Here is a 57,671-nt window from a genome sequence, read left to right on the forward strand (position 1 = left end):
CACCCTATTGTTGCCTTTCCGGATTCTAGTTCTGTACGAAATGTAAAAATGGTTCCTAATAGAATAGGTTCAGTTGGTGGTGAAATATTAAGAAGATTTACTGTAGTTTTTGACTATAAAGGTCAAAAAATGTATCTAAAGAAAAATAAAGAATTCCCTCATCCTTTTACATATAATAAAAGTGGGATTGTTATTCAACATAATGGATTACAATGGGTGCAAGAAACGGTACATTTAGAAACAGTTCCTATAGTGAAAAATTCATCTAGTGATGCAACAGAAAAGATAAGTGATGATTTTAGGTACAAGTTTCTGTTAAAACCTGTTTTTGAAATTGCAAATGTTAGGAAAAAATCTGCAGCAGAACGATCTGGATTGAGAAATGGAGATATTATTATTAGTATTAATAAAAATTTGGCTTATAAATATTCTTTAGAGCAAATAAATAGATTACTGAAATCTGAAGACGATATATGGATAAGTTTAGAAATTGAAAGAGATAGTCAGTTATTGAAATTTAAATTTCAGTTGACCGATGAATTATAGTCTTAATTTAACTTCAATAGATAAGTCAGTTTGGGTTAAGTTGTTGTTTGTTAATGTGTAAGTTGTTTAATTGTTTCGGTGATAGGAGGTTAATTAGTTTTGTTTTTTGTGTTTATAAATTGTTTTTGTAGTTTTAACAAAAAATTAATAATACTATATGTCCAAAAAATACTTTGCAAAACTAAAATTGCTTTTGTTTTTACTCACTTTATTTTTGTTGCCTATTAAAAATTTCGGACAATGTGCGGGCTTGGATTCAAAAACAAGCATATGTGATATTCCTAATCCTGCCAGTCAATCCATTAATTTATTTGCATTGCTAGATGGAAATCCTACAGCAGGTGGTACTTGGACAGATGATGATTTTTCGCAAGGATTAGATAGGGCTACAGGAATTTTGAATGCTCAGTTAATAAGAGAAAGTGGATTTTATAGATTTACTTATACAGTTTCAGGAGTAACAGGTTGTGTTGATAATTCGGCTACAATAACTGTTGCAATCGGAGGATATGCTGGAATTTCAGGACCAACAGGGGCTGCATGTACAGATGCTACTGCATATGATTTATTTCATGTTTTTAATGGTGCTTTTTTAAGTCCACAATCTAATGGTAAATGGTATAACAATACTATAAATAGTCCAGTTAATGGTAGTATTATTGATCCTAAGGATTTAGGAGTAGGTACTTATCAATTTACCTATTCAATTCCTGCTATAGGAGATTGTGCTGGACCTGTTTCTTCAATTGTTTCTGTTACCGTTTATAGAGCTCCAGAAGCAGGTAATCCTTCTAATTTATTGTTATGTGATAGTGATGATTTATCCATTTATTCTAATCTGGATTTAAATGATCAACTTTCTGGTGAAGATCCAAATGGACAATGGACAGATAATGAGAATACAGGAGAGATAACAAGTAGAAATGATCATTTTGTAGATGTTCAAAAAATTTATGAAACCCATGGTGAGGGTATTTATACTTTTACCTATACCGTTAGTAATACTCCGCATCCTATTTGTAAAATTGATTTTGCAACGGTAAGAATACGAATAGAAAAAAGAATTGATCTTACAGGAGCTACTTTGGTTGTGAGCTCTGATATATGTGAACCAGATATTCTTAGAGCTACTTATTCGGCAAAGCTTACAAGCGGAGCAAAAATTATTCCTAATGGACAGTATAATGTTACTTACAAAATATCAGGTCCATCATCGGAAACAAGAACAGAATTGTTGACTATTAATAATGGTTCTGTAACTTTTTCGTTGCCGTCAATATTTTTTCAGAAGGTAGGTCAATATAAAATCGAAATCAAAGAATTTAATGCTTTTAAAACCGAAGGCGTTTGTGTTACTATAATCAATAACTTATCAGATGATCTAACGATACATCCAATTCCTAAGTTGGATTCGGCAAAAATAAAAATCGACCCGGTTTGTCAAAATAAAAGTGCACTGGTACAAATTACGGGAGCTTCAAGTCTTCCAAATGGAAGATATAGTATTAATTATAAAGTAACGGGTGCAAATAATACCAATGCACAAGTAGCTTCGATTACTGTTGTAAATGGAGCAGCAAGTTTTATAATACCATCAACTTTAACTGCTAAGGATGGAAGTTCATTAGTTGTAATTACGAATATTACGAATACTCTTGTAGGTTGTACAAATACTGCAAATGTATCAGGAAATATGGTAGTTAATCCTTTGCCAAATTCAATTGATATTAAGATAGAAATAAAAGATTATTGCTTAAATGAACCAGTACCAGTTTCAATTTCTGGACTTGGAACGTTAAAAAACATTACAATTCTGTACACTATTTCCGGAAGTAATTTGGCCCCAACACAAATAATAACCTTAGCTGTATCAAGTGGGAAAGCGAGTTTTGTTATTCCTCAAAATCTACTTGCTAATACAGGGGCGACCAGAGTTACAATTACAAAAGTTACAAATAACGAAACAACTTGTGATATTGTACCTACAGGTTTATTTGATGATTTCTTGATAAACACCATTCCGATTGCGCCAGCAACGAGTCCTCAAATATTTTGTAAATCAGATGGAGCTACAGTTGCTAATTTAGTACCTAACGGAACACAATATAAATGGTATGATTCTGTCACTGCTACTACCCCTTTGTCTGCTACAACGGTATTGGTTTCAGGAAATTATTATGTTAAAGAAACAGCGCTTTCAGGCGGATGTGTATCGCCAGCAAATAGGAGTGTTGTTACTATAAATGATATACCAGCGCCAGTATTAAAACCAAAAGGCCAAGAATTTTGCGGAATAAATAACCCTACAATTGCTGATTTGTCTAATAATACCAATGCTTCTGCTTCAATAGTTTGGTATGATGCTCAAGATAATGGAAACCAGTTAACTAATGCAACTTTGCTTCAGGACAATACAATATATTATGGGTTTGATTTTTCAACTACTACCAATTGTTTTTCGAATGATGTTTTGATTGCAAAAGTTTCGCTTACAAATTGTTCTACTACAGAATATGCAGATTTCTTTATCCCCGACGGATTTTCTCCAAATGGAGATGGTACAAACGACACTTATGCAATTCCCGATATAGACTTTTTATATCCTGATTATACACTCGAAATTTATAATAGATATGGGAACTTAATGTTTAAAGGCAATAAAAATAAACCAGATTGGGATGGTAAAAATTCTGATTCCAAAATAATTGATGGAGTAGCTCCAAATGGTGTTTATTTTTATGTTGTCCATTTTAATAAAGATAATAGGCCGCCTTTACAAGGTCGTCTTTATTTAAATCGATAATTCCTATTTAATTTAATTTTCAAATGAAAAAAATAATACTAATTATAAGTTTTCTTTTCTACATCATTGATACATCTGCTCAGCAAGATCCAGAATACACACATTATATGTATAATATGAGTATGGTAAATCCAGCGTATGCAACAGGAACTCCATCAATGTTAAATTTAGGAACTTTATACAGAACACAATGGGTTGGAGCAGTTGGTGCACCTAAAACATTTAATTTTTTTGGACATACTTCCTTGAGTAATAAAATAGAAGCGGGAGTCTCATTGATTTCTGATGATATAGGGGATGGTGCTAAAAAAGAGAATAATTTTTATGCCGATTTTGCATACATACTTGAACTAGGAGGAAATAACAAGCTTTCACTAGGATTAAAAGCAGGACTTACTTCTTTGCAAACAAATTTTAATGGATTCCAATTTCAGAGTGGAGATGTAACTACCGATTTGGCTTTCGCCGAAAACATCAATGTTACCAAGCCTAATATTGGTATAGGGGCTTATTATTTTACAGATAAATTTTATGTTGGATTATCGGCACCAAATTTATTGAAGTCCAAACATATTGAAGAAAAATCGGGTATAAACGCATATGGTTCCGAAGATATTCATACTTTTTTAACTGCAGGATATGTTTTTCAGCTTAGTGATATCTTTAAACTGAAACCTGCTTTTATGTCTAGATTCGTTGTTGGAGCACCCGCTTCTGTAGATATAACTGCCAATGTTTTGTATAATGAGAGATTCGAACTGGGAGCTGCTTACAGAGTAAATGATGCAGTTAGTGTTTTAATGAATGTAAACGTAACCAAAGCAATTCGAGTAGGTTATGCATATGATTATACCACAACCAATTTTGGTCAATTTAATTCTGGAACACATGAGATTATGCTTCTTTTTGATTTAGATTTATTAGGTAAAGGATATGATAAATCACCAAGATTCTTTTAAAATGAAAAATATGAAAAAATTACTAGTTATTATATTCGTATTTTCAATACAGTTTGTTTGCGCTCAAGACCAGAATCTTGTTCGGGCAAAGCGATTTTTTGATAAAACATATTACAGTGAAGCCATTCCATTATATGAAAAAATTGTTTCAGAGAAGCCTTCGGCAGAAGCCATAAAAAATTTAGCCGACTCCTATTATTATACCAATGATTTAAAGAAAGCACAACAATATTATAGACTTCTGATTAAAAATTATGACAAAGATTTAGATAGAAACTACTATTTTAAATATGCTCATACACTCAAAGCAACCAATAGTTACCAAGAGGCAAATGACGTTTTAAAACAATACTATTCTAAAAACAGTCAGGATTATTTAGATTTTGAAAACGCTACCAAAGAACTCGAGAATGTTTCGGCAATCGGAGACAGGTATAGGATTAAAAATCTAGCCATAAATACCAAAAATTCTGAGTTTGGAGCAGTAAAATATGGAGATAGTTTGGTTTTTGCAGCAGTAAAAAAGAAGCCAGGATTGTTTGATAAAATGTATAAATGGGATAATGAAGCCTATCTTAATTTAGTTTCGGCGCCAATAAATAAGATAAAAGCAGGAGATTCGATTGCTTATTATTTCGCAAAAGAATTAAAAACAGGAATGCACGAATCTAATGCTGTTTTTACAAAAGATGGTAAAACCATTTATTTTACAAGAAATAATTATAAAAACGGAAGGAGAGGAAAAAATGATGATAAAATCTCAAATATTCAAATTTTTAGAGCAGAACTCATAAAAGGAAAATGGAAAAATGTGATATCACTACCGTTTAATAGTGACAACTATTCAGTAGAACATCCAGCGTTGAGTTCTGATGAAAAAACATTGTATTTTGCTTCCGATATGCCAGGGACATTAGGCTCATTTGATATCTTTTCGGTAGCAATAAATGAAGGAGCATATGGGAATCCTCGGAACTTAGGAGCACTGATTAATACAGATAAGAGAGAACAGTTTCCGTTTGTTTCAAAAGATAATAAACTCTATTTCTCATCAGATGGGCATTTGGGTTACGGTTCGCTTGATGTATTTGTTTCTGAAATTAAAGATGGAACCTATACAAAACCTCTCAATGTCGGTCTGCCATTAAATTCAAATTTAGATGATTTCTCGTTTACTATAGATTCAGATACCAAAGAAGGGTATTTTGCATCGAATCGAGCAGGAGGAAAAGGAAGTGACGATATCTATCAATTAAACGAAATCAAGCCATTACTAATTGAAGATTGTAAGCAGCTCATTACGGGAGTAATTACAGATATTGATACAAAACTGCCATTAGAAAATGCTGTGGTTATTCTTCTACAGGAAGAAAGCAAGGAGTTGCGTACGATTGTAACTTCAGCTGATGGTAAATTTAATTTTAAAGTAGCTTGTGAATTATCTTATACGATTTCGGCATCTAAAGAAAATTATACCGATAATTCCAGAACCTTAATTCTAGATAAAACTAGAGGAAAAAGTAATGATGCTTCAATGGCGCTTAAATCTCTTGAGGTTATAAAACAAGAAGAGAAAAAATTAGCTGAAGAGAAAAAACAAAAAGAAGCATTGGAGTTGGTTGTTTTAAAAGCGAATGAAGCTAAAGCTAAAGCGGATGAAATTGCTCAGATCGAAATTAAGAAAAAAGAAAAAGCAGTAAAGGCTGTTGCAGACCAAAAAGAAAAGATAGAAAAGATTATTGCCCAAGAAAAAGATGTAGTAAGAGACAAAGACCGATTAATTATAAAGACGGATCCTATTTATTTTGATTACGATTTGTGGTATATAAGAAAAGAATCTAAGGTTATTTTAAACAGGGTTTATGAATTAATGAAGAAATATCCAGATATGGTAGTCGAGATTGGTTCACACACCGATTCTAGAGGTAATTATAAATACAATGCCAATCTGTCTCAAAAAAGAGCACAATCTACCAAAGAGTATTTGATAGATTCCGGAATTGATAAAAAGAGAATTATCGCAAAAGGATACGGAGAGTCTGTGCCAATTGTAAAATGTAAAACAGACGATGCTTGTAACGAAGAGCAACACGAATTAAATAGACGTAGTGAATTTGTAATTAAGAATTTATAAATCGTTCTGTTGTTTTAAAATAAAAAGGCTTCTAAATAAATCAATATTTTGTTTAGAAGCCTTTCTTTTGGTCACTTTTTTATTTAATTTTATAAGATATATGAACTTAAAATATTTAATTATGAAGAATCTAGTCCTGCCTTTTTTGCTTGTGTCTTGTGTTGTGCTTCAGAGCTGCAAAAAAAATGAAACTCAGAAGGAAGCTGCTAAATCAGAAGCTGAAAGTATTGTAAGTGTTCAATGTTATAAAGCTCTTTATGAAAAAGATACTATAGATTTAAAATTGAATACTCTAAAAGATGGAAAAATAAGTGGGGATCTAGTCATGAAAATGTATGGTACGCCACAAAAGAATGGAGAAGTCATTGGAGAGTTTAAAGGAGATACTTTATTTGTAGATTATACTTTTATTGAAGGAACAAAGAAAGATGTAAAGTTTAAAAATCCTATGGCATTTTTAAAACGAGATAAACAACTCATTTTAGGTAATGGAACTATGGAAACATATTTAGGTAGAACTTATTTTGCTAAAGGTAAGCCTATCGATTTTGATCGTGTAAAATATAAGTTTGAAACTACAGACTGTGTTGATAAATAAACAAGCAAAAGCAAATCAATAAAAAATGGCTTCCTAGAATTTAGGAAGCCATTTGTGTTTATGGGAATTTAATTTGAATACTAATTAGATACTACTCCTTTAATTTTTAAAGCGACACGACCCTCTGGGTAATTTACGGCATTAGTTTCAACGGTAATTGTTTTTCTTATTGGCCCTGGAGGCATATTAAATTTCACTTCAATTTTTCCTGATTTTCCAGGCATAATTGCAGCACTTGGTTTAGATACAATACTAATACCTGCTGTAGATTGTACTGATGTGATCATGAGGGGGGAATCTCCAGAGTTAGTAAATTCAAAAGCCTTAGCTCCGTTGTCACCTTTACTTACTGTACCATAATCAATAGTATTATCCTTGGCAGCAAAATCAATTTTTGGGCCGTTTTGAGCAAGACCAATGGTTGTAACCATTAAGATTGCTATAAATGAGGCTACTTTCTTCATTTGATATTGTTTTAAGTTATTAAGTAAATATACTTTCTTTTAATTAATACACAAATTATTAATTCGCTTTTTATAGTGTACTTAATTATTTACTTTTGTCATCTATAATGAATACAAAAATCAAACCAAAGTGTAAATGTTCATTTGTTTACCCTTTTAAACGCTTATTTAATTGATAAAAAGGCAATTAAAAAAAGGGAAGATAAATAGATGATTAAACAAATTAACGATTAAATATATCCAAGATAAAATGACAATTCCAGCACAATTTGACGCTAAAACAATCGAAAATAAATGGTACGACTACTGGATGAAAAATAATTATTTTCATTCGGAGCCAGATCATAGAACGCCTTATACAATTGTAATTCCTCCTCCTAATGTTACTGGAGTCTTGCATATGGGGCATATGCTAAACAATACAATTCAAGATGTATTGATAAGAAGAGCGCGTCTTAAAGGGTTCAATGCTTGTTGGGTTCCGGGAACAGATCATGCATCGATTGCTACAGAAGCTAAAGTTGTTGCTAAATTAAAAGCAGAAGGAATTAATAAAAATGATTTAACGCGTGAAGAGTTTTTAGCACATGCTTGGGAGTGGACAGATAAGTATGGTGGTGTAATTTTAGATCAGTTAAAAAAATTAGGTGCTTCTTGCGATTGGGAACGTACTAAATTTACAATGGATCCAGATATGTCGGCTTCGGTAATTCGTTCGTTTGTTGATTTGTATAACAAAGGATTGATTTATAGAGGATACCGAATGGTAAACTGGGATCCTGAAGCAAAAACGACTTTGTCTGACGAAGAAGTTATTTATGAAGAACAACAAGGAAAATTATTTTTCTTAAAATATAAAATTGAAGGAACAGAAGAGTTTTTAACAATTGCTACAACGCGACCAGAAACTATTTTTGGAGATACTGCTATTTGTATCAATCCAAATGATGAACGTTTTACACATTTAAAAGGTAAAAAAGCAATTGTACCTATTTGTGGAAGAGTAATCCCTATTATCGAAGATGAATATGTAGATGTAGAGTTCGGAACAGGATGTCTTAAAGTGACTCCTGCACACGACATGAACGATAAGACGCTAGGAGAGAAGCATAATCTGGAGATTGTAGATATTTTTAATGAAGATGCTACACTTAATAGTTTTGGATTGCATTACCAAGGAAAAGATCGTTTCGTGGTTCGTACCGAAATTGCAAAAGAACTAGAAGAAATTGGTGCTTTGGCAAAAACGGAAATCCACTTGAATAAAGTTGGAACTTCAGAAAGAACTAAAGCAGTTATCGAACCAAGATTATCGGATCAATGGTTCTTGAAAATGGAAGAATTAGTAAAACCAGCAATTAAATCTGTTTTAGTTGATGGAGATATTAAATTACACCCAAAACGTTTTGAAAACACTTATGCGCATTGGTTAAATAATATTCGTGATTGGAATATCTCTCGTCAGTTATGGTGGGGGCAACAAATTCCAGCTTATTTTTACGGAGACGGTAAAGAAGATTTTGTTGTTGCTGAAAACATAGAAGATGCATTAAAATTAGCACAGGAAAAAACTTCAAATCCGAAACTTGAAACAAAAGATCTTAGACAAGATGTTGATGCTTTGGATACTTGGTTTTCTTCTTGGCTTTGGCCAATGTCGGTTTTTGGAGGAATTATGGATCCAGAAAGCGAGGACTTTAAATATTACTATCCAACAAACGACTTAGTAACAGGTCCGGACATTTTATTTTTCTGGGTTGCCAGAATGATTATTGCAGGTTACGAATATGCAGGTGAAAAACCATTTACAAATGTATATCTAACAGGATTAGTACGTGATAAACAACGTCGTAAGATGTCTAAGTCATTAGGTAATTCACCTGATCCTTTAGATTTAATAGATACATTTGGTGCAGATGGAGTACGTGTAGGGTTGCTTTTAAGCGCTTCTGCAGGAAATGACATCATGTTTGATGAAGAGCTATGTAATCAAGGAAAAGCGTTTTCAAATAAGATTTGGAATGCTCTTAAATTGATCAAAGGATGGGAAGTTTCAGAAACAATTCCACAACCAGAATCATCAAAAGTAGCAATCGAATGGTTTGAGGCAAAGTTTCAGCAAGCATTAGTTGATATTGAGGATAATTTTGAAAAATACAGAATTTCTGATTCATTAATGGCAATTTATAAATTGGTATGGGACGATTTCTGTTCTTTATTCCTTGAAATGATTAAACCAGCTTACCAACAGCCAATTGATAAAAAGACATTTGATAAAGCAATCGAAATTTTAGAAAATAACTTGAAATTGCTTCATCCGTTTATGCCTTTCCTAACAGAAGAAATATGGCATATACTTGCTGAAAGAACTCCAGAAGAAGCTTTAATTGTTTCGACTTGGCCAGAATTAAAACCATTTGATGCAAAATTAATTACTGATTTTGAAAATTCGGTTGAAGTGATTTCTGGTATCAGAACGATTCGTAAAGAAAAGAATATTGCAATGAAAGATAGTATTGAATTGAAAGCGATTAACAGCGAGAAATTTTCTACTTATTTTGATTCTGTAATAACTAAACTAGGAAATATAGCTGCATTCGAATACGTTTCGGATAAAGTAGATGGAGCTTTGTCATTTCGAGTAAAGTCTAATGAATATTTTATCCCGATAACAGGAGGGAATATTGATGTTGAAGCTGAAATTGCAAAATTAAATGCAGAGTTGGTTTACACGCAAGGTTTCTTGAAATCAGTTCAATCTAAATTAGCAAATGAAAAATTTGTAGCAGGAGCGCCAGAGAAAGTTTTGGCTAACGAAAAACAAAAAGAAGCTGATGCTTTAGCAAAAATTGCTACAATAGAGCAAAGTTTAGCAGGTTTGAAATAAGAGCTAGATTTTTTTAAATATAAAAACCCGACAAATTTTTAAAATTTGTCGGGTTTTTTATTTTCAGATAGTAGCGTTTCTCGCATTTTACTTTTTACTTACTTCTTCCGAGTTAAAAACAGAAACAAAGGATAAGAAGCCACTGTGATACCAACTATGATTGTAAAGCTTTCTGGGTCACTATATATGAATCCGATTAGTAATGCTAATGAAACAAGAATTGCTAATATGGTTGTCCAAGGATACCAAAATGAGCGATAAGGTCTTGGTAAGTCAGGTTCTGTGATTCGCAGTTTTATAAGCGAAAAATAAGCCAATCCCCAAACAATAATAGAGGTAAAGGCGGCGAAGGAAAATAATACTTCAAAGGAACCGATGAAAATTAAAAACAAGCTAAATAATGAAGAGACTAAAAGAGCAACGATTGGAGTTCCACCTTTGTTTACAGTTGTTCCTTTTTCAATAAAAAAGCCATCACGACTTAATCCATATAGAATTCTTGGCGGAATCATCATAAAGGCATTTAGTATGCTTATTAAAGAGAAAATAGCTATTACAGTAACTATAATAGCACCATTTTTACCGAAAATAATGTTGGCAACATCGGCTGCTGCCAGATTAGAATTTGCTATGGTTTCGATTGGTAAAACATAGAAAAAAGCGACATTTAATAAAACATAAATAGCAATTACGAGTAAGACACCGCTATATAAAGAACGCGGAATGTTTTTGCTTGGGTTGTCGTTTTCTTCTGCAAAAAAACAAACTCCGTTCCAACCATTATAGGTACCGATAATAAGCTGAAGAGATTTAAAGAATCCAAATAGAAGTCCAATTTCAAAAAAAGAACCTTCTTTTTGAATTGGAGGTAATTTTACTCCAGAGTACATAAAACAAGCAATTACCAAGGCAACAAAACAGACAACTTTAATAAAACTGGTAATTTGTTGGATGAGACTACCATTTTTAACACCACTTAAATGTAATAATACAAATGTAACTAGTAATGCGATTGCTATTTCGGTTGAATAGTTTCCTAGATTTGGAAAAAGTATAATAAGATATTCGCTAATAACGATACAGTAAAATGCGGGCGGAATTACATTGGTAATATAATCAAACCAACCCGATAAAAAGCCTGCATAATTACCAAAAGCTCTTTTGATATAATTATAAGATCCTCCAGCTTTAGGAAGCATAGTTGCTAGTTCAGCATATGAATTGGCACCTATTAAGATAAAAAGGCCACCAAAAAGCCAAGAAGCAATAATAAGCCAATAATTATCTAGCATCCCAGCGATAGTACCAGGTGTTCGTAAGATTCCAACTCCTATTGTTCCTCCAATTAATACCGCAATATTAAAGCTCAGTCCCAGACTTTTCTTTAATTGGTTCTTTTTGGAATCTGACATATTTAGATTTTATTTTTTTTGAATTATTAAGTCCACAAAAGTAGTGTAAATTAGAGTGTCTTTTTTAAAACAAAAAACCTCGTTTAATAATAAACGAGGTTTTTTGTTTTAGGAAACGGAAATTGTATCTTAGAATTTATATCTTAAGCTTGTCATTACCTGACGAGGAGCAATAGGATTCACACTATAATTCTCGTGAACAGTATAATTTAACTCGTTTGTAATGTTTGATAATTTACATAAGATAGAGAATTTATTCCACTCATAACCAGCTGAAACATCAATTGTAGTATATCCTTCTAATGGAATTTCTCTGTCGTTAATTGCAAGGATTTTAACTGTAGGATCTTTAGGGTCTGTAATTTCAACATATTGACTGTTCCATCCACCAGTTCTTTTACCAATATAGTTTCCGATAGCACCAAAAGTTATTCCTTTTAATACTCCTGTAGGTAATTTATAAAAGAAACTTAAATTAGCTGTATTTGCAGGAGTTCTTGCTAAACGATCTCCTTCGATAAAGCTTCCTGCTTTTCCTGATGTTTTAGTATAACGCATATCATTATAGCTATAACCAGCAATAATGCTTAGTCCTTCAGTTGGTCTAGCTGTGATATCAATTTCTACACCTTTACTTCTTGTTCCACCACTTAGCACTTTTAAATTTGTGTTAGAATTGATTGTTCCATCAAGATTGAATTCAGCAGTTTGAACTAAGTTGTCATTGTCAATTTGATATACAGTAACATTAGTACTTAACGCGCCTCTCCAGAAATCTTTTTTAATACCAACTTCATATTGATCAATAATTGAAGGGTCAAGAGGAGCATTGTTGAATGTAAATCCTGTATTTGGAGTAAATGAAGTTGAATAGCTTGCAAACAATGACATGTCTTTAGTTGGCTGATATACTAATCCAATTTTTGGAGAAAATGCTTGATCAGTTAAAGGAGCTACTTCTGGTAAAAGTTCAAGTTGTTTAGTTTTAGTATTCAATTGCTGTGTTTCAGCTTTTGCTTCTTGCCAAGACCAACGTAATCCTGCTAAAACTTTAAATTGTTCTGTAATAGAAATTAAATCTTGGAAATAAATACCAAAACGGTTTGTATCAGTTTTTACTATTTTTGTTACATCACCAACTGGAATATCCATTCTTTGTTGATCATAGGTAAAATTAAAGATGTTGACTTTGTCATAAGTTGCAGGACTAAATGCATATGTATATGCTTGTGCAAATGAATTTTCTAAATCAACACCAGTAAATAATTCATGTTTTACTCTTCCAGTATAGAATGTCCCTTGTAAGCTAAATTGTTCAGCTATGATTTGCTCTTGAGATTTATTTTGTCCTAATGGTCTGTTCCAGTCTCCATGAACATAATCTTTAATTTTAGTATCGATTGAGATTCGTTCAGTTCCTTTAGAAACTCTATCAAAATTTTGGAATGAAGTATTGAAATTAAATTTCCAATTGTCATTAAAATTGTGATTTACTAATCCTGAAATTGTAGTTTGTTGTGTAGTTCCATTAGACCATAATGCTCCTAAGTATTTACTACGAGGCACATCGGCAATTTCTTTTCCAATTGCTCCAGTTCCAAAATCGGGAGTCCAGTCATCATGTAAATAATCTCCTTGTAATGTAATATTTGTTTTATTACTTACTTTGAATAAGAATGATGGATTAATATAATAACGTTCTCTTTTTACGATGTCTCTAAAGCTCTCAGAGTTTTCGTAAGAACCTGTAAATCTGTAAGCAACTACATCGCTTAATGGACCGTAAAAATCTACAGTTGGTTTGTAAAACGAATAGCTTCCCATTTGCATTGATATTTCGCCACCACTTTTAAAAGAAGGAGTTTTAGTAACCATGTTCAAGATTCCTCCAGGAGTTACATTTCCGAATAATAAAGCCGAGCTTCCTTTTAAGACTTCTACTTTTTCTAGAGAAGAAACCTCAGGCATAACTCCACTGTTTAAACGAAAACCATTTTTAAACATATTATTTGCTGACATATCATACCCTCTTGAAAAGAATGATTCTTGAGCACCTCCACGGGCAGATCCTACATATACACCATTAATGTTTTTTATGACATCACTTAATCTAATAGCTTGTTGTTGCTCGATTACATCGCTTCCAATGATTTGGATACTTTGCGGTATGTCCATTGGTTTTAAGCCAGAACGAATTGCAGATACAGGTTTGTTTTGTTTATTGGCAGTAATAATAACTTCATTAAGTACTTCGCCTTTTTTGTTTTTTACAGTATCAGTAATTGCTGTAGTAGTTCCTTGATTTTCAGCTGTGTTTGCTCTTCCTTGTGCAAAACCTGACAGACCGAATAATAAACCTAGTGTAGGCAATAATATATATTTCATATTTGTTTATTTGGAATAAAAAAAAATAACGGCGCAAAAGTAGTATCTATGTTTGTATTATCAAAACTTATTTAGATTAATTACAATTAGTTTTTAACAAATTTTTATAGTTTCTTTAATAGCCTAAAAAAAGAAGGAAACCTTTGTTATCACTAACTTAAGTTTCCTTCTTTTTATTTGTTATGAACAATATCACTTATTTAACTTCTATAGAATAAGTTGCCATTTTCCAGATTTCATCATATTTTTTTCCATTATGTTCACCAGCGCTTTTCTCTGTGTGAGCAAATTCTACCATATATTGTCCAGACCAAATTGGTGTAAATTCAAATTGTCCTTTTTCGTCAGTATATAGTTCTTTTTCCCAGCCATTTGGAGCAATTACTTTAATTTTTTGCTTTTTTGCAGCAACTCCTTCATATAAAGCTACACCAGATAATTTTGTGTTTTTCTTTGCTACATCAGCATTTTCAGAGAATACACTAATCGTATTTTTGTTTGCTGTAGCATTATTACCTGCTGTTTTGTTTCCAACGACAACATTAGCGCTTGAATTATAATCTAATTTCATTGTGCCGTATACGTCTTTTACAGTATGTTGCATTACAACTGTGTACACGCCATCTTCATCGGGAGTAAAGAATGCTTGGTATTTTTTGTCTAAAGCAGTTGGGGTTAATTTAATTTCTTTTTTAGAAGGACTTATCAATATTAATGAAAAGTCTTTTAAATCAGAAAACCATTTAGCTGCTGGGGTAACATCATTATCTGAAAATTCTCCAAAGTATACTGAAACTTCTTGAGGTTTTCCTTTTGTTCCTGTTGCTTTTGTTTCGATCCATAAAGCATGAGCAAATAATTGAGGACTTAGTAATACAGTTAATAAAACTACTAGAGTCTTTAAGGGTGTTAATTTCATAATGAAAGTATTTAAGTTTCTTTGATAAATAATTATAATGATTTCATCAATCTTGAAATCGTTAACAAAATTATAATTTAATATTTGTTTTCACAATATTTATTTAGACTAATTATTAATAAAAATTTAAGAAATTCCTTTTTATACTTATAACAAAAAATATATTGTGGTTCAGCTTTAACTTCTATTTCGACTATTGGCTATCTTGGGTTTTTAATTGTACCACCAATGGTTGGTTTTATCTCCGAATTTCTAAGCATGAAATGGGATTTTTTAATCATAGCTTTTTTAGGCGGAATGATGATTTTAATGGTGAATAAGGTTGGGGAGGAGGAGGAGGTTCTTTTTTTTAGATACTAAGGCGCTAAGATTCTGAGATGCAGCGATTTTTTTCTTGATTTGTCTATTATGTTATAAGTTTAGTGACTTAGCTTGAGAAACTATAAACTATAAAAAAAGCTTTATCCTGTTAGGAATAAAGCTTTACTATTAAAAAATGAATCTTAAATAAGATTTTATTTCTTCGTCATTAGATATTTCTCTGAACTAGCTTTTCCTAATTGAATACCTGAAATTTCTGCTGTCAAAGTATTATTAGTATCTTTTGTATAGCTGATTTTTTGAGGATAATCGTGTTTTGGATTTTCGAAAACCAATCCTTTCTCAGTAGAGGCAGTCAACTCAAAAGCAACTGCTTCATCGTTATTTTGCCCTTTTACAGTAGCGTTATAAGTTAAGATTTCTCCTTTTTGCTGTAGTTTGATTGTTTCAAAATGAATCGTGTCTTTTCCTTTAATGAAATAAGAACTTCCTTGAAAAGTACTATCATTTACTTTATTCCATGTTTCAGTTAAAGTGCCTTGTGGAGTAACATTCTCCCATTTTCCAATAAGCCAGTCAGCAGCTTTTATTTTGTCTTTCTCAGGAGACTCAGCTTTTTTGCAAGAAACAATAGCTAATAAAAGAATTATGAGGGTAATTTTTTGAGTCATTATATATTTATGTTTGATGTTATTTGGAATTGCTAAATTATGAAAAAAAGAATAGTGAAATGAGAAAATGAGAAAATGAGAAAATGTGAAAATGTGAAATATAAATGGTAAACATCTAATCTCTTATTTTACATCTGCCTCTTTACATCTTGTCTCGGCCATTTTACACGCATAGATTTAACTTCTTCATATCTAGTGCGAACTACAAAGGATAGCATAAACGAGTTCTTTGGTAGGTTTTTGATCTTTTAGTTTCTCTCTAACGGTATCAAAATCTACTTTAAAGTCGCAACCTAATTTATAATTGCCACAACCATAAGCCGTTTTTCCTTTCATAATCGTTCCTTTTTTGCATTTAGGACACGCCAAAGAGTCTGGTGTTGCTGTTGAAGTTGCTTTAGGCGTTGCTTTTTTAGGTTCTAGTTTGAGTTTGTAATTTTCTTCAAAACGAATCAAACCTTCTACTGTGCCAGCATCAGTTTTAAAGCCTTTTATGTTTACAGTTGATCCTTTCTGAACTAATCTTAAATATTGGTTTTCTGATATTTTTTTGTCTGCAAAAGTATAAGGCAATACAAAATCACAACCTGCTTTATAATTGCCACAACCATAAGCTGATTTTCCTTTTATAAGTGTTGCTTTTTGACATTTCGGGCAGGTTTCTGCCAAAATCCCTGCAGCTTTCTTTTTCTCAACTTTGGCAACTTCTTTTTGCACGCTTCCTGCATGCGAAATATTAGCATGTCTGGTTTCGCTTCGTACTTCATACACTAAAGCTTCGACCATGCGCTTCATGTTGATAATAAAAGCACCAGCGGTATAAGCACCTTTCTCAATGTCTTTTAACTGCTTTTCCCAAGAACCAGTAAGTTCTGCCGACTTTATTAATTCATTCTGAATAGTCTCAATAAGCTGAATTCCAGTTGGAGTAGGTAGAACCTGTTTCTTATTTCGAACAATATATTGACGCTTAAAAAGTGTTTCAATAATGTTGGCTCGTGTAGATGGACGTCCGATACCGTTTTCTTTCATCAATTCGCGTAAATCCTCATCGTCTACCTGTTTACCTGCAGTCTCCATAGCACGCAGTAAAGTTGCCTCTGTAAACTGATTGGGCGGTTTGGTTTCTTTTTCTAAAAACGAAGGTTCGTGCGGGCCTTTTTCTCCCACAACAAAATTCGGCAATAGATCAGCTTCTTTTTCTTTAGCATTCGGATCTTCAAAAACAACACGGAATCCTTTTTTTAAGATTACTTTACCAGTAGTTTTAAAACTTACATCGGCTGCTTTTCCGATAACGGTAGTATTCGCAACTAAACAATCATCGTAAAACACGGCAATAAATCGCTTTGTAATAATATCATACACTTGTTGCTGATTGTATTGCAAATTAGATTGTATCCCTGTTGGAATAATCGCGTGGTGATCTGTTACTTTTTTATCATTAAAAACCTTTGGCGATTTTTTAATCTTTTTTTCTAAAAGTGGTTGGGTTAATGTTGCATAATTAGTTAAATTTTGCAAAATACCAGGTACTTTAGGGTAGATGTCATTTGGTAAAAATGTGGTATCAACTCTAGGGTAGGTGACTACTTTTTGTTCGTATAATGTTTGAACAATTTTAAGGGTTTCATCTGCCGAAAATCCAAATTTTGTATTGCAATATACCTGTAAGCCTGTTAAATCAAACAGCTTAGGAGCATATTCATTACCATTCTTTTTATCGATAGAAACAATTTCAAAATCACTTTCTTTTACTTTATTGGCCAAAAGTTCTCCGTCTTCTTTCTTCAGGAAGCGCCCTTCTTCATAGCTAAAAAGTGTTTCTCTGTATAAGGTTTGTAACTCCCAGTAAGGTTGAGGTTTAAAATTTTCAATTTCTTTAAAACGGTCAACTACCATAGCTAATGTTGGGGTTTGTACCCTTCCAATAGATAATACTTGTTTGTAGCCACCGTGCTTAACAGTGTACAAACGGGTAGCATTCATACCAAGTAACCAGTCGCCAATAGCTCTGGAAAATCCTGCATAGTATAAATTATCGTAGTTCGCAGAAGGTTTTAGATTTTCAAAACCTTCTTTTATAGCTTCGGTAGTTAGGGATGAAATCCATAAACGCTGTACTTCGCCTTTATAATTGGCTTCGTTCATAACCCAACGCTGAATGAGTTCTCCTTCTTGTCCAGCATCCCCACAGTTTATAACCAGTTCGGCTTTATCAAATAAAGTTTTTATGATTTTAAATTGCTTCTGAATACCTGAATTTTCAACTACTTTGGTTTCAAATTTTTCAGGAAGCATGGGTAGGTTGTTCAAATCCCAACTTTTCCAATGGGGTTTGTAATCGTTTGGTTCTTTTAAAGTACATAAATGCCCAAAGGTATAGGTTACAGCATAGCCGTTGCCTTCATAATACCCATCGTGTTTGGTATTGGCTCCTAAAACGGATGCGATTTCTCGTGCTACACTTGGTTTCTCGGCAATACAGACCTTCATTTTTCTCCTTCTAATTTGAATCGCGAAATTAAGGATTTTTTATAAGAAAGGAGCAAAGGTTCTTAGGAACAAAGGCACAAAGATGTGAAGTTGCTGAGTTGCAGAGGTACAAAGTTGCAGAGTTGAAAAAGAGATAAAGGTTTTATGTTTCACGCAGATTTTAAGTGATTCAAGCAGATAGGCGCAGAGAATGTAATAAAATCCGTAGAGTCTGTTTCAATCTGCGGAATCTGTGTTTAATCTATGGCAGAAAAAAATAAGCTCAATCTTGTCTCTCGGAGTCGAAGATATGAGTTATAGTGAGCTAATGAACCAATCTTTACAAAGTTGCTTTTCAATTATTGTCGATTCTGTAAAATGGACTTCGGCCGCGTTTATCTTGAGTGAAGTTGAATGTACTTAGTCTGGGAATATTTTAAAATTGAATCTTCTGATGGAAACAAAAGCTCTAGCCCTGATGGAAACGACATCCTTTTTCTGGCTTCTTTAGCCAGGAAAAGATATAGTGGACAGCAGGTCCCGATAGCTATCGGGATAGCTCCTTGAAATTTTAAAAACAGGGGTTGTAAAAGAGTTTAATTTTTAACTAAGCCTTCTTTCTTCTATCTGTTAGATATTTTCGAACTGGAATATCATAAAAAACCATTGTTAGATAAGCTACACCAAGTAGTAAAATTGTACCTGTAGTTATGATAAAAACAAGTTGAGTTGTATCTGGTTTGTAGGTTGTATAATAGTTGGCAAATGCAAACATCACTGTATAATGAGTCATATATAACGGATAAGATATTTTTCCAGAGAAGATACACAATTGTTTGAATTCTTGCTTTAAAGTGGCTCCAGCTCCAAAAACGACTAACAATGGAAAATAGAATAATACGATTAGGGGTTCAGTTAGCCAATTCCATTCAGAAAAAGGCACAAAGAAGGCTAATAGTAGTAATACAGATAAACCTATGAAACCTAGGTTTGATTTAATGATCCAATTAGAACGGAAAATCAACATACCTGCTAAAAAGGAATACGAAATACGTGCACAGCCATCCCAAAAGGTTTCTCCGCTCCAGCCGCCCATTAAAGAACCTCCCGCACGATTACTGACAAAACAGATTCCTACTGCGGCTAAAAGAGTTAATAAAAAGAGGTTACGACGACTCAATTTATGAAGGAAAAGCACATAAAGAATATTAGCAACATACTCCCAAAACAAAGACCAGGCAGGGGCATTAAAACCAAATAAGTTAAAATAACGATCTGGCATTACCGGAAACGGAATCATAAATAGTGAACAAAGAAAGATCAAAATCAATTTACCCGTTTCGTAGGTTTCGGAGTGATTGGAAAAAGGATCAAAAAGGAAAGCTAATAAACCCAAGACAGAACCAAAAATAACCAAAGGATGCAATCTGATTAATCGTAATTTAAAAAAATCGGAAATTTTCATTTTGTCAATGCGGTCATGATAGGCGTAGGCAATAACAAAACCTGAGAGACAAAAGAAAAAGTCGACTGCTAAAAAACCATGTGCGATGAAGTTTTCGTTGGGAGGATAAACGATTTCCATAAAATGAAAAAATACAATAGCCAATGCAGCTACTCCTCTTAAGCCATCAAGAATTTCAAAATGTTGTTTTGGTTTTATAAGTTCGGTATTTGGTGTGGTCATGGTTAGTAGTGTGGTATTTTAATAATGTGGCTTATAAACTCAATAATAAGAATTTGCAATCGGTTTCTACAAAGATTGATTTTTTCTGCTTATAAAAAAAGCTACAGGAATTATTTTCTTGCAGCTTTTTTGTGTTGCGTATTTGTTTAAGAACAAAGACTATATCGTATTTTACACTTTAAAAACATCAAGTTTTTGCATCCAGAAGATTCCAGACTCTAAAAAAGTAAGTTTTGTTTTGATTACTTGATCTGTTTTATTTTTCGGGTTTTTGGTTACAAATCTAGCCTTCGAATTATTAAAATCTAATGTGTATTTATCATTAAAATCTTCGTTTTTATTAGATGAAAAAGTAATTACATTGTCTTTTGAGCTCCATTTTCCTTTTCCGTATTTATTTATTTCTGGAGGGTTTCCTCCTTGAATTTTTGAATACGAGTGAAATAGGAATGTCCCATCTTGATTTAAGGTCAATTTATATTCAATTTTATGTTTTCCTTCTTCTGTAAGTGTTCGGTTATAATCGCCAGCAAAATTGCTTGATTGTGCAAATAAGGTCAGGTTGAAGATTAAAAGGAGGGTGGTAATTAATAGTTTCATTGGTTTGGTTTTATTGGTGTTAAATTTGATTGGTTATGTTATTACATTGTTTTGAGGCTAGCGCAAGCATCCTGCTTGTGGCTAATTTTTATATTTTTTAGCTAAAATATTTTGATTGAATTCATGAGCGGAGTGGGACGCATGCGATAGCAGGGAGAGTGTTACAAGCTTGCTTTTATTCGTTTTGTAATTTCGTCTATTGTTCCTAATCCATCAAAAGTCAAAACGTTGATTTTAGATTTCATATACTCAATTGCAGGTCTCGTTGCATTTTCAAAAACTTCAATTCTTTTTATATGAATTTCAGGGTTTTTATCATCTTTTCGGTCAGAAGTTTCTGCTCTTTTTTTTGCTCTTTCTAAAAGTTCTGATTTTGGAACATCAATATTTAAGACTTTTCCAATCTTCATGTTTTTTGATTCAATTAGTTGTATCAAATCGTTTACCTGCGGTTCTGTTCTAGGGTAGCCATCTAATATTATTCCATTTTTTGATCTGTTCTCATCCAATATTTTGCTAAATAGGTCTTTCATTATCGAGTCAGGAACTAAATCTCCTTTTTCTTCATATTCAGACATTATTTTTCCGATTTCGGTTTCATTCTGTTTTTCTAAGCGACATCTGTCTCCTGTTGAAATATGCTCAAATTTAAGTTGTTCTTTTAAGATTTCGCATTGTGTTCCTTTTCCTGAATATGGTGGTCCAGTTATTATTAATATTTCCATTTATTTTTATTAACTTAATGATTGTATTTTCTTATTTGTTTGTAACCTTCAGATGCTTGTTTTATAAATCCTTTATTAAATCACTTGGATTTATTTTTAAAGATTGAGCAATTTTAAACAAAGTGCTGATTTTCATTTCTTGAGTACCTTTGATGTATTTTCTTAAATTCTCTACATCCATTTCAGCATCATTAGCAACTTCTCTTTGCTTTAGTTGATTGCTCTCGATTATATCTTTTATTCTGGTTCCCAGTTGTTTTACAACTTCAGGTATTTCACTTTTTCTTGTTCTTTTCATGGAAATGAAATTACAAGTAATAGATTGTTTTTGCGTGATTGTATGCAATCGGTTGTTTGCAACTGGTATTTTTTGTACTTTTGTTTTTTTAACTAATGAAACATAATCTTATTCAATCATGGAAGTACAACATAAAGAATCAGCCACAGAACTTTTAGAATTAATGAATAGAGTAAACTATTTCTCAAAATTGAAACCAGATAATAATGATAATGATTCGTTTGGCGTAACGCTCAAAGTATCTTGTTATAACGAATTAAATCTAATGGTTTCAGATCTTCTTAAGGCAAGTATTATTCTGCTTAATGAAGACGCTAGAAATTTGTCAAATGTAGCAGCAGTAGCAGATATTAATGTAATGACGTTGCTTGAAATTGCCCTACAACTCTTGCCTGATGAAGAAATGCCGTTATTAGATGATTTGCATAGACTTCATTTGAAGTCTGAAGCTAGATTTGCTAAATAGAAAAAGGTACAGTTTGATACTATACCTTTTTGAGTTTTGTTTTTCGTTGTACGAAGTTCCCCCGTTTGATGTAATAATTTCAACACATCGAGCGAAGCGAATTGACGAAGTAATTACACCACCGGGTTGTTTTAATTTTTCCTATGTCAATAGCTTATTAAAAATGTGCGAAGTCAGGTGACTTCGTACTGCAAACCTCAATTTAATGAAATTATTTCGGTAGATGTGCAATCAATTCAACCTCTAATTTTGCGCTTTGCATGTATAATCGTTGTACTTGTACCCATGTAGCGGCAGGAAAGTCACCATTGTAGAATTTTTTTCTAGCAGAATTATATTTTTTCACTGCCTCAATATCTGTTGTATATAAATTTTCTTTTACAACATTTTCAAATGTGGCACCATAACTTGCTAGTGAAGCCTTTAAATCGTTATAAACAGTTGTGATTCCTTGTGGAGTTATTTCGGTTGTTACAGCACCCGAAATGTAAAGCACATTGCCAATTTTTAAAACTTGAGCATAACCAATAGCGGTGTCTTGTTTTGTCTCATTGTTCCAATGCCATTTTTCCTTTTTTATTTTGGCTTCTTGTGCGAAACTTTTGTTGAAAATAAATAAAAAAGAAAGTAAAAGAAAGTACTTCATAATTGTTTGGTTTTTAATTGATTGTTAAATGTTTTATTGGTTATGTGTAAATGTATTGAAGTTTTAATCTGCTTGTTGTGAATGATTTGCAAATCAATTGTTAATATTAATGAGGAAGACTATAGGCAGCAGGCTCTTCGCAGAGCGAGGGAATAATGTAATAACTTTACTTGAAATTGCTTTACAACTTTTGCCTGAGAAAGAAATGGCGTTATTTGATGATTTGGAGAGACTTCATCTGCTGTCTGGTAGAATTTTATGTAAATGATTTTATAAACCTGAATAGTTTTGAGTAGTACTGAAATAAAAAAAGGCACTGTTCACTATGAGCCGTACCTTTTTTGTTTTTTATTTTAAGTTTCGAGAATCTAATTCTTTTTGTAGTTCTTGTTCTAAGATTTTATTGTTTTTTGAATTTCTAACTATTAGATAGGTCAGTATCAAAGGGAAGAAAGTAAAAAAAGTAAAACCATTTTTTACTGCACTGAAAACTACAATTCCAATAGTAAAGCCAACAGCTGCAGCATCAATTATTTTATTGTTTTTCATTCCCTTTATTTTCTGTAAAAGTTCTTGGTCGTTTAATTCGGTTAGGTTTTCTGGTTTCATAGATCTAAATTATGGTTACAAATGGTTGGTTTTAGTCTTGTTTGGTTCTAAAATACTGGCTGATACTCTGTTAAACGAAAATATAAAAAAAAAGCTAATCATACTATAACCAGTACTTTGATCCTGTCTTTTATGTTTGTTGTTTATTGGAGTGGGTAAGAAGTCGGGAGACTTCGCTACAGCGATTCCGATATTTAAAAAGAAATACTTCGTAGAGCAGACTCTTCGTAGAGCGAGGGTCTTTATAATCCAGAATAATTAAATAATCTTTATTGACAACTTTGCAAGAAGAGGTAATAAGTATAGCAATAACCCCTAATTTGTCTGATGCTTTCTATTTTAATCCTCCTGATAATTGTCTAACATAATATCACTTAGCTTGTTATTTTTAAAATTAAAAAGTAAATAACCCTTTTTGCTATCCTTAATAATTAATAATTTTAATTGATACTCTTTGTCATTATTTTCATAGATATTTGGAAAAATATTTTTTAAATCTTTGATATTTAGATTTTTAGTTAATTTATTTTTGTTGATACGAATCTCTATTTTATCCGTTATTTTGATACGCCGTATAAAGACTGTTTTTTCAATATTAGTGTAACTAAAATCAAAAAAATCTGAATAGATTGTATATACGTTATCTGTATTTTTAAAATTTTCAAATGGAACATCAGCATATTTACCTGGCGATACGGTAGCATTCGTTTTCGTATCATCAATATGTTTTTTTATTTTTTTAAAATCGGTATAGAAATTATTTCCATTAAATTTTAAATCATAAAATGAAATTGTATCGGATTTACTGCTTTGACCATAACAAAAACTAGTTTGAATTAGTATGGATATCAATAATATAATTATCTTATTTTTCATTTCTCCGTAATTGTTAACAGCATACTTTTTTGAGATACATTAAAATAGGTAGAGCTGAATTTTGATGATACGATTATTTCCTTATCCTAAATGATACTACTGAATCACAAATATTAAATCTGAAATAATAAAAATGATCAGAAACTTTTTTTATATCTATTTCATTTTCGATGTTTCCATATTTCATACAATCATATTTTTTTAATTCATTAAAAGGGATGTTTATTGGAATATTTTTTCTTGAATTACAATCGAATAGGAATAAGTTATAATTATCATCTTTATAAATTATTAATTCATTTTTTAAATCAAATTTCACTTGTAACCCATTTATCGATTGGATGCGGTTTGTTTTATCAAATAACCAAAATTTAGTATTTGCTCCTCCACTTTGTTTGATTGCGAAAAAATTACTAAAATCACTACCGTCAAAATAAGCTGTGTTTTTTTTAGTTGAAATGACATCATACTTAATTATAGTATCGATGTTCTTACCTAAAAGAGCAAAATTAATTTGATTGTCATTTTCTTCATTTCTAGTTGGAAATACAATAAGCTTAAAATTACTCTTTAGAAAAAAAGTATTCTTTTTTACTGTGTCGTTACTTTCATCATAAAGAAAAACTTCATTATTAAGTTGTTCTTTTGATTTGTGATTATCATTAATAATTGCTGTTTCAGTAGTTTTATCTTTTGTTAATGATCTACCACAGCTACTTATTAAAAATAAAATTATTAATATTTGAATTAGTTTTTTCATAAATTATGATTCATAAAATATTTCCATGCATACCCCTTATTGTTTTCTTGGTTTTGATAATAAAAATGCTTGTCAATAATTAATCTTTATCCAAAACATTCCTAATAGAATCTATATCGGTTCGTTTATATTTTGATAACTCAAAAGCTTTATTTTTAAATTTTATTGTTTTTCTATATTGTTTCCAGCCCCAGGATTCAATACTTATGCTGTCTACATAAAAATCATTATTGCTAAATGAAACATATGTTTTTGTATAAAAACCGTTATTTCCTGTAAAATCTTTAGATATAATAAAGCCACTTTTATTAATTTTTATTTCTTCATAATAAACAGGAGTATTACATTTTAAAGCGTTTTTGTAAATTTTAAAAATTTTACTCTTTTTATTTATGGTTTTGCTTATCAAAAGCACAGGAAAATCAGAATCAGAATTTTCAGAATAACAATCACCGATTCCATTTTCGTAAGATGGTTTTAAAACAGCAATCGTATCTATCGTTTTATTATTATCAAAATCAAAACTTAAAGGTTCGTCTTGGTAATAGTTAGAGAATATAATTCCATATCTATCTTTATATCCTTGAATTTGTTCTAAACAATTTTTCTTCTCTATAAAAATACTTTTTGGAGCCTTAATAGTATCTTTAGGATTATCACTTATATTCTTATTTGTAATTTTAGAACAAGAAATAAAGAATAAAATTGTTATAAATATGTAAAAGATGAATTTCATAGTTTCTATTTTAAACTAATTTTAGAATAAGAATCCAAGGAAGTGTCGGTTGAAATACTATCTCTAACTAAGGTTTTTATTCTAAGAATCCTTTTATCTTGATAATAATAAATCCTTTTATAATAGATTTTTTTGTCAAAATATTCGGCGTTTGCATTAATCTCTTGAAGCTGTTTTTCTTTATTTTTTATAATTTCAATTGAAATAATTTTAGAGTTATTAGGCAAATAATCTAGATTGTTAGATTGAGGTAAAATAAAATTACAATTACTATAAGAATATTTATTATCATTATTTTTACTCGTTTTACAGCTTTCTTTTGTAATATTTTCTATTTCTGTATCATTTTTCAAGAAATCTAAATTCTTTATAGGAATTATATTTATAGAAAATGTAGCTTTTTCAGAATATTTAATATCTGTAACTGAAGTGTAATAATTTACGTATCTTATATTTCCTCCAGCAATATGTTTTTTTTGTTCTGGACTGTATATAAATTCATTGACTAACAAATCATTATTATCTTTTAAAAATGTAATTGAATCATTTTCTTTGTTATTACCATAAACTCTGGCATACTCATTATTGTTTTTATGAAAATAATGACGGATATATACATCTTTATCATTAGAATGAATAATCAAATAATCATTATTGACAACTTTGCAAGAAGAGACAATAATAAATAAAACACCAATAATTAATTTACTCTTCTTCATTTGGTTAAATTGCCTTTAGAAAATTTTATTATACCGATTTGTTTTCATTTCCTCTTTTAATTCTAATATTTTAGTCTCAATTACATTTCCTTTTGTGCCTACTTTAAAGCACAGGTAGATATATCCACTCCCAATAGTTGAATATGAAAAACTATATAATTCAATTAATATAACTGTATAATTTAATTTTTTTAAAGCGCTTATTTTTTTAGGAATTAGATTTGTAAAATCAGTTAAATTAATATCTCTAACAGCATTATTGTTTATTTTAATTATCGGATTTATAAAAATGTCAGCCTTTTTGATATGTTCGTCTGCAATATCATAGTTAAGACATTCTTTTGTAAGTACGTTCTCAGTTTTTAGAACTAATTTGATATCGTTATTATATAGATTTTCATGAATGTGATATACGCTTAAAGAATCATTGATAAGTATTCTACATGATTCGATGTTTTTCTGAATAAAATTTTGAGTTTTATTCTGAGAATGTGAATATGCTATACCAAATAAAAAACAGAAAAAAAATGTTGCTATTTTCATAAATTACCAGTTGAATTATTTTCATAACTAAATGAAGTTGACTTATAAATTATAGTTGTACCGAAATCCCCTTTAAATACTGAAACGGATTCAAAAAATGACTCTTCTAATGTATAAAAGTTCGACCAATTTTTAAATGCATTTTTTTTATGTTCAGAATGTATGAACAACCATTTTTTCCAATTTTCATTTGTACAAATATCGGCCCCTTGCCAGCCTATTCCTCCCTCAGAGTGGTCTACATCAATATAACCATTATTTAGATATTGAACTGCCTTAATAGTATATTCTATTGCGGTTTTCATTTTAATGTTATCATTCCTCCCTTCTGCATTTTTATCATAATCTATATTTTCATTCAGCTCAATATTTAAAAAATCTCTAAATGCAGGATTTCCTTGAGCACCATAATGAAATGTATGAGCATATGTTTGATCATTCCATTTATTTCTCATTTTTATTAAAGTATTGTTTAATGGCCAATTATAATGATACTTTTTAATTTTAGAACTAATCAATTGTTTATGATGATTCATAACAATAAAAGGTATCCTCTTTATTACATCTATTGAATATCCTGATTCTGAATAGGCTAAACCAGCTATTCGCAAAAACACAATGTTTTCTATTTTCAATAATTTTGTATTATTATAAGTTAAGCTTTCATTTCCGTTTTTATCTTTTTGAGTAGATTTTCCATCGCAAACATAAACATCGTTTATACTTCCTTCAAAATCAGGTTCGTCTATCTTACCTTCAAAAGTACCATCTTTATTATAAAAATGTCCATTTATATATACAATACGATCTTCTTCTTCCTTTTTTGGAATGTAATAAACAGGTTCACTTGGCGGAATCCAAGATTTATTCCAGTATTTTACCAGTTCTGCCCCATAATTCTGAATTGCAGGAGAGATGGTTAAAACAATATGCATGTTTTCTGTTCCATAAGCATCAAATACTTCTGAATATTCTATCAAATACGCATCACTAAACTTATATTTTCTTATCGGAATATCTTCATCGCCTTTTTTATAAAAATGTACTTCTCCTTTTTCCATTCTCTCCGTTTCTTTCTCTAATTCTTTTGTCATATTATGCCAAAATACATCGTCGCTTTCTTGGGCTACAAAACTTAAGGTAAGAAAACCTCCTTCGGCATCACTAGTTGGCGAGCCATCTTGTGCTGTATATCTGTGATAATTGGTGTTTATCCATAGTAATTCTCGTTCTTCTCCTAAAATAAATAATTTGGCTGTGGTCATAAATCTTTTCTTTGTATTATTTCAATGGCTATAAATATAAGTAAAAAGCTATGTAATTTATATTTAAATTGTGTTTTTTGGAAGATAAAACTTAAATTAAATGTTTTCGTAATTGCTGAGTAGCAGGATTTGTTCCATGAAAAAACGCAGTAAAACCTAAGTTTTACTGCGTTTTAAGTAAATAAATAGTAAGAATAAGATGCTGTTCGAAATTTTTTGATTTTTTATTGGAGCGGGTGCGAAGTCGGGAGACTTCGCATAGCGACCGTTGAAACACTTCGGAGAGCGGGAACTTCGCCACAGCAATTTATGGATTTTTAATAAGGAATACTTCTCAGAACGAATAATTAAACATAAAGTTTGTATAAAAATTTAAAACATTCATTAATTGAGAATTTATATTATATATATTTGGAAATTATTTCAGACAAAATAAAAGGAGACTTTCGCCTCCTTTTGGATGTTTTTCAAATAGTTATACTATTTGTTTTTTATTGCTATAACTAATAGCAATAAAATCACCAATGTATTTTCCATGGTTTTTAGTCTGGGAAAATTAAATTAAGACCAAAGTCAGAATGGCAGTTCTGACTTTTTTTGTACCTCCCTTTTGGTACATTAATCTTATTACTTTTTTAAAAATTAAAAAAGTTTTTATTTCGATATACTGCAAAAAAAAACGTTAACATAATGCTACATCAATCCATTACAGACTGTGCAATATTATATTAACGTTTGTTTTTTTAGCGTCTAGAAAAATACTGAAATTGTATAGTTCCTCCTCGCTTATGGCAAAGATATAAAATTTTCATTAACTCTCTTAAAAAAATAAGAGAGTTGGTTTTTTAGAATGTTATTATTTAACATTGCTCATAATAATTTATTGATAATTCTATTTTTACATACTACTTTCCCCTTTAATTATTTCTTTTATTAAATGGCTTTCAAAGCTATGAATACTTTTTATATTTCGATCTTCAATAATGTCTCCCCAATTAAAATTATGTTCAATATTAAATGGTGCATCATTAGAAGATGATAAAAAGTTTATTGATGCTTTTATTTGTATTAGACCTTGGTTTTTCGAATTCCAACTAAATTTAGGATGTACTCGAACTTTAACCGCAAGCATTAGACGTTCGTAAGTTAATCTGTTTTTTTCTTCTGTTGAAATTATAGATAATTCTGTAACGTCTTTAGTCATATTTGGAACGCAATACCACTTAAATTCGTCGTAAGTTATATAATCTAGTGGATTAATAAAGGGTTGGAAAAGAGGGTAAATTCTTTGGCTAAACTTTTTGTCTTTATGATATAAATGTTTTGGAAATTCTTGGGTAATCATTATTCTGCATCCTTTAGCAATTCCTTCTAATTTTACAGCTTCAGTAACAGCTTTTCCTAGAATGAATCTTCCTAATGAATGATTTTGATTAGTTTCTATAATTTCGCCATAAGATAAACCACCACGGCATAATATTCCGCTATCGATACAACGCGACATGATATTGTTTGCAACAAGAATGACATCTTTAATATTTTCAGACCAGACGAAAGCGCAATCTGAAAGTTGAGATATTGTTACAGAAAATATTTTGTCTAAATCCATTAATATTTCGCGAAATTCGGCAAGAATGGCTGCTGCTAAAATTTGATTGTCATAGTGTTGGCCGTATTGGTCCAACCAAGGAGCAAAATCCTTATCATTCAATTCAATTTGATTTTGCGTAAGAGCACCAAAACCTAATATGTCTACAAAAAATACAGCACCGGTCATTTTGGTTATTAATTCCATTTTTTTTTATTTTTCTTGCGATTTGTTTTATTTATACATGTTTTTTGCTAGTTGAGTTAGTTCATAAGAAAATGGATTTATATCTTTATTTCTTTTAATTAAACCTTTTTTTAAATCTAACATTTTATTTTTTTGACCTATTGATTGTGAAGACAAATCTAATTCTTCTGCAATTTCCCTTGCTGTTAATGGCTTGTCTTGGCTAGCAAGTTCCATAATTATATTTATATCTGTTTGCGGGAGTAGATCTTTATTTTCAATCTGTTTAAGTTCATTTTGAATAGTATCTGCGATACTTTCTGAAATTACTTTACCATGACATTTATTGCATGTGTAATTTGTAAATTCTAGAAAAGGGATTTGATCTTGAGTAAAAGTTTGATTACATTCAGGGTTAACGCAATGAGTTTTTTTAGAGGAAGCTAGAAATTCTTTTATTGAAGGGTTAAAATTAAAAGGTCTTTCTATAAAGTATTTTCTATGCTTTGAACCTTTTGGCTTCCCCCACATCAAATTGTTTTTGACACCCAGGCCATAATTTATACAATAGATAGAAACTAATTTCCCGTCTTTATCACTCATTTCAGTATATTTACTTATAAAATAATTAAGTTCTAATGTGTTTAAGAATTTTTCTAATTCTGGGACAAAATGAAAATGACTTGAAAACGGTAAATTTGCAATGTATGATTCTCCAGAATACTCAGAGCTTGTAATTTTTCGTTTAACTTCAGTAAGTTTTTCGGTACACTTTAAAAGTAATTCTTTTAACTGCAGAATATCAATTTTTTCATTTATGGACATTAAAGAAAAAGTTGTTTTATGAAAAAATGGTTCGATTTTATCTTCGTAATATTTTTGTGCAGCAGATTCAATATCACTTTTATTTATTTTTTTGTCATAAATAATTTTACTTTGGTAACAATATGATAGAATATAGCCTATTATTCTAGGGACATTCATTGAAGTTTGAAAAATTAACTCATAGTATTCTTCAATTGTATTTCTACTAGTATCAAAATAATCACTTGAAGTTTTACTAGTAAAATAACTTATTCTTTTTTCTATCAATCTTTTTGTAAAATCAATAGCGCCTTCTTCCATTTTGTTTCTTTCAAATTCAGAATACAAATTATAAAAGTCAAGATTTATAATATCTGTTTTTCCAGGATCTATTTTTCCATAATGAATTCTATTTGGATAAGCGGCTATTTTAAACTTTATAAATTCTTCAGACCAATTATTTAATGGGGCCAATAAAACATCAACAAAAGTCTCAATTGCTGTATCATCAATTTCAGAGAAATCATCTAATAAAATTATGATATGTTTAATATTTAGATCTTTTAAAACATCTTTAACTTCTTCTATAAAAGTTTTAATTTGAAAAATTTGCATATAAACTGAAGAAAAATTTGTCTCAATCTCAGATGTATTATTGAGTTCTTCTTTTTTTGAAAAACTATTATTAAGAGTTATTGATCCATCTATTCCTTTTTCAGATATCCCAGCTTTTGAATCTGAGCCTGTTTGGGATTGATTTTCTTTTGATGTTGAATTTGATTTTTTTTTATTAAAAGCAATATTTTTAATAATAGGAATTTCTATTTCTTTTAAAGCTTCATTATCTTCAATTTTATTTTTAATTGCTTCAATCTTTTCCTTTACTTTTTTTGATTTAGTTGTAGAAATAGCATCTAAAATATTATGAAAAAAAGTATCGTATCGTAAATTAATTTCAACTAATAATCTTGAAAGTACACTTTGCAAAAAGCTTCTTTCAATTAAATATTTTTGTAATGATTTTGGATCTAAATATTCTGTTAAATAATCTAAATTAATATATTCTGTTTGTGCGGACTCATAAACAGTTTTGACATCAATATAACAAGGTAAGTAAAAATCTTTTTTTCTTAATTCCTGTTCAATCCTTAAAAATATAGTAGACTTTCCTGTCCCTTTTCTTCCAACTAAATACGTTGTATTATCTTTTAAACATTTTTTTAAAATATGTTCGCTTGGAAGTAAATCTGTATAAAGTTTTTCTAATAAATTACTACCTTTTTCGTCAACAAGGTCAGCCCTTCTGTATTTTTTTAGAGATTCAACTGCATTAAAAAAATTATCTTTATCTGCTGTGTTCATAATTTAATTTTTGTTTTATAATTTTTAGGTTTATTATTTACAGATTATGTAGCAAACTGTATTTTATCAACCTATAGACTAAGGCAATTTTACGATTCTTAATTTTATCAAATATATAAATTAACAACGATAATACTAATAAAAAGAGTTTAATTTGAATTATTTCCCAAAACTAGCTAGTTTTAATTCAAAAATTTTACTGAAAACCGTAAAATCTCTTTTTATTACAAATGTCCTAGCCCTGTCCCGATAGCTATCGGGAGAAGTGAAAATCCTTTTGTGAAGCTTTGGCGAAACAAAAGATTACTTCGTCAGTTCGCTATCGCTCGTGTGTAACGGATAGCAGGAAACAGCTCCCCAAAAAGGCTATAATTCCAATAAAATTAAGGGTGGGAGTGTTCTTGAAAAACTTGAAAGTTGAATGATAGAATTTTAAACAAAAATTTTGTAATTTTGCACTCCATAAAAGGATACATAAAATGTTAGATAGACTTCAAATAGTAAAACAACGTTTCGACGAGATTTCGGATTTAATTATCCAACCGGATGTTATTGCGGATCAGAAACGTTATGTGCAATTGAATCAAGAGTACAAGAACTTAAAAGCATTGGCAGAAAAGCGTGATGAGTACGTGCTTTTGTTGGCAAATATAGACGAGGCTAATGAGATAATTGCAGATGGTAGCGATGCCGATATGGTTGAAATGGCCAAAATGCAATTAGACGAAGCTAAGCAAAGACTACCAGAACTAGAGGAGGAAATCAAGTTTATGTTGATTCCTAAAGATCCAGAAGATGCCAAAAACGTAATGGTAGAGATTCGTGCAGGTACGGGTGGAGATGAGGCAAGTATATTTGCAGGAGATCTTTTCCGTATGTACACAAAATACTGTGAGAATCGTGGATGGAGAACTTCGGTTGTAGATATGAACGAGGGAACTTCGGGAGGATTTAAAGAGGTAATTTTTGAAGTTACTGGTGAGGATGTTTACGGAACATTGAAGTTTGAAGCAGGAGTACACCGTGTACAACGTGTTCCTCAAACAGAAACTCAAGGACGTGTGCATACATCAGCAGCTACGGTTATGGTACTTCCAGAAGCTGAAGAGTTTGATGTACAAATCGATATGAACGATGTACGTGTTGACTTTTTCTGTTCGTCAGGACCAGGAGGACAATCGGTAAATACAACTAAATCGGCAGTGCGTTTAACGCATATTCCAACAGGTTTGGTGGCTCAATGTCAGGATCAAAAATCACAACACAAAAATAAAGACAAAGCGTTAAACGTTTTACGTTCTCGTTTATACGAACAAGAATTGGCTAAGAAAGAGGCTGAGGATGCTACTAAGCGTACATCGCAGGTAAGTTCTGGTGACCGTTCGGCTAAGATTCGTACGTATAACTATGCACAAGGACGTGTTACAGATCACCGTGTAGGGCTTACGTTATATGATTTGGGTAACATCATGAATGGTGATATTCAGAAGATTGTAGATGAGTTGCAATTGGTTAACAATACTGAGAAATTAAAAGAAGCTAGCGAAGTTTTTTAATATAAGAAACTGAAACGCTATGTTTTAAAATAATAAAAATGCCTGACTAAATTTAGTCAGGCATTTTTTTATGGCTTTAATTTTGTAATTGATAATTTGTAGGGCGTTACAGGGAGTCTAGTGAAACAACTATTATTTAAAATATTTGTTGGGAGTTTCCTTCATGTATTTTTTAAAAAATTCTATAAAAGCACTGTCGCTGGAAAATTCTAAATCGTAGGCTGTTTCTCCAACATTTCGTCCTTCAGCAAGTAGTTCAATCGATTTATGAAGCCGCCATTGCTGTCTCCATTCCTGATATGACATTCCGGTTTCTCTAGTGAATATACGGGTAATCGTTTTTTCGCTTAATCCAATTTCAGAGGCTAATTGTTTAAGAAAAGGAGGTATTGCCTTCCCTAAATTCCAATCTTCGATATGGTGTTTTAATTTTGAGGTTTTGGGTAGTATTAAAGATAGATTTTCTTTTGTAGTCGCGTTTAATTCCTCAAAGAAAAGTGCTAAAGTATTTTTTTGTGAATCAATTGAAATATCCCAATCCCATAACGAAATGCGCTCAATCAATTGTTTAAATAGTTCATTAATATTCATAATTGCTACTTGATTTGGCAGTTCTGGAAAATGACTAATGTCAAAATATATTGAACGGTACATGGCTACATTTCGAACTATAACTCTATGACTGCAATTAGCAGGAATCCATGCAACCATTGTTGGTGGGAGAATATATTGATTGTCGATAGTATTAAATGTCATACATCCGCTAGGAGTGTAGAGAAGCTGTGCTTTATTGTGCTCATGAAATCCAGAATCATGAGTTGTAAAATCGGATGCAATACCAATCACGGGAGCATGTATTTCATCAGGATTAAAATAATTTTCTTTAGATATAAATGGCATCTGTCCTTATTTTTATGTTTTTAGTCTAAATATCATTAACAAGATAGGTAAAAGTTTACTGAATTTTGCAAAAAATAATAATAAACTAGATTATGAATAAAAAAACAACTTTAATACTGTTGACATTATTAATAATGTTTCCTCAGTTTGTAGAAACAATATATAGTCCTGCATTGCCTCAAATAGCTTTAGGGTTTGTGGTTAATCATCAAGAAGCTTCTCGTACAATATCGCTCTATTTTATGGCTTTTGCTATTGGTGTTGTCTTTTGGGGGATTGCCTCTGATGTAATTGGTAGGCGTAAAGCGATGATTTATGGATTGGTCATTTATGGATTAGGAACTATTCTGGCTTTGTTGTGTACTGATTTTACTATCTTATTGATTGCAAGATCAATTGCTGCATTTGGAGCGGCTGTTGGATCTGTGGTAACGCAAACAATACTAAGAGATCTTTATGATAAAAAAGAACTAACAAGAGTTTTCTCTATTATGGGGATTGCACTTTCAGTAAGTCCTGTTATTGGGCTCTTAGCTGGTGGAATTCTTGTAGATAATTATGGATATGCCGGCGTATTTTTGGCGCTGTTGTTTTTAGCTTTTCTGTTAATCCTATTGGCTTTAAGATTTTTGCCAGAGACAAAAAAAGAAACAGACATTAAGCCTAGTTTTATAGGTGTTTTTAAGGAGTTACTTTGTGATAAATCAATTTGGTTATCAATGTTCTTGGTTGGTTTTTTTAATATTATGTTTTTTAGCTATTATTCGTTAGCTCCCTTTATTTTTGAGCAATTAGGACTGAGTTCTATTCAATTTGGATACAGCGGAATCGTATTAGCATTTAGTTCACTAATCGGTGCTTTGATTAACAAAAAAATGATTTATCGACAAGTTCAATCGTATGATATTATCTTGATCGCTACTTTTCTTACAGGAATAGGTGCTGTTAGTTTATTGTTGTTTAAAGATAGTTTGTGGTTCTTAGTGGGAGTGATGTTTGTTGTTATAGCTTTTGGGATGGCTATACCTAATATATTAAGTCTGGCATTACTAAAGTATAAAAATGTAGCAGGAACAGCAGGATCATTTTTTGGATTAATGTATTATACTCTGATAGGAATTGGTTTAGCCATTTCTGGATGGCTTCAAGATCTTGGGTTAGTATTGTGTATAGGAGCTTTATTCTCTATTTTGCTGGCATTAGCATACAAAAGAGCTAATAAGTGAGGCAAGCTGTATTGAGAATATTCTTTATATAAAATAAAAAAAGCAAAGTATGAGCATACTTTGCTTTTAGGGTAACATTACTAATTGCAGTGTTACTATATAGTGAGAGCATTTACTCAATTAACCGTTTATAAAGTAAAACGTATAAAGAAGTAATATACTATGAGAATACTTTTTTTAAGGTTTTTATTAGAGGTGCAAAGGTTCAGAGTTGCAAAGGGACAAAGGTTCAAAGCTTTGCGTTCTTTGGTTTATAAAGATTTAGAATATAAAATGGTAGCGTCCTTTGCGGTTAGTTTCAGATATAGCTTTGCACTCTTTGCGGTTAAATCCTTTATCATTACTCTTTACTACTACTTGCCGTTTTTCTCGAAATAAAATTAGTAACTGCCAGTTGAAACATCGAGCCAAAAAAGCTAGTTATTTTGTTCCGTGTGCTTCCAATTACAATCTTTTTAGATAAATATCCAGCTCCAATACTAAAGATAGATTTCAGCAAATTACTTTTTATGTCGATGCCCTCATTAATTTCATCCAGTGTATTTTTTATAATATTCAGAGGTTTAAGATCTTCCTTAAAATCATGAAATTTTTCTTTTAAATCAATCCATTCGGCTTCTTGCTGATTTTTTAATTGCAAAATCATTTGATTTAAATCATCGGTAGCGGTATTGGTTCTCATAAGAAATTGGTTTTAAGATTAATTTCAAGACATTTTAATTCCGTTTTTTCAATAAAAGCGAAATTATGATGTTTCCGATCGGACCTTTAATCCATTTGTCTTGTTTTTTGAATAATACAATAGCAAGAATTAAATAGGCTAATGCCAATATGAAAAAGCCATAATAATATTCGCCAAGGAGTTTGCCTATCAATAAACTAAGACCAATGTTGAAGAACAAACTAAAAAAAGCAACAACAATCGCTACAATAATTTGTGATGTTAATGACGAAAGCACATCGGCGGATATTGATACCGATTTAAGTTTCAATAATTCAAAACTTGTTTTGGTATAATTCTCGGCTTTATCAAAAAGAGTATCGGTTGTTGTTGCTTTAGTTTCCATATGGTGGTATTTGATTGTTAAAAAGAATCACATTTCTTCTTAATTAGTTACGTGTTCAATTCCGTCGCTTACTTCGGCTTTGGCATTATTGTATTTGGCTTTTCCCTGATTCATCAGATCTTTACCATTTGTAGAAATAGTGCTTGCGATATTTTCTAATTTACCTTTGATTTCGTCTTTATAATCTTTGCTTTTGTCAGCTATTTTTTGTCTGGTTTTTGATCCTTTATCTGGTGCAAACAATACTCCTAATAATGCTCCAGCTGCTGCTGCTCCAATAATTCCTAAAATGGTGTTACTCGTTTTCATAATATTTGTATTTAATGTTTAATAATATAATTTGTTTCTAAACTTCTTTGCCTTTAATTAGTCTTAAAAGCACTGCGATAACCGCAATAATCAATAAGATGTGGATAATACTTCCCAGGCTGTAAACAAAGAAACCTAAGGCCCACAGAATAACTAAAATAATGGCAATGGTGTATAATAAATTTGACATGACATTTGTATTTAAGGGTTAATAATGGGGAATGCTTAATTTATAATTTACGCTAAATAAGTTTTATGCGAATTGCCCCTTTGAGGTTAATTCAATTTATAGGAAACGTATAAGCTTAAATTACTATTTTTTGCATCAGGAAAAGTATAGTTAGTTCCTAAGAAACTGCGTTCTTTTCCTACGGTTGTTAATCCGTAATTGTAACGTAATCCTATGCTCAGGGGATCAAAATCGACTCCGACACCTGCAGATAATCCAGCGTCGAATCGGTTAAAATCATCAGCATTAATGTTTTCTTCAAAATCAAATGCTCCACCAGCACTAGATTCGTTGGTAACTTTGCCATCTACTAAATAAGAGGCGTAACCACCTACATGAATATTGAAGTTTTGTGTTAACTTGAATTTTACCAATAAAGGAACTTCAATGTAATTCAGTCTAAAACGACCTACTCCGCTTACGAAGTCACTATTGTATTCTAGTTCTGCACCCTTTGTTGTGTATAGTATTTCGGGTTGTATAAATATATTATCTGAGATCGGAAATGCTGCGTAAAATCCGGCATTAAAACCATATATAGCATTCTTGTCATCGACGTCACCAGAATATAGGTTAGACATATTTGCTCCACCTTTAATCCCGAATTCAGGTCCAACGGGAGTGCTTTGAGCATTTAAAATTCCAAAAGAAGTAGCGATAAATACGGTAAGTGCGTATAATAATTGGGCTTTGTTTTTCATAGTTTTTTAATTTTATGGCTTAGACATTAATTATTGGGGGTACTATTAAAAAAAATCTTAATTCGTTTAATTCAATTGTTTTAAGGCTATAATATTCTGTTTAATTTATTGTTTGTTACTGTTTTGAATATGATTTCGCCAAGCATAAATAAGATGTTTCGCTTAGAATAATTTGCATAGGCTATGAGTTGAAAAATATCTTACGAATTGCATCTAACTTTTTATGATTGACAACTTTTTTAAGAACGTTTTGCTTGAAATAAAGCACTATAAGACTACATCAAAAAAAATAATTTTCTTGAAACATTTTTAACTTTAAAATGGGTGTTTTATGTGTTGAACAAACTTTGTAAATTACACACAAGGTGTAAAAAAGTTATTCTTTTTTCAGTGCTCTCGATTCGTCTAGAAAGCGGTATTGTGTAGGCAAATATTTAATCGATAGTTTTATAATATCGGTATCATTTGTCTCTCTTGTAATAGATTTTAGCAGTTCAATCTGGTCACTAATAGATTCGATTATTAAATCGATATAAGCTTTGTCAAAATTGGCTTTAGTGGCGTCTATTAATGAGTATAAATCATTGTTAGACTGCTTTTCATCTGTGTTTATAATAATAACAAGTTTTTTACTGGCCAATCTTGTTATTTCATGAAGCATTTCATTTTGATTTGTTTCAATTTTACTACTTAACCTTTTAATTTTTTCATCTTGGCATTTTTGTTGAGCAATTTGACTTTTTGATATTATAGCCTTACTAATATTTGCTGTAGCGATTAAAAAATAAGCATCTATTTCTTCCGAATTATTTTTTGAAAAAATTTCATTATCTGGCGTTTTTTCAAAAGCTTCATTTTTTTTGCATGACAGCATAGTAGTCAAAATTGCAAAGACAAAAATTGCTTTAATAAGCAAATATTTAGTTGGTAACACAGTGTGGATTTTCACTTGCTAAAAGTTTATATTACAAAGATGCAACCGATATACAGTTTTTGCTTTACAGCATAAAAAAGAATCGTTATATAATTCCCATAAAATGAATTATATAACGATGAATAGTAAAATTATAAGAGATTATTCGGGTAGAAAAATAGTAAAAACCGAGCCTTTGTTCGGTGTACTGTCGGCTATAATGTGTCCTTTGTGGTTTTCGACAATTTTTTTGCAAATAGCTAATCCAATTCCAGTTCCTGGATATTCGTCTGTCTTGCTATGTAGGCGCTGGAACAATACAAAGATCGTTTCCTTAAATTGCGGGTCAAATCCCATTCCGTTATCGGTAAAAGTGATCTTGTAATATTTTTTTATAGACTGCTCTAGTAAGTCAGGAAATTCTTTAGAGGCTATTTTTTCACATGAGATACTGATTTCAGGAGAAACATTTGGCTTACTGTATTTTATAGAATTATTTATCAGGTTAATGAATAGTTGCTCTATTTGATAAGGAATGACTTTTAGTTTTGGTAACTTATCAGATAATATAACAGCATTTTTTTCCTGAATTATTTCAGACAGTTCTAGCTTTGCTTTTTCGAGTAAGTCATTCAAATTCATTTTTAAGAACTCTTTCTTGGTTGTATTTGTTCTAGAAAAGAGTAAGAGATCATCAATTAAAATGCGCATTCTTTTGGCAGAAGCTCCTATTTTTAGAATATAGCCTCTTCCGTTTTCAGATAAAGAATTCATATCATCATCAGAAATTCTGGAGATAAATGTTTGTATTTTTCTAAGCGGTTCTTGCAAGTCATGACTCGCAACATGATTGAATGAAGCTAGTTCTTTATTGCTTTTTTCAAGTTCTTTATTACGTTCGTATATAGCAATATTCTGAAAATGCTCCTCAGTAATATCAAATGTTATTCCCAACATTATTTTGCTTCCTTGTTCATCTATCAAAAGTTTTCCGATAGATTTGAAGTATCTAATTTCATTGTTTTTTCGAATAACTTTATAATATATAAGCGGGAGTTGCTTATTCTCGATAATACCTTGCATTAAGGTTGAGAAAGCTTGTTTGTCTTCGGGATGTACGTATTTTAAAAACGTATCTTTTTCTGGTACAAATGAGTTAGGGGCATGGCCTAATAAACGATATTGATTATCGGAGTACACAATATTATCAGTTTCCATATCCCATTGCCAGGTACTAAAAGCACCAATTATCTCAGATTCGGCCATAAGCTTGCTGGAAATTAAAAGCTTTTTATTAAAAACTTTCAAGCGGTCGATATCATTGCTAATTTGTCTGTAAGAGAGTAATATAAATGAAAGTGCTACCAGAAATAAGATGATAGAAAAAATGGGAGTTAATGAGATTTCACTCTGGTAAATTTTTTGCCTTTTCTGTAAAATATCTTTTTCAACATCGTTCATTTCATCTATTTGAAAACGAATGTTTTCCATTACAATCCGTCCGCCAAACATACAGTTGTCTAGTTTCCTTTTATCATAGGTTTTTTCGTTGCTGTATTTTAAAGAACCTTCAAGATAGGTATAGCGCTGGATAATTAAATCGAAAAGATTTTTAAGGTTTTGCTGTTGTTTAGGATTATCATCTACTAGCTTTTTTAGCTTAATAAAGGATCTGTTTACTTTATCACGAGAAAAAAGATAAGGCGCAAGGAAGCGGCTATTTTTGGTTATTATATAGCCTCTTTGACCTGTTTCTGCGTCTTTTACAAACGATAGTAATCGCTCTAATTGAATGTTTATTTCATAGGTATGCATCATTAACTTGCTGGAATTCTGCAAGTCACGATTGTGTTTGTAAGATACCGACGTAATAAATAATAAAATAAATATCGATATTGCAAAAATAATCCTCAACGCAAGCGGGGAATTAAAATTGGGTATCAATTTCATCCGGTTTTAATTATTTTAAGCGTAACAAAAAGGTATCACGGTTCAAGCCCGAAGTGTGATAATGCCAGTTTAGAGTTACAACTTCATTAATTATTTTTTTTAAAGCATCAAAAGTGCTTGGTTTTTTAATGTAAATATTTGCTCCTTGTATAAAAGTATCTTCTATATCCTCTTCTGATGAGGAGGTGGAGTAAATGGCAACAATTAAATGTTTTAAATGATCTGTTTTTTTTATTTCCATCAAACATTCTTTACCTGTTTTTTTAGGCATATTTAAATCGAGAAATAAAATGTCGGGCAATATGGTTTCGGGATGCATTAAATGCTCCATTAATTCCATGCCATCGTGTGCAAATTGTACTTTGGTCTGTATTTTTACTTCTTCAAAAGCATCTTTGAAAAAAAGGCGATCATCTTCATCGTCATCCGCCAGTAAAATATGTAATGCGTTTTTTTGCATTTATTATATAGTTATTTTAAATTTTCGCGTCGTTTTTTTATAATTCGCTGAAATGCCGAAGGTGTAATTCCTGTTGTATTTTTAAACTGTGTACTTAAGTGCGCAACACTTGAGTAATTGAGTAAAAATGCAATTTCGGTTAAACTCATTTCATTTATAATAATGAGGTGTTTGGCTCGTTCGATTTTTTGTAAAATGATGAAATTCTCAATAGATGAATAGGTTACTTCCGAAAAAACATTCGATAAATATCCGTAACTATGATTTAATTTCTCGGCCAAATACACAGAACTTTTTAAATTGTTTCCGTTCTCATCCATAAAAACCATCTCAATAATGGCGTCTTTTATTTTTTGTACCAGAACACTCTTTTGATTCTCTACAATTTCCAGGCCAAAAGGTTCTAAATCATTCTTCATACAATCTAATTCTTCCGATGTTAGGTTCTTTTCTAATTCGATTTCTCCAAAACCTAAAGGGGTATAATTTATTTGTCGTTCATTCAATTTCTCTTTCAAAAATTGAGAACAAACAGTATTAATATCAAACTTAATAAATAACTTCATTGCTTAAAAAATATTGCTAAAGATAGATAAAAAAAGATAGATAAATAAAGTAATAAAATTAGGGTAGTGTAAGTATATGTCAGTGAACATTGATTTTTTATCATGGCAAAAAAATACCGCCTAAATTTTTGATTAGCGGTATTACAATTGAGTGAAAAAGCTCTTACAAATTCGAAGTGATTTTATGTATTTCTTCTTGTGTTTCAGTCGCAGTGTCATCCAGAGCGGAGACGAAAGATAGTCTCCGTTTTCAGAAGTTTTTAGTTTTCAATTTTAGCGTCATCCTGAGTAGAGTCGAAAAATGGTCTCAGTTTTCAGTCTCATTCAAAGTGGAGTCGAAGGGCAGTCGCAGTGTCTTCCTGAGGCGGAGTCGAAGGATGATTTCTTAGCACCTTAGTAACTCAGAACCTCAGTACCTTTGAAAGCTTTGAACCTTTCCTAAGACAAAATTTAACTTAGGTAACGGCGTATTATCCAAGACATTTTTTCGTGTTGTTCGAGTAATCCAGTTATAAAATCGGCAGAACCGATATCGTGATTTTCATTTTCAAATGCAGGAATATACTTTCTAAGTTCAACAATAACTTGTTCGTGATTTTCTAGTAATTCAGTTAGCATTTCTTTTTGAGAAGGGTATCTATTAGGGAATTCTTTTAATGTTGAATTACCAATAAATTCAGTCATAGTTCCGATTGTTTTTTCTCCAAGCAGATTAATTCTTTCGGCAACTTCATCGATAATTGTTTCTAAAACGCTGTACTGGTCTTCAAATAATTTATGTAATTCCATAAAACTATTTCCAGATATGTTCCAGTGAAACTTTCTCGTTTTTACATACAAAATCATTTCATTTGATAGAATTGAAGTTAAAATGTCGGCACTTTTCTTTAAATCTTTTGAGGATATTCCTATATGGGGTTTCATGTAAAATATTTTTTTAGGGCATTTTCCAAAGTTAAAACGATACTCGTTTTTTATTTTACATTATTTGTAATAAAAGTTATATGAATTCAATGTTTGGGTAGTCTCTTAATGGATCTAATATTGTAGTTTTGCCGCCAATTTAATTTTAAACCTAATTTGAATGAAAAAACAACTACTTATTTTATTGCTTTTTATTACTTCTTTCGCATCCAAAGCCCAATCTTATATGGGTTATTTTCATGATAATTATGCAGGTGTACAAAGTGTGCTTTTTAATCCTGCTTCTATAGCCGATTCTCGTTTTAAAACAGATGTTAATTTGTTTTCTATTAGCGGTTCGGTACAAAATGATTTGTATGGAGTTCGCCTTTTTGATGTTTATAAAGATGGATATGATTTTAATAGTCAGTCAAAAATAACGGCATCTAATGCAAACAATGGTTTGGCGAATTTTGATATTATGGGACCTTCTTTTATGTTTAATATTGCGCCAAAGCATACCTTGGCAGTATTTACAAGAGCAAGATCTATAAGTAATGTCAGAAACGTTAACGGATATCTTGTAGATCAGGTTAAAGATGGTTTAGACCAATCAGGTAATTTTAATTTTAATGCAGGTGATGTAAATGGAGCTTCAAACACTTGGGCAGAATTAGGTGTTTCTTATGCTACTGTTTTGTATCAAAAAGACCAACACTTCTTAAAAGGAGGTTTAACAGCTAAGTATTTGCAAGGTGGTGTAAATGGATATGTTCATGCAAATGATGTTAGTGTTGCTTATGTTGAAAATGCTGCAAATCCTAAAGCAGGTGTTCTTGCTTCTACAGGAGAAATTACAATAGGAGCAAGTCAAGATTTTGAAGCTAATTCAAAATATGATTTCGATGCTAACTCAAAAGGATTTGGATTTGATCTAGGACTTGTTTACGAATGGAGACCAGATTATGATAAATATGATCTAAGCAAAGCAAAACCGACAGATAATAATTTTAGAGATTTAAATAAGTATAAATTACGATTTGGATTATCTGTTACAGACATTGGATCTATAAATTATAGAAACGCAAAACAAGATACGTACAATGTTACAGGAGTAGTTACGCAAGAGATGATTGATGATATAGGTAATATATATGATTTTTTAAATGATAATTATAATAAAACATCAAGCACAAAAGGAAGAAAAACAAATTTACCTACAGCGATTCATGCTGATATAGATTGGAATATGTATAACAAATTCTACCTTAATCTTAACGGAGACATTAATATGGTTAATGCCGATAAGGTTAATGCAGTTACTATTGCTAATAGAGTAAGTTTAACGCCTCGTTACGAAAGCAGATGGTTTAGTTTTTACGTGCCAATGACCTGGATGGAATATAGCGGAATGCAAGTAGGTTCAGGAATTCGAGTAGGAGCTTTCTTTGTTGGATCAGGTTCAGTGCTAACTAATTTGGTTTCAAAAGAATCAAAAGCAGCAGATTTTCACCTTGGGATGAAAATTCCAGTTTACCAAAAGAAATTTAAGGATACCGATGAGGATGGAGTTATAGATAAAGATGATGCTTGCAGAAAAGTAGCAGGACCAGTAGAAAATAATGGTTGTCCTTGGCCAGATGCAGATAAAGATGGTGTTTTTGATAAAGATGATGCTTGTCCTAATGTTGCGGGTCCAATAGAAAACAAAGGATGCCCTTGGAAAGATAGCGATGGAGATACCTTATTAGATAATGTTGACGCTTGTCCAACTGTTGCAGGCCCAGTAGAGAATAAAGGATGCCCTTGGCCAGATACAGACGGAGATGGAGTTTTAGATAAAGATGATGCTTGTCCAACTGTTGCTGGATTAGCAGAGAATAAAGGTTGTCCAGTTCTAGATGCAGACAAAGATGGTATTCCAGATAACGAAGATGAATGCCCTTTACTTGCAGGACCGATAGAGAATAAAGGTTGTCCTAAAGTTTCTAAAACTACATTAGAACAATTGAAAGTAGAAGCTAAGTCAATCTTCTTTGAAACAGGTAAAGCGACATTAAGTGAAGCAAAAAAAGAAGAAACATCAAAAAGATTAGAAGCTATCAAAGAAATTTTGAAAAACTATCCAAATGCTAAGTTTGCAATTAACGGACATACTGATAATGTAGGGAATCCTAAATTTAACCAAAAATTATCAGAAGCTAGAGCAAAAGCAGTTATGGATTTCTTAATTGCTAAAGGAGTAAATCCTGCTAATTTAACTTCTCAAGGATTTGGAGCTTCAAAACCAGTTAAGTCAAATAAAACAGCTGCAGGAAGAGCTGAAAACAGAAGAACAGAAATTGTTTATTTAGGCAATTTGTAAACGAAGTGAATATAATAGTAAAAAGCCATTCTTAATTGAGTGGCTTTTTTTATTTTTGCATACTTTCTAAAAAGAATTATTTATTATGAATTAGAAGGCTAAAAAAACAAGCATGACAACACAACAACTACACGAACAAATTCTTTTAAAAAAATCATTTTTATGCATCGGTTTAGATGTTGATTTAACTAAAATTCCAGAACATCTTTTAGAAACAGAAGATCCTATTTTTGAATTTAATAAAGTTATAATCGATGCAACACACGATCTGGCTATTGCTTACAAACCCAATACTGCTTTTTATGAAGCCTACGGAATAAAGGGATGGTTGTCGTTACAAAAAACAATCAACTATATAAATGAGAAGCATCCAGATATTTTTACAATTGCAGATGCTAAACGTGGTGATATCGGAAATACATCAAGCATGTATGCCAAAGCTTTTTTTGAAGATTTAAATTTTGATAGTGTTACAGTTGCACCATATATGGGAAAAGACTCAGTTGAGCCTTTCTTGGCATTCGAAAACAAGCACACCATAATGTTAGCGTTAACATCTAATGAAGGCGCATTCGATTTTCAGACCTTAATTACTAATGGAACAGAATTATACAAACAAGTTCTAGAAACTTCTAAAACATGGAAGAATAGCGAGAACTTAATGTATGTGGTAGGAGCTACCAAAGCCGAATATTTTACCGAAATCCGTAAGATTGTTCCAGATAGCTTTTTGCTAGTTCCAGGAGTAGGCGCACAAGGAGGAAGCTTATCAGAGGTATGTAAATACGGAATGAATGATAAAGTAGGATTACTTATTAATTCGTCTCGTGCTATTATCTACGCATCTAAAGGGACAGACTTTGCAGAGAAGGCAAGAGAAGAAGCCCTGAAAATGCAACAAGAGATGGAAGAGATTATGAGTAGCAAAAAAGTTTAAAGTTTAAAGTTTCAGGTTGTTATACACCTAAAAAAAGATTGCAAAGATTGGCAATCTCGATGCGCAAAGAACATAAAGCTTAGCAAATTTCGCGGTTAAACCTGAAACTTGAAACTTGAAACTAAAAAAACTTGAAACCTGAAACCAAGTAAACCTGAAACTTTAATTTTTTTTAATAATTTTTTTCTTTTGAAACAACTAACAGATCAAATCGGTACATTACATTCTTTTGAAACTGCTCCAAAAAGAATTATCTCGCTTGTTCCTTCGCAAACCGAATTGCTCTGTGATTTAGGACTCGAAGATAAAATCGTTGGGATAACGAAGTTTTGTGTACATCCGTATCACTTAAAATCAACTAAGAAAATGGTTGGTGGAACTAAAAAGGTGCATTACGAGAAAATCCGATTGCTGAATCCAGATATTATCATTTGCAATAAAGAAGAAAACACAAAGGAAATTGTTGAAAAACTAGCAGAAATTTGTCCAGTTTGGGTAACCAATATTTTAACTGTAGAAGACAACCTTCAAATGATTACCGATTTTGGACAATTGTTTAATTGCAGAACTGAAGCACAAAAATGGAATGATAAATTGGTTTTTGGATTGCAAGATTTTAAAACCTACATAAAAGACAAGCCATTTAAAAAAGCCGCTTATTTTATCTGGAAGAACCCTTTTATGGTAGCAGGTTCGGATAATTATATAAGCGAGTTGCTAAAACTGAATCATTTTACAAATATATATTCGGATAAAGGACGCTATCCCGAAATAGAACTTAAGAAAATGCGCTTAGAGGGCGATCCAGATGTCGTTTTGTTATCCTCAGAACCGTATCCGTTTAAAGAAGAAGACGCATTCGAGATTGGACGATTTACGCATCATGCCAAAACTGTTTTTGTAGATGGAGAAATGTTTTCGTGGTATGGAACCCGATTGCTAAAAGCATTCTCTTATTTTAAGCAAATGCACGAGCGCTTGCAATAATTTACTTTTAAAATTTATATTTAAATAAAGAATTCCTAACACTTCAATAGGTAGCGAGATTTTGTATGCTTTTAAAATAAGGCATAAAAAAAGCCGGCATCTAACCAAGATGCCGACAATCATTTAACTAACCAAAACCAAAATAATAAATAACCAGTTTATTACATTGCAAAGATCAGACATAAGCCAACGTTATGCTGTTAAGGTTTTGTTATTACTTTGTTGTACATAAGTTAACTTTTTTTGATTACTTTTAGGTATGTATAAAATACAGTAATTTAATACTGCTAAATAGTATATAACTATCGGAATATAAAAACAATCAATTTTGTTTATAACAACAAGTACGTTACCTTTGAATATAATCATTAAAATTTGTTACTTATGGAATCGAAAGACAAACTTACCACGGCAACAGGAACGCCTGTACCAGACAATCAAAACATAATGACTGCAGGACCACGTGGTCCGGTATTATTGCAAGATTTTTGGTTTTTAGAGAAAATGGCACATTTTGACCGAGAGGTAATTCCTGAGAGAAGAATGCATGCTAAAGGATCTGCTGCATACGGAACATTTACCGTAACTCATGATATTACTCAATATACTAAAGCCGATATCTTTTCTGAAATAGGAAAAAAAACAGACATGTTTGTTCGTTTTTCAACTGTAGCAGGTGAAAGAGGTGCTGCCGATGCAGAAAGAGATATTCGTGGTTTTGCCATGAAGTTCTATACTAATCAAGGAAATTGGGATTTAGTAGGAAACAATACCCCTGTATTCTTTTTCCGTGATCCGATGAAATTTCCAGACTTAAATCACGCAGTAAAACGTGATCCACAAACAAATTTAAGAAGTGCCGATAACAATTGGGATTTCTGGACACTACTTCCTGAGGCTTTACATCAAGTAACAATTGTAATGAGTGATAGAGGTATTCCTAAATCATATCGTCAGATGCACGGATTCGGAAGCCATACCTTTAGTTTTATCAATGATAAAAATGAAAGACATTGGGTTAAATTTCACTTTGTAACACAACAAGGAATTGAAAACCTATCCGATGAAGAAGCGGCAAAACTAGTTGGAAACGACAGAGAAAGCCACCAAAGAGATTTGTTTGAAGCTATCGAAAGAAAAGATTTTCCAAAATGGAAATTATCTGTGCAAATCATGACCGAGGAGCAAGCTAAAACGTATAAATACCATCCATTCGACTTAACAAAAGTTTGGTTAAAAGGAGATTTTCCACTTATCCCAGTAGGGGAATTTGAATTAAACAGAAATCCAGATAACTATTTTGCCGAAGTAGAGCAAGCAGCCTTTAATCCTGCGAATATAGTTCCAGGAATCGGATATTCGCCAGATAAAATGTTACAAGCTCGTTTGTTTTCTTATGGAGATGCACACCGTTATCGTTTAGGAGTAAACAATGCACAGATTCCTGTTAATGCAGCCAAATGTCCAGTGAATAGTTTCCACCGTGATGGCGCTATGCGTGTAGATGGAAATTACGGAAGTAAAAAACATTATGAGCCAAATAGTTTCGGTAAATGGCAGGAACAACCAGAATACAAAGAACCGCCATTGTCCATTCATGGAGATGCATACGCTCATAATTTTAGAGAAGATGATAATGATTATTTCTCTCAACCAGGAAAGTTATTCCGCTTAATGACCGATGATAAAAAACAGTTTTTGTTTAAAAACACAGCAGCACAAGTAGGAGGAGCACAAAAATTTATTCAAGTAAGGCACATTCGTAACTGCTTTAAAGCCGATCCAGCTTATGGAGAAGGTGTAGCAAACGCATTAGGAATGACAATGGATGAAGTAAATAACTTTAGTGATCCAAGATTGTTGATAGAAGTGAGATAATTTTTTTTTAGAGTTGCAGAGGCTTAAAGGTTCAAAGCTACAAAGGTTCTGAGTTGCTGAGGTTCAAAGCAACAAAGGCTCAAAGCGACAAAGGTTCAGAGTTGCTGAGGCTCAAAGCTACAAAGGTTCAAAGCTACAAAAGTTCTGAGTTGCTGAGATTCTAAGTTTTTTTAGACTTAAAGAAAGGTTCAAAGCTACAAAGGTTCTGAGTTGCAAAGCGATAAAGGGCTAAGCTTCTAAGATCTTGAAACCTGAAACTTTAAACAATTTTAAATCTGCGAGCTAAAAAAATAGGTTCAGAGCTACAAAGGCTCAAAGGTTCTGAGTTGCTGAGGTTCTAAGGTTCTGAGTTTTTTTAGACTTAAAGAAAGGTCCAAAATCTGCATAAAACAAAACCCGGCAGTTATTTAAAATCTGTCGGGTTTATTTTTTTTGATGATTCAAAAAAAGGAAGCAATATGAAATCTGCCGAATCTGCTATATCTGCGAGCTAAAAAAATAGGTTCAGAGCTACAAAGGCTCAAAGGTTCTGAGTTGCTGAGATCCTAAGGTTCTAAGTTTTTTTTAGACTTAAAGAAAAGGTTCAAAATCTGCCGAATCTGCTAAATCTGCGAGCTAAAAAAATAGGCTCAAAGCGACAAAGGTTCAAAGTTGCAAAGGCTCAAAGGTTCTGAGTTGCAAAGCGATAAAGGGCTAAGCTTCTAAGATCTTGAAACCTGAAACTTGAAACAATTTTAAATCTGCGAGCTAAAAAAATAGGTTCAAAGCGACAAAGGCTCAAAGTTGCAAAGGCTCAAAGGTTCTGAGTTGCAAAGCGATAAAGGGCTAAGCTTCTAAGATCTTGAAACCTGAAACTTGAAACAATTTTAAATCTGCGAGCTAAAAAAATAGGTTCAAAGCTATAAAGTTGCAAAGGTTCTGAGTTGCTGAGGTTCTAAGTTTTTTTAGACTTAAAGAAAAGACTCAAAGTTTACATAAAACAAAACCCGACAGTTATTTAAAATCTGTCGGGTTTATTTTTTATGATGATTCAAAAAAAGGAAGCAATATGAAATCTGCTGAATCTGCTAAATCTGCGAGCTAAAAAAATAAGTTCAGAGCTACAAAGGTTCTGAGTTGCAAAGCGACAAAGGCGCTGAGGTTCTAAGATATTCAAACCTGAAACTTAAAACTTGAAACTTTTTTAAATCTGCGAGCTAAAAAAATAGGTTCAGAGCTACAAAGGTTAAAGCGACAAAGGTTCAAAGTTGCAAAGGCTCAAAGGTTCTGAGTTTTTTTAGACTTGAAGAAAGACACAAAACTTGCATAAAACAAAACCCGACATTTATTTAAAATCTGTCGGGTTTATTTTTTATGATGATTCAAAAAAAGGGAGTAGTATGAAATCTGCCGAATCTGCTAAATCTGCGAGCTAAAAAAATAGGTTCTGAGTTGCAAAGCGACAAAGGCGCTGAGGTTCTAAGATATTCAAACTTGAAACTTGAAACTTAAAACTTAAAACTTAAAACTTAAAACTTGAAACTTGAAACTTGAAACCTGAAACAATTTTAAATCTGCGAGCTAAAATAACTTCAAAAATTAAAAACTCAGAACCTTAGAACCTTAGCGACTTAGGGATTTAAGAAAAAACCACCGTTTTATTGCTATAAACCATTGTTTTGCGCTCGGCATGTAGTTTTATAGCTCTAGCCAGTACGATACGTTCCAGGTCGCGTCCTTTCATGATAAAATCATCTACCGAATGGATGTGCGAAACACGAGCGATATCTTGTTCTATAATCGGGCCTTCATCTAGTTCTTCGGTTACATAATGGCTTGTTGCTCCAATAATTTTCACTCCTCTTTTAAAAGCCGAATGGTACGGTTTAGCTCCCGGAAATGCAGGTAAAAAAGAGTGATGGATATTTATGATTTTGTTTTTGTAAAGATCAATTAACCCAGGAGTGATAATTTGCATATAGCGTGCTAATACAATAAAGTTGATATCATATTTTTTTAGCAATGCGAGTTGTTGCTTTTCCCCCTCTTCTTTAGTGTCTTTGGTAAACGGAACAAAGTGAAACGGAATATCAAAACGTTCAGCAATCGCTCTTAAATCATTATGGTTACTAATGATTACAGGGATTTCAACACCTAATTCATCAGCACTATAGCGTCCAAGAATATCAAATAAACAATGGTCATATTTAGAAACAAACAATGCCATTTTAGGCTTTTGCTCCTGATTGTATAATTCCCATGACATCTCAAAGTTGGATGCAATAGAGTCCTTGAAATCTGTTTTTATATCCTCAATGGCAATGCTTCGATTGGTTAATTCGCATTCGAGTCGCATAAAAAACACATTTTGCTCCACATCAACATGCTGGTCAATGTAGGTAATGTTTCCTTCCACTTTCAGAATAAAATTAGTCACAGCAGCAATAATACCTTTTTGGTCTTTGCAGTGAATGAGAAAAGTTATTTTTTGCATTGTAGTTTTTTGGTTAGTTGGTTAGCTGTTTATTTGTTAGATTACTTTTTATCTTGCATCGCAAATACTTTTTTCAATAAAGGAGAAGTTCTTGCGTTAATATCAGTTCTAATTGTTTTTTCTTCTACAGCGATCATTTTAAAAACACCAGCAAGAGCTTGTTTAGTGGTGTAATCGGTCAAGTCAGTATTCACCTTTTTTACAAGCGGAAGACTATTGTATTTAGTAATAATATTCGACCAGATTTCATCTGCACCAACTTTACTAAAAGATTCTTTAATAACAGGGTTGAATTTGCTGTATAATGAAGTAGTAGTACTAGATTCTAAATAGGTAGTTGCTGCGTTTTCGTTACCTAATAAAATAGATTTAGCATCATTAATCGACATGTTTTTTACAGCCGAAACAAATATCGGTGTCGCTTCTTTTACAGCATCTTCGGCAGCGCGATTCAATACCTTAATTCCTTCGTCTGCAAGAGATCCAAGACCGAATTTTCGTAAAGTAGCATCTACTTTTTGTAATTCCTCTGGCATTAGAATTTTTACAGCTTCATTTTTATAAAAACCATCAGTAGCCGTTAATTTTGTTACTTGTTTCGCTATTCCTTTGTCTAGAGCTTCTTTCAATCCCGAAGCAATATCAACACGGCCAAGGCCAGATAATTTTGAAGATAATTGAGGTAATTTGTTTAGCGTTTCTTGCACTTGTGCATAAGATGTAATAGAAAATGCAAGTGTTAAAAGTAAAATCTTTTTCATTAAATAGTAATTTTATAAGTTTCAAAAATACTACTTATTCAAAAACAAAGCCACAATTTTATTTTAGGAGCAGAAACATTTTGTTTTATTACTAACAATGTTCCCGCTGTACACTAAATCCGCACCCCAAAAAGTGCGGGATATCGTTTCCATCGGGGCTAGGCTAGGAAAGATGGTTTTGTATCAGGAGAGTTAACTGTAATGTAAAAACAACTAGAAGCCAAAGATAATATTGGTTATTTGTTGGCATTTGGATATGTTTTTCCTCTGTTCTTAATATGAGTGATTACTTCGCCTGTAGTGGCATCGATTTCAAATCTTTCTTCAGGAATACCATGTGGAATATTTTCGCATGGAATACGAATATCATATTGCATTAATTTAGGATTTCTGGATACAGACGATACACAATTGTTATTTTTAATCTGGTCCAACTTATCCATTAAATCAATATCATATTCCAATTTCATTTTTTGTACCAGATCTTGCCAACTAAAGGCATATGGGCTATCGTAATTTATCTCTTTTATAAGTACGCCTTCATCATTATATTCTTTTCGGAAACCTATAATGCAATCATAAAAACTGGTAACTTCTTTTGTCATATTTAATGTGTACTTATCGTACATATATCTTTTTATTATTGGAGTATTTAAATAAGTAATAGTTTCCTGATAGGAATCTTTGTTTGCCACAAGATAAGTTTCTATGGTGTTTCCATTATTATTTATTTTGATATATCGGCAATAAATAGCACTGTCTTTTTTATGTTTATTAAATGCTTTTAAATCGAATTTTCTCATTTCTGGTATTTTTATAATTGCTATTTGTTATAGCGTGAGATATTATTTTTTATGAATTGACTATAAAACAATATCAGTTCTATAAGCTATTAGCCAAATTTTAAAAGCAAATGTGCCTTTGGTAATTAGTGTTTATGGCTGTTATAGATTATAAAAAACCGATACGTTATAATAATCTTGTTTTTAGTTAGGGATACTAAAAACAAAATCAATAAGTGAGAATAGCACGATGAGAGGGAGAATGGTAATTAATGCAAAATCTATTCTTACGCTAACTGTTTTCTTATAAAGAATTACTTTTTTTTGATAAGCCTTTTAAATCTTAAAATACGCCATTATCATACTTTTAATGAAGACAGCTGTTAGGATATTTATAGGATTTATGTATTTCTTTAAAACTAGGTTGCTAAGCGTTACTATGAAAAATGTTATTTTTTGTGATATTATTATGACTTAAATTAGTAATTAACTTTAAATTTTATACAAATATATACGAAAAAAGCTATAAAGTAAAATTTAAGCTTTAAAAATACATTTTAAGATTATTTTAAATGAATATTTTTTTAATAAGGATTAAAACTAGATTCAAGAATCATTAAATTTTTTTGTAAATTGCTCTCCTAAAATTATCATATTCTCAAAATGGAACCACAAATACCTTATATTCCTAAAAATAAAGTAAGAATTGTTACCGCTGCATCACTTTTTGATGGACATGATGCGGCAATAAATATCATGCGCCGTATTATTCAATCCACAGGAGTTGAGGTAATTCATTTAGGTCACGATCGAAGTGTTGAAGAAGTTGTAAATACAGCCATTCAGGAAGATGCAAACTCTATTGCACTAACCTCGTATCAAGGTGGTCACAACGAATATTTTAAATATATGTATGACTTGCTTCACGAAAAAGGAGCTGGGCATATCAAAATTTTCGGTGGTGGAGGTGGAGTAATTTTGCCAAGCGAAATTGCAGAACTGCACGAATACGGAATCACAAGAATTTATTCTCCAGATGATGGGCGTTCTTTGGGATTACAAGGAATGATTAATGATTTGGTAGAACGTTCTGATTATCCTATTGGAGATAAACTTACAAATGAAATAGATCATATCGAAGATAAAAATCCAACTGCAATTGCACGTTTGATTTCTGCAGCAGAGAATTTTCCAGAAATTGCAAAGCCTGTTTTTGATAAAATACATAAAAACAATGCTACTTCTAAAATTCCTGTACTAGGAATTACAGGAACTGGTGGAGCAGGAAAATCTTCATTAGTAGATGAATTGGTTCGTCGTTTTTTAATCGATTTTCCAACAAAAACTATCGGAATCGTATCTGTAGATCCATCGAAACGTAAAACTGGTGGAGCACTTTTAGGAGATAGAATCCGAATGAACGCAATTAATAATTCCAGAGTTTATATGCGTTCGTTGGCAACTCGTCAATCAAATTTGGCTTTGTCTAAATATGTTGCCGAAGCGATTCAGGTTCTTAAAGCGGCTAAATATGATATCATCATTTTAGAAACTTCGGGAATCGGTCAGTCAGATACAGAGATTATGGATCATTCTGATGTATCCTTATATGTAATGACACCAGAATTTGGAGCTGCAACACAATTAGAAAAAATCGACATGCTTGATTTTGCCGATTTAGTAGCATTAAATAAATTTGACAAACGTGGAGCGCTAGATGCCATACGTGATGTAAAAAAACAATACCAGCGCAATCATAATCTTTGGGATAAAAATCCTGACGATATGCCTGTTTTTGGAACAATTGCTTCGCAGTTTAATGATCCGGGGATGAATACGCTGTATAAATCTATCATGGATAAAATTGTCGAAAAAACCGAATCAGATTTAAAATCGACTTTCGAAATTACTCGTGAAATGAGCGAGAAAATATTCGTAATTCCACCACACAGAACACGATATTTATCTGAAATTGCAGAGAACAACCGTAAATATGATCAAACTGCTTTGTCACAACAACAAGTAGCACAAAAATTATACGGTATTTTTAAAACCATCGAAAGTGTTACGGGCAAAATTCCTGTGATTACCAAAGCGGGAATCGACGACAATAGTGTCATCCTGAGCGGAGTCGAAGGACTTGACGAAAATAGAGTCTTTTTAAATCTTTTACTAAATCAATTCGATAAGGTAAAAATGGATTTAGATCCATACAATTGGGAGATGATCCTAACTTGGGATGAGAAAGTAAATAAATATAAAAATCCTGTTTACAGCTTTAAAGTTCGTGATAAGGAAATAAAAATAGCCACACATACCGAAAGTTTATCGCACCAGCAAATCCCAAAAATAGCTTTACCTAAATACGAAGCTTGGGGAGATATCTTGCGTTGGTGTTTGCAGGAAAATGTTCCAGGAGAATTTCCGTTTGCATCAGGATTGTATCCTTTTAAACGTGAGGGAGAAGATCCATCACGTATGTTTGCGGGAGAAGGTGGACCAGAAAGAACCAACAAGCGTTTTCATTATGTGAGCGCGGGATTGCCTGCAAAACGTCTTTCGACAGCTTTTGATAGTGTAACATTATATGGTAATGATCCCGATGTACGACCAGATATTTATGGTAAAATCGGAAATGCCGGAGTTTCTATTTGTTGTCTGGATGATGCCAAAAAGCTATATTCAGGTTTCGATTTAGTTCATGCTTTAACATCAGTGAGTATGACAATAAATGGCCCAGCGCCAATGTTGCTTGGATTCTTTATGAATGCAGCAATCGATCAGCAATGTGAATATTACATTAAAGCCAATGATTTAGAAAAAGAAGTAGAACAAAAAATCACCAAATTATACGCAGCAAAAGGAATCACAAGACCTAAATACCAAGGCGATTTGCCAGCAGGAAATAATGGTTTAGGATTAATGCTTCTGGGAGTTACTGGTGATGAGGTTTTACCTTTGGATGTATATAATGATATTAAAGCCAAGACGCTTTCGCAAGTACGTGGAACGGTTCAAGCCGATATTCTTAAAGAAGATCAGGCACAAAATACTTGTATCTTCTCTACCGAATTTGCTTTACGATTAATGGGAGACGTTCAGGAATATTTTATTACGCAAAACGTACGTAATTTTTATTCAGTTTCTATCTCAGGATATCATATTGCAGAGGCAGGAGCCAACCCAATTACGCAATTGGCATTTACGCTTTCTAATGGTTTCACTTACGTAGAATACTATTTGAGCCGCGGAATGAGCATCAACGATTTCGGACCCAACTTATCCTTCTTTTTCTCGAATGGAGTAGATCCAGAATATGCAGTTATTGGTCGTGTAGCACGTAAAATTTGGGCAAAAGCCATGAAGATTAAATATGGTGCAAACGAAAGAGCACAAATGCTTAAATACCATATTCAGACTTCTGGGCGTTCATTGCACGCACAAGAGATTGATTTTAATGATATTCGTACCACATTGCAAGCATTATATGCAATTTATGACAACTGTAATTCATTGCATACCAATGCATATGATGAGGCAATTACAACACCTACCGAAGAATCAGTTCGTCGTGCAATGGCAATACAATTGATTATTAATAAAGAATTAGGATTAGCCAAAAACGAAAACCCAATACAAGGTTCATTTATAATCGAAGAATTAACCGATTTAGTAGAAGCGGCTGTTTTACAAGAATTCGACCGTATTACGGAGCGTGGAGGAGTTCTTGGTGCAATGGAAACCATGTACCAACGTTCTAAAATTCAGGAGGAAAGTTTGTATTACGAAACCTTAAAACATAACGGAGATTTCCCAATTGTAGGTGTAAATACTTTCCTGAGTTCAAAAGGATCACCAACAGTTATTCCAGCAGAGGTTATTCGTGCAACCGAAGAAGAAAAACAATATCAGATAGATATGTTGAACAACTTACATGAGTATCATAAAGAATCGGTTAAAGACCATCTTAATACCTTACAAGATGCAGCTATTAAAAACGAAAACTTATTCGCTCATTTAATGGAAGCGACTAAAGTATGTTCGTTAGGTCAAATTACTTCGGCATTGTTTGAAGTAGGAGGACAGTATAGAAGGAATATGTAATTATTACGATTTTATAGATTTAGGAAAACCTCTCAGAAACGGGAGGTTTTTTTTGTTTTAATTGTATTCTTATATATGTAGAAAAGCATAAATATTAATAATCTAAACTTAAATTTTGATTCGAAATACATATAAATAGGTGTAAAAGTAAAATTACAAA

At 31.9% G+C, this 57,671-nt stretch carries 48 protein-coding genes (1 of these 48 running past the window's edge); 14 read left to right on the forward strand and 34 right to left on the reverse strand.

The window, feature by feature from the left end; genetic code table 11:
• From LPB87_RS02775 to LPB87_RS02795, 5 genes are all read left to right on the forward strand, one after another.
• Nucleotides 1-546, forward strand: the final stretch of a protein-coding gene (locus LPB87_RS02775) for an aspartyl protease family protein (RefSeq protein ID WP_230604865.1). Its footprint begins 777 nt before the window's first position; only the last 546 of its 1,323 coding nucleotides appear in the window; its start codon lies beyond the left edge, outside the window; the stop codon is at nt 544-546.
• Between the two features lie 157 nt (nt 547-703).
• A complete protein-coding gene (locus tag LPB87_RS02780; RefSeq protein ID WP_230604867.1) occupies nt 704-3,349 on the forward strand; it encodes a gliding motility-associated C-terminal domain-containing protein in 2,646 nt (881 codons plus the stop codon).
• Nucleotides 3,350-3,372: 23 nt separating this feature from the next.
• The gene (locus tag LPB87_RS02785) at nt 3,373-4,308 is read left to right on the forward strand and encodes a type IX secretion system membrane protein PorP/SprF (RefSeq protein ID WP_230604868.1); all 936 of its coding nucleotides are present in this window, start codon (nt 3,373-3,375) and stop codon (nt 4,306-4,308) included.
• A 10-nt stretch (nt 4,309-4,318) separates the two neighbouring features.
• Nucleotides 4,319-6,442: an OmpA family protein gene (locus tag LPB87_RS02790; RefSeq protein WP_230604870.1), complete on the forward strand. Its 2,124-nt coding sequence runs from the start codon at nt 4,319-4,321 to the stop codon at nt 6,440-6,442.
• Between the two features lie 121 nt (nt 6,443-6,563).
• Entirely contained in the window at nt 6,564-7,040 is a 477-nt protein-coding gene (locus LPB87_RS02795; RefSeq protein WP_129537634.1) for a hypothetical protein, read from the forward strand.
• Nucleotides 7,041-7,120: 80 nt separating this feature from the next.
• On the opposite strand, the gene LPB87_RS02800 is transcribed toward LPB87_RS02795, so the two are convergent.
• Nucleotides 7,121-7,504 carry a DUF1573 domain-containing protein gene (locus LPB87_RS02800; protein WP_129537635.1) on the reverse strand — a complete coding sequence of 128 codons (384 nt, stop codon included), beginning with the start codon at nt 7,502-7,504 and terminating at the stop codon, nt 7,121-7,123.
• A gap of 250 nt (nt 7,505-7,754) precedes the next feature.
• Here LPB87_RS02800 and LPB87_RS02805 point away from each other — a divergent pair, with 250 nt between their 5' ends.
• The gene (locus LPB87_RS02805) at nt 7,755-10,391 is read left to right on the forward strand and encodes a valine--tRNA ligase (RefSeq protein ID WP_230604874.1); all 2,637 of its coding nucleotides are present in this window, start codon (nt 7,755-7,757) and stop codon (nt 10,389-10,391) included.
• 98 nt (nt 10,392-10,489) lie between these two features.
• Here the strand turns inward: LPB87_RS02805 and LPB87_RS02810 are convergent, their stop codons facing one another.
• The 9 genes from LPB87_RS02810 to LPB87_RS02850 all read right to left on the reverse strand — a co-directional run bounded on the left by LPB87_RS02810 (nt 10,490) and on the right by LPB87_RS02850 (nt 21,884).
• Nucleotides 10,490-11,803 carry an APC family permease gene (locus tag LPB87_RS02810; protein ID WP_230604876.1) on the reverse strand — a complete coding sequence of 438 codons (1,314 nt, stop codon included), beginning with the start codon at nt 11,801-11,803 and terminating at the stop codon, nt 10,490-10,492.
• Nucleotides 11,804-11,932: 129 nt separating this feature from the next.
• Nucleotides 11,933-14,188: a TonB-dependent siderophore receptor gene (locus LPB87_RS02815; RefSeq protein ID WP_230604877.1), complete on the reverse strand. Its 2,256-nt coding sequence runs from the start codon at nt 14,186-14,188 to the stop codon at nt 11,933-11,935.
• Between the two features lie 196 nt (nt 14,189-14,384).
• Nucleotides 14,385-15,107, reverse strand: coding sequence for a DUF4198 domain-containing protein (locus tag LPB87_RS02820; protein WP_230604878.1), 723 nt, complete (start codon nt 15,105-15,107; stop codon nt 14,385-14,387).
• Nucleotides 15,108-15,622: 515 nt separating this feature from the next.
• Nucleotides 15,623-16,099, reverse strand: a complete 477-nt coding sequence (locus LPB87_RS02825; protein ID WP_230604879.1) for a DUF6265 family protein — start codon at nt 16,097-16,099, stop codon at nt 15,623-15,625.
• A gap of 192 nt (nt 16,100-16,291) precedes the next feature.
• Nucleotides 16,292-18,595: a type IA DNA topoisomerase gene (locus tag LPB87_RS02830; protein ID WP_230604880.1), complete on the reverse strand. Its 2,304-nt coding sequence runs from the start codon at nt 18,593-18,595 to the stop codon at nt 16,292-16,294.
• Between the two features lie 586 nt (nt 18,596-19,181).
• Entirely contained in the window at nt 19,182-20,261 is a 1,080-nt protein-coding gene (locus LPB87_RS02835) for an acyltransferase (protein ID WP_230604881.1), read from the reverse strand.
• Between the two features lie 171 nt (nt 20,262-20,432).
• Nucleotides 20,433-20,861: a copper resistance protein NlpE N-terminal domain-containing protein gene (locus tag LPB87_RS02840; protein WP_230604882.1), complete on the reverse strand. Its 429-nt coding sequence runs from the start codon at nt 20,859-20,861 to the stop codon at nt 20,433-20,435.
• Between the two features lie 161 nt (nt 20,862-21,022).
• Nucleotides 21,023-21,586, reverse strand: a complete 564-nt coding sequence (locus LPB87_RS02845; RefSeq protein WP_230604883.1) for a nucleoside monophosphate kinase — start codon at nt 21,584-21,586, stop codon at nt 21,023-21,025.
• Nucleotides 21,587-21,647: 61 nt separating this feature from the next.
• A complete protein-coding gene (locus LPB87_RS02850; protein WP_230604884.1) occupies nt 21,648-21,884 on the reverse strand; it encodes a helix-turn-helix transcriptional regulator in 237 nt (78 codons plus the stop codon).
• A 118-nt stretch (nt 21,885-22,002) separates the two neighbouring features.
• Here LPB87_RS02850 and LPB87_RS02855 point away from each other — a divergent pair, with 118 nt between their 5' ends.
• Nucleotides 22,003-22,350, forward strand: coding sequence for a hypothetical protein (locus LPB87_RS02855; protein WP_129537647.1), 348 nt, complete (start codon nt 22,003-22,005; stop codon nt 22,348-22,350).
• Nucleotides 22,351-22,561: 211 nt separating this feature from the next.
• Here the strand turns inward: LPB87_RS02855 and LPB87_RS02860 are convergent, their stop codons facing one another.
• From LPB87_RS02860 to LPB87_RS02905, 10 genes are all read right to left on the reverse strand, one after another.
• Nucleotides 22,562-22,996, reverse strand: coding sequence for a RidA family protein (locus LPB87_RS02860; protein ID WP_129537648.1), 435 nt, complete (start codon nt 22,994-22,996; stop codon nt 22,562-22,564).
• A 348-nt stretch (nt 22,997-23,344) separates the two neighbouring features.
• Nucleotides 23,345-23,605, reverse strand: coding sequence for a hypothetical protein (locus LPB87_RS02865; protein WP_230604885.1), 261 nt, complete (start codon nt 23,603-23,605; stop codon nt 23,345-23,347).
• Nucleotides 23,606-23,944: 339 nt separating this feature from the next.
• The gene (locus LPB87_RS02870; protein WP_230604886.1) at nt 23,945-24,481 is read right to left on the reverse strand and encodes a hypothetical protein; all 537 of its coding nucleotides are present in this window, start codon (nt 24,479-24,481) and stop codon (nt 23,945-23,947) included.
• Between the two features lie 73 nt (nt 24,482-24,554).
• Nucleotides 24,555-25,241: a hypothetical protein gene (locus LPB87_RS02875; RefSeq protein ID WP_230604887.1), complete on the reverse strand. Its 687-nt coding sequence runs from the start codon at nt 25,239-25,241 to the stop codon at nt 24,555-24,557.
• A 79-nt stretch (nt 25,242-25,320) separates the two neighbouring features.
• The gene (locus LPB87_RS02880) at nt 25,321-25,977 is read right to left on the reverse strand and encodes a hypothetical protein (protein ID WP_230604888.1); all 657 of its coding nucleotides are present in this window, start codon (nt 25,975-25,977) and stop codon (nt 25,321-25,323) included.
• A gap of 5 nt (nt 25,978-25,982) precedes the next feature.
• Complete coding sequence (locus tag LPB87_RS02885) at nt 25,983-26,696, reverse strand: hypothetical protein (protein WP_230604889.1); 714 nt, start codon at nt 26,694-26,696, stop codon at nt 25,983-25,985.
• A gap of 15 nt (nt 26,697-26,711) precedes the next feature.
• Nucleotides 26,712-27,239 carry a hypothetical protein gene (locus LPB87_RS02890; protein ID WP_230604890.1) on the reverse strand — a complete coding sequence of 176 codons (528 nt, stop codon included), beginning with the start codon at nt 27,237-27,239 and terminating at the stop codon, nt 26,712-26,714.
• Nucleotides 27,236-28,504 (reverse strand): type VI secretion system tube protein TssD, encoded by a 1,269-nt coding sequence (gene tssD, locus LPB87_RS02895; RefSeq protein ID WP_230604891.1) that lies wholly within the window; start codon nt 28,502-28,504, stop codon nt 27,236-27,238. Before tssD ends, LPB87_RS02890 begins: the two co-directional genes overlap by 4 nt.
• Nucleotides 28,505-29,402: 898 nt before the next feature.
• Nucleotides 29,403-30,299, reverse strand: coding sequence for a hypothetical protein (locus tag LPB87_RS02900; RefSeq protein ID WP_230604892.1), 897 nt, complete (start codon nt 30,297-30,299; stop codon nt 29,403-29,405).
• 27 nt (nt 30,300-30,326) lie between these two features.
• Nucleotides 30,327-32,444, reverse strand: a complete 2,118-nt coding sequence (locus LPB87_RS02905; protein ID WP_230604893.1) for a winged helix-turn-helix domain-containing protein — start codon at nt 32,442-32,444, stop codon at nt 30,327-30,329.
• A 479-nt stretch (nt 32,445-32,923) separates the two neighbouring features.
• Here LPB87_RS02905 and prfA point away from each other — a divergent pair, with 479 nt between their 5' ends.
• Complete coding sequence (gene prfA, locus LPB87_RS02910) at nt 32,924-34,000, forward strand: peptide chain release factor 1 (protein WP_129537657.1); 1,077 nt, start codon at nt 32,924-32,926, stop codon at nt 33,998-34,000.
• A 132-nt stretch (nt 34,001-34,132) separates the two neighbouring features.
• Here prfA and LPB87_RS02915 read toward each other — a convergent pair whose 3' ends face one another.
• Nucleotides 34,133-34,900: a helix-turn-helix transcriptional regulator gene (locus tag LPB87_RS02915; protein WP_230604894.1), complete on the reverse strand. Its 768-nt coding sequence runs from the start codon at nt 34,898-34,900 to the stop codon at nt 34,133-34,135.
• A 92-nt stretch (nt 34,901-34,992) separates the two neighbouring features.
• Between LPB87_RS02915 and LPB87_RS02920 the strand changes: the two genes are divergently transcribed.
• Nucleotides 34,993-36,126: a multidrug effflux MFS transporter gene (locus LPB87_RS02920; protein ID WP_230604895.1), complete on the forward strand. Its 1,134-nt coding sequence runs from the start codon at nt 34,993-34,995 to the stop codon at nt 36,124-36,126.
• A gap of 340 nt (nt 36,127-36,466) precedes the next feature.
• Here the strand turns inward: LPB87_RS02920 and LPB87_RS02925 are convergent, their stop codons facing one another.
• From LPB87_RS02925 to LPB87_RS02970, 10 genes are all read right to left on the reverse strand, one after another.
• Entirely contained in the window at nt 36,467-36,808 is a 342-nt protein-coding gene (locus tag LPB87_RS02925; protein WP_230604896.1) for a hypothetical protein, read from the reverse strand.
• Between the two features lie 34 nt (nt 36,809-36,842).
• Entirely contained in the window at nt 36,843-37,193 is a 351-nt protein-coding gene (locus tag LPB87_RS02930) for a hypothetical protein (RefSeq protein ID WP_230604897.1), read from the reverse strand.
• A 39-nt stretch (nt 37,194-37,232) separates the two neighbouring features.
• Complete coding sequence (locus tag LPB87_RS02935; RefSeq protein WP_129537662.1) at nt 37,233-37,502, reverse strand: YtxH domain-containing protein; 270 nt, start codon at nt 37,500-37,502, stop codon at nt 37,233-37,235.
• Nucleotides 37,503-37,539: 37 nt separating this feature from the next.
• Nucleotides 37,540-37,692, reverse strand: coding sequence for a lmo0937 family membrane protein (locus LPB87_RS02940; protein ID WP_129537663.1), 153 nt, complete (start codon nt 37,690-37,692; stop codon nt 37,540-37,542).
• A gap of 86 nt (nt 37,693-37,778) precedes the next feature.
• Nucleotides 37,779-38,432 (reverse strand): porin family protein, encoded by a 654-nt coding sequence (locus LPB87_RS02945; RefSeq protein ID WP_129537664.1) that lies wholly within the window; start codon nt 38,430-38,432, stop codon nt 37,779-37,781.
• Nucleotides 38,433-38,808: 376 nt separating this feature from the next.
• The gene (locus tag LPB87_RS02950) at nt 38,809-39,381 is read right to left on the reverse strand and encodes a DUF4142 domain-containing protein (RefSeq protein WP_230604898.1); all 573 of its coding nucleotides are present in this window, start codon (nt 39,379-39,381) and stop codon (nt 38,809-38,811) included.
• 126 nt (nt 39,382-39,507) lie between these two features.
• A complete protein-coding gene (locus LPB87_RS02955; protein WP_230604899.1) occupies nt 39,508-41,163 on the reverse strand; it encodes a CHASE3 domain-containing protein in 1,656 nt (551 codons plus the stop codon).
• Between the two features lie 142 nt (nt 41,164-41,305).
• Nucleotides 41,306-41,755, reverse strand: a complete 450-nt coding sequence (locus LPB87_RS02960; protein ID WP_230604900.1) for a response regulator — start codon at nt 41,753-41,755, stop codon at nt 41,306-41,308.
• A gap of 11 nt (nt 41,756-41,766) precedes the next feature.
• A complete protein-coding gene (locus LPB87_RS02965; protein WP_129537666.1) occupies nt 41,767-42,321 on the reverse strand; it encodes an AraC family transcriptional regulator in 555 nt (184 codons plus the stop codon).
• 450 nt (nt 42,322-42,771) lie between these two features.
• Entirely contained in the window at nt 42,772-43,245 is a 474-nt protein-coding gene (locus LPB87_RS02970; RefSeq protein ID WP_129537667.1) for a DNA starvation/stationary phase protection protein, read from the reverse strand.
• A gap of 160 nt (nt 43,246-43,405) precedes the next feature.
• Here LPB87_RS02970 and LPB87_RS02975 point away from each other — a divergent pair, with 160 nt between their 5' ends.
• The 4 genes from LPB87_RS02975 to LPB87_RS02990 all read left to right on the forward strand — a co-directional run bounded on the left by LPB87_RS02975 (nt 43,406) and on the right by LPB87_RS02990 (nt 49,391).
• Nucleotides 43,406-45,589, forward strand: a complete 2,184-nt coding sequence (locus tag LPB87_RS02975) for a DUF5723 family protein (RefSeq protein WP_230604901.1) — start codon at nt 43,406-43,408, stop codon at nt 45,587-45,589.
• A 112-nt stretch (nt 45,590-45,701) separates the two neighbouring features.
• Nucleotides 45,702-46,526 carry an orotidine-5'-phosphate decarboxylase gene (gene pyrF / locus LPB87_RS02980; RefSeq protein ID WP_230604902.1) on the forward strand — a complete coding sequence of 275 codons (825 nt, stop codon included), beginning with the start codon at nt 45,702-45,704 and terminating at the stop codon, nt 46,524-46,526.
• Nucleotides 46,527-46,715: 189 nt separating this feature from the next.
• Complete coding sequence (locus LPB87_RS02985) at nt 46,716-47,513, forward strand: helical backbone metal receptor (protein WP_230604903.1); 798 nt, start codon at nt 46,716-46,718, stop codon at nt 47,511-47,513.
• A 384-nt stretch (nt 47,514-47,897) separates the two neighbouring features.
• The gene (locus LPB87_RS02990; RefSeq protein ID WP_129537671.1) at nt 47,898-49,391 is read left to right on the forward strand and encodes a catalase; all 1,494 of its coding nucleotides are present in this window, start codon (nt 47,898-47,900) and stop codon (nt 49,389-49,391) included.
• A gap of 1,618 nt (nt 49,392-51,009) precedes the next feature.
• Here LPB87_RS02990 and purU read toward each other — a convergent pair.
• From purU to LPB87_RS03005, 3 genes are all read right to left on the reverse strand, one after another.
• Nucleotides 51,010-51,864: a formyltetrahydrofolate deformylase gene (purU, locus tag LPB87_RS02995; RefSeq protein WP_129537672.1), complete on the reverse strand. Its 855-nt coding sequence runs from the start codon at nt 51,862-51,864 to the stop codon at nt 51,010-51,012.
• A 41-nt stretch (nt 51,865-51,905) separates the two neighbouring features.
• A complete protein-coding gene (locus LPB87_RS03000; RefSeq protein ID WP_129537673.1) occupies nt 51,906-52,625 on the reverse strand; it encodes a DUF4197 domain-containing protein in 720 nt (239 codons plus the stop codon).
• A 236-nt stretch (nt 52,626-52,861) separates the two neighbouring features.
• Nucleotides 52,862-53,428 carry a hypothetical protein gene (locus tag LPB87_RS03005; RefSeq protein WP_230604904.1) on the reverse strand — a complete coding sequence of 189 codons (567 nt, stop codon included), beginning with the start codon at nt 53,426-53,428 and terminating at the stop codon, nt 52,862-52,864.
• A 642-nt stretch (nt 53,429-54,070) separates the two neighbouring features.
• On the opposite strand from LPB87_RS03005, the gene LPB87_RS03010 reads away from it, so the two are divergent.
• Nucleotides 54,071-57,511: a methylmalonyl-CoA mutase family protein gene (locus LPB87_RS03010; protein ID WP_230604905.1), complete on the forward strand. Its 3,441-nt coding sequence runs from the start codon at nt 54,071-54,073 to the stop codon at nt 57,509-57,511.
• Nucleotides 57,512-57,671 lie beyond the last annotated feature (160 nt).

The sequence above is a fragment of the Flavobacterium sp. EDS genome, from assembly GCF_020991525.1.
GTDB lineage: Bacteria > Bacteroidota > Bacteroidia > Flavobacteriales > Flavobacteriaceae > Flavobacterium.

Coding starts and splice junctions, on each gene's coding strand:
- prfA (WP_129537657.1), top strand. CDS start 32,924: ATGTTAGATAGACTTCAAATAGTAAAACAACGTTTCGACGAGATTTCG.
- LPB87_RS02955 (WP_230604899.1), bottom strand. CDS start 41,163: ATGATGCATACCTATGAAATAAACATTCAATTAGAGCGATTACTATCG.
- LPB87_RS02850 (WP_230604884.1), bottom strand. CDS start 21,884: ATGAAAAGAACAAGAAAAAGTGAAATACCTGAAGTTGTAAAACAACTG.
- LPB87_RS02840 (WP_230604882.1), bottom strand. CDS start 20,861: ATGAAACTATTAATTACCACCCTCCTTTTAATCTTCAACCTGACCTTA.
- purU (WP_129537672.1), bottom strand. CDS start 51,864: ATGCAAAAAATAACTTTTCTCATTCACTGCAAAGACCAAAAAGGTATT.
- tssD (WP_230604891.1), bottom strand. CDS start 28,504: ATGACCACAGCCAAATTATTTATTTTAGGAGAAGAACGAGAATTACTA.
- LPB87_RS02825 (WP_230604879.1), bottom strand. CDS start 16,099: ATGACTCAAAAAATTACCCTCATAATTCTTTTATTAGCTATTGTTTCT.
- LPB87_RS02925 (WP_230604896.1), bottom strand. CDS start 36,808: ATGAGAACCAATACCGCTACCGATGATTTAAATCAAATGATTTTGCAA.
- LPB87_RS02780 (WP_230604867.1), top strand. CDS start 704: ATGTCCAAAAAATACTTTGCAAAACTAAAATTGCTTTTGTTTTTACTC.
- pyrF (WP_230604902.1), top strand. CDS start 45,702: ATGACAACACAACAACTACACGAACAAATTCTTTTAAAAAAATCATTT.
- LPB87_RS02845 (WP_230604883.1), bottom strand. CDS start 21,586: ATGGAAATATTAATAATAACTGGACCACCATATTCAGGAAAAGGAACA.
- LPB87_RS02940 (WP_129537663.1), bottom strand. CDS start 37,692: ATGTCAAATTTATTATACACCATTGCCATTATTTTAGTTATTCTGTGG.
- LPB87_RS02870 (WP_230604886.1), bottom strand. CDS start 24,481: ATGAAAAATAAGATAATTATATTATTGATATCCATACTAATTCAAACT.
- LPB87_RS03000 (WP_129537673.1), bottom strand. CDS start 52,625: ATGAAAAAGATTTTACTTTTAACACTTGCATTTTCTATTACATCTTAT.
- LPB87_RS02900 (WP_230604892.1), bottom strand. CDS start 30,299: ATGGAATTAATAACCAAAATGACCGGTGCTGTATTTTTTGTAGACATA.
- LPB87_RS02830 (WP_230604880.1), bottom strand. CDS start 18,595: ATGAAGGTCTGTATTGCCGAGAAACCAAGTGTAGCACGAGAAATCGCA.
- LPB87_RS02990 (WP_129537671.1), top strand. CDS start 47,898: ATGGAATCGAAAGACAAACTTACCACGGCAACAGGAACGCCTGTACCA.
- LPB87_RS02785 (WP_230604868.1), top strand. CDS start 3,373: ATGAAAAAAATAATACTAATTATAAGTTTTCTTTTCTACATCATTGAT.
- LPB87_RS02960 (WP_230604900.1), bottom strand. CDS start 41,755: ATGCAAAAAAACGCATTACATATTTTACTGGCGGATGACGATGAAGAT.
- LPB87_RS02875 (WP_230604887.1), bottom strand. CDS start 25,241: ATGAAAAAACTAATTCAAATATTAATAATTTTATTTTTAATAAGTAGC.
- LPB87_RS02970 (WP_129537667.1), bottom strand. CDS start 43,245: ATGAAACCCCATATAGGAATATCCTCAAAAGATTTAAAGAAAAGTGCC.
- LPB87_RS02795 (WP_129537634.1), top strand. CDS start 6,564: ATGAAGAATCTAGTCCTGCCTTTTTTGCTTGTGTCTTGTGTTGTGCTT.
- LPB87_RS02820 (WP_230604878.1), bottom strand. CDS start 15,107: ATGAAATTAACACCCTTAAAGACTCTAGTAGTTTTATTAACTGTATTA.
- LPB87_RS02790 (WP_230604870.1), top strand. CDS start 4,319: ATGAAAAAATTACTAGTTATTATATTCGTATTTTCAATACAGTTTGTT.
- LPB87_RS02855 (WP_129537647.1), top strand. CDS start 22,003: ATGGAAGTACAACATAAAGAATCAGCCACAGAACTTTTAGAATTAATG.
- LPB87_RS03005 (WP_230604904.1), bottom strand. CDS start 53,428: ATGAGAAAATTCGATTTAAAAGCATTTAATAAACATAAAAAAGACAGT.
- LPB87_RS02800 (WP_129537635.1), bottom strand. CDS start 7,504: ATGAAGAAAGTAGCCTCATTTATAGCAATCTTAATGGTTACAACCATT.
- LPB87_RS02930 (WP_230604897.1), bottom strand. CDS start 37,193: ATGGAAACTAAAGCAACAACAACCGATACTCTTTTTGATAAAGCCGAG.
- LPB87_RS02975 (WP_230604901.1), top strand. CDS start 43,406: ATGAAAAAACAACTACTTATTTTATTGCTTTTTATTACTTCTTTCGCA.
- LPB87_RS02865 (WP_230604885.1), bottom strand. CDS start 23,605: ATGAAACCAGAAAACCTAACCGAATTAAACGACCAAGAACTTTTACAG.
- LPB87_RS02815 (WP_230604877.1), bottom strand. CDS start 14,188: ATGAAATATATATTATTGCCTACACTAGGTTTATTATTCGGTCTGTCA.
- LPB87_RS02890 (WP_230604890.1), bottom strand. CDS start 27,239: ATGAAAATAGCAACATTTTTTTTCTGTTTTTTATTTGGTATAGCATAT.
- LPB87_RS02810 (WP_230604876.1), bottom strand. CDS start 11,803: ATGTCAGATTCCAAAAAGAACCAATTAAAGAAAAGTCTGGGACTGAGC.
- LPB87_RS02935 (WP_129537662.1), bottom strand. CDS start 37,502: ATGAAAACGAGTAACACCATTTTAGGAATTATTGGAGCAGCAGCAGCT.
- LPB87_RS02915 (WP_230604894.1), bottom strand. CDS start 34,900: ATGCCATTTATATCTAAAGAAAATTATTTTAATCCTGATGAAATACAT.
- LPB87_RS02805 (WP_230604874.1), top strand. CDS start 7,755: ATGACAATTCCAGCACAATTTGACGCTAAAACAATCGAAAATAAATGG.
- LPB87_RS02945 (WP_129537664.1), bottom strand. CDS start 38,432: ATGAAAAACAAAGCCCAATTATTATACGCACTTACCGTATTTATCGCT.
- LPB87_RS02885 (WP_230604889.1), bottom strand. CDS start 26,696: ATGAAGAAGAGTAAATTAATTATTGGTGTTTTATTTATTATTGTCTCT.
- LPB87_RS02905 (WP_230604893.1), bottom strand. CDS start 32,444: ATGAACACAGCAGATAAAGATAATTTTTTTAATGCAGTTGAATCTCTA.
- LPB87_RS02965 (WP_129537666.1), bottom strand. CDS start 42,321: ATGAAGTTATTTATTAAGTTTGATATTAATACTGTTTGTTCTCAATTT.
- LPB87_RS02920 (WP_230604895.1), top strand. CDS start 34,993: ATGAATAAAAAAACAACTTTAATACTGTTGACATTATTAATAATGTTT.
- LPB87_RS02880 (WP_230604888.1), bottom strand. CDS start 25,977: ATGAAATTCATCTTTTACATATTTATAACAATTTTATTCTTTATTTCT.
- LPB87_RS02835 (WP_230604881.1), bottom strand. CDS start 20,261: ATGACCACACCAAATACCGAACTTATAAAACCAAAACAACATTTTGAA.
- LPB87_RS02860 (WP_129537648.1), bottom strand. CDS start 22,996: ATGAAGTACTTTCTTTTACTTTCTTTTTTATTTATTTTCAACAAAAGT.
- LPB87_RS03010 (WP_230604905.1), top strand. CDS start 54,071: ATGGAACCACAAATACCTTATATTCCTAAAAATAAAGTAAGAATTGTT.